This window comes from Pseudomonas frederiksbergensis, from assembly GCF_003732705.1.
GTDB lineage: Bacteria > Pseudomonadota > Gammaproteobacteria > Pseudomonadales > Pseudomonadaceae > Aquipseudomonas > Aquipseudomonas frederiksbergensis_F.
On record NZ_MOBR01000008.1, the window covers coordinates 342,813 to 399,985 of the forward strand.

53 protein-coding genes (2 of these 53 cut by a window edge) are annotated in these 57,173 nt (G+C 61.2%); 20 read left to right on the forward strand and 33 right to left on the reverse strand.

Going from position 1 to position 57,173, the window contains the following annotated elements; all coding sequences use genetic code 11:
• Positions 1-414, reverse strand: the start of a protein-coding gene (locus tag BK667_RS10700; RefSeq protein ID WP_123597559.1) for a CobW family GTP-binding protein. Its footprint begins 561 nt before the window's first position; the window shows 414 of its 975 coding nt (coding positions 1-414); its start codon is at positions 412-414; its stop codon lies beyond the left edge, outside the window.
• Between the two features lie 27 nt (positions 415-441).
• Between BK667_RS10700 and BK667_RS10705 the strand changes: the two genes are divergently transcribed.
• The gene (locus BK667_RS10705) at positions 442-798 is read left to right on the forward strand and encodes an NADH:ubiquinone oxidoreductase (protein WP_123597560.1); all 357 of its coding nucleotides are present in this window, start codon (positions 442-444) and stop codon (positions 796-798) included.
• Here the strand turns inward: BK667_RS10705 and BK667_RS10710 are convergent.
• Both BK667_RS10710 and zigA read right to left on the reverse strand, forming a co-directional pair.
• Positions 795-1,463, reverse strand: a complete 669-nt coding sequence (locus BK667_RS10710; RefSeq protein WP_123597561.1) for a DUF1826 domain-containing protein — start codon at positions 1,461-1,463, stop codon at positions 795-797. The genes BK667_RS10705 and BK667_RS10710 overlap by 4 nt on opposite strands.
• On the reverse strand, positions 1,463-2,668 hold the full coding sequence (gene zigA / locus BK667_RS10715) for a zinc metallochaperone GTPase ZigA (RefSeq protein WP_123515599.1): 1,206 nt from the start codon (positions 2,666-2,668) through the stop codon (positions 1,463-1,465). Before zigA ends, BK667_RS10710 begins: the two co-directional genes overlap by 1 nt.
• A gap of 190 nt (positions 2,669-2,858) precedes the next feature.
• On the opposite strand from zigA, the gene BK667_RS10720 reads away from it, so the two are divergent.
• The gene (locus BK667_RS10720) at positions 2,859-3,236 is read left to right on the forward strand and encodes a glutamine synthetase (RefSeq protein WP_123597562.1); all 378 of its coding nucleotides are present in this window, start codon (positions 2,859-2,861) and stop codon (positions 3,234-3,236) included.
• Here the strand turns inward: BK667_RS10720 and BK667_RS10725 are convergent.
• Positions 3,233-4,435: an N-acetylmuramoyl-L-alanine amidase gene (locus BK667_RS10725; RefSeq protein ID WP_123597563.1), complete on the reverse strand. Its 1,203-nt coding sequence runs from the start codon at positions 4,433-4,435 to the stop codon at positions 3,233-3,235. The genes BK667_RS10720 and BK667_RS10725 overlap by 4 nt on opposite strands.
• Positions 4,436-4,521: 86 nt before the next feature.
• Between BK667_RS10725 and folE2 the strand changes: the two genes are divergently transcribed.
• Genes folE2 through BK667_RS10760 form a run of 7 tightly spaced genes read left to right on the forward strand, consistent with a single transcriptional unit; the run spans position 4,522 to position 10,651 of the window.
• The gene (folE2, locus tag BK667_RS10730) at positions 4,522-5,418 is read left to right on the forward strand and encodes a GTP cyclohydrolase FolE2 (protein WP_123597564.1); all 897 of its coding nucleotides are present in this window, start codon (positions 4,522-4,524) and stop codon (positions 5,416-5,418) included.
• On the forward strand, positions 5,415-6,083 hold the full coding sequence (locus BK667_RS10735; protein ID WP_123515591.1) for a metal ABC transporter ATP-binding protein: 669 nt from the start codon (positions 5,415-5,417) through the stop codon (positions 6,081-6,083). Before folE2 ends, BK667_RS10735 begins: the two co-directional genes overlap by 4 nt.
• Positions 6,083-6,949, forward strand: coding sequence for a metal ABC transporter permease (locus BK667_RS10740; protein ID WP_123515589.1), 867 nt, complete (start codon positions 6,083-6,085; stop codon positions 6,947-6,949). Before BK667_RS10735 ends, BK667_RS10740 begins: the two co-directional genes overlap by 1 nt.
• 11 nt (positions 6,950-6,960) lie before the next feature.
• On the forward strand, positions 6,961-7,836 hold the full coding sequence (locus BK667_RS10745; RefSeq protein WP_123515587.1) for a metal ABC transporter substrate-binding protein: 876 nt from the start codon (positions 6,961-6,963) through the stop codon (positions 7,834-7,836).
• A complete protein-coding gene (locus BK667_RS10750) occupies positions 7,833-8,393 on the forward strand; it encodes a gamma carbonic anhydrase family protein (RefSeq protein WP_123597565.1) in 561 nt (186 codons plus the stop codon). Before BK667_RS10745 ends, BK667_RS10750 begins: the two co-directional genes overlap by 4 nt.
• 2 nt (positions 8,394-8,395) lie before the next feature.
• A complete protein-coding gene (locus tag BK667_RS10755; RefSeq protein WP_123597566.1) occupies positions 8,396-9,733 on the forward strand; it encodes a dihydroorotase in 1,338 nt (445 codons plus the stop codon).
• A gap of 24 nt (positions 9,734-9,757) precedes the next feature.
• Complete coding sequence (locus tag BK667_RS10760) at positions 9,758-10,651, forward strand: His/Gly/Thr/Pro-type tRNA ligase C-terminal domain-containing protein (protein WP_123597567.1); 894 nt, start codon at positions 9,758-9,760, stop codon at positions 10,649-10,651.
• Positions 10,652-10,726: 75 nt separating this feature from the next.
• On the opposite strand, the gene BK667_RS10765 is transcribed toward BK667_RS10760, so the two are convergent.
• Positions 10,727-11,248: a DUF3617 domain-containing protein gene (locus BK667_RS10765; RefSeq protein ID WP_054617102.1), complete on the reverse strand. Its 522-nt coding sequence runs from the start codon at positions 11,246-11,248 to the stop codon at positions 10,727-10,729.
• A 131-nt stretch (positions 11,249-11,379) separates the two neighbouring features.
• Here BK667_RS10765 and cls point away from each other — a divergent pair, with 131 nt between their 5' ends.
• Positions 11,380-12,819: a cardiolipin synthase gene (gene cls, locus BK667_RS10770; protein ID WP_123597568.1), complete on the forward strand. Its 1,440-nt coding sequence runs from the start codon at positions 11,380-11,382 to the stop codon at positions 12,817-12,819.
• Here the strand turns inward: cls and cfaB are convergent.
• The 5 genes from cfaB to hflK (BK667_RS10795) form a co-directional block, all read right to left on the reverse strand.
• Positions 12,816-14,000: a C17 cyclopropane fatty acid synthase CfaB gene (gene cfaB / locus BK667_RS10775; protein WP_123515577.1), complete on the reverse strand. Its 1,185-nt coding sequence runs from the start codon at positions 13,998-14,000 to the stop codon at positions 12,816-12,818. The genes cls and cfaB overlap by 4 nt on opposite strands.
• Before the next feature lie 228 nt (positions 14,001-14,228).
• Positions 14,229-16,139 (reverse strand): heavy metal translocating P-type ATPase, encoded by a 1,911-nt coding sequence (locus tag BK667_RS10780; RefSeq protein ID WP_123597569.1) that lies wholly within the window; start codon positions 16,137-16,139, stop codon positions 14,229-14,231.
• Complete coding sequence (gene hflK, locus BK667_RS10785) at positions 16,136-17,194, reverse strand: protease modulator HflK (protein WP_123597570.1); 1,059 nt, start codon at positions 17,192-17,194, stop codon at positions 16,136-16,138. Before hflK (BK667_RS10785) ends, BK667_RS10780 begins: the two co-directional genes overlap by 4 nt.
• On the reverse strand, positions 17,191-18,237 hold the full coding sequence (gene hflC, locus BK667_RS10790) for a protease modulator HflC (protein WP_123597571.1): 1,047 nt from the start codon (positions 18,235-18,237) through the stop codon (positions 17,191-17,193). Before hflC ends, hflK (BK667_RS10785) begins: the two co-directional genes overlap by 4 nt.
• Positions 18,234-20,198 carry a protease modulator HflK gene (gene hflK, locus BK667_RS10795; RefSeq protein WP_123597678.1) on the reverse strand — a complete coding sequence of 655 codons (1,965 nt, stop codon included), beginning with the start codon at positions 20,196-20,198 and terminating at the stop codon, positions 18,234-18,236. The genes hflC and hflK (BK667_RS10795) overlap by 4 nt, the downstream gene beginning before the upstream one ends.
• A gap of 225 nt (positions 20,199-20,423) precedes the next feature.
• Between hflK (BK667_RS10795) and lpdA the strand changes: the two genes are divergently transcribed.
• Positions 20,424-21,824 (forward strand): dihydrolipoyl dehydrogenase, encoded by a 1,401-nt coding sequence (gene lpdA, locus BK667_RS10800; RefSeq protein ID WP_123597572.1) that lies wholly within the window; start codon positions 20,424-20,426, stop codon positions 21,822-21,824.
• Between the two features lie 118 nt (positions 21,825-21,942).
• On the opposite strand, the gene BK667_RS10805 is transcribed toward lpdA, so the two are convergent.
• Positions 21,943-22,419 carry an Lrp/AsnC family transcriptional regulator gene (locus BK667_RS10805; RefSeq protein WP_123515567.1) on the reverse strand — a complete coding sequence of 159 codons (477 nt, stop codon included), beginning with the start codon at positions 22,417-22,419 and terminating at the stop codon, positions 21,943-21,945.
• A gap of 144 nt (positions 22,420-22,563) precedes the next feature.
• Here BK667_RS10805 and BK667_RS10810 point away from each other — a divergent pair, with 144 nt between their 5' ends.
• Positions 22,564-23,193 (forward strand): LysE family translocator, encoded by a 630-nt coding sequence (locus BK667_RS10810; protein ID WP_123597573.1) that lies wholly within the window; start codon positions 22,564-22,566, stop codon positions 23,191-23,193.
• 3 nt (positions 23,194-23,196) lie between these two features.
• On the opposite strand, the gene BK667_RS10815 is transcribed toward BK667_RS10810, so the two are convergent.
• From BK667_RS10815 to BK667_RS10845, 7 genes are all read right to left on the reverse strand, one after another.
• Positions 23,197-25,329, reverse strand: coding sequence for a hypothetical protein (locus tag BK667_RS10815; RefSeq protein WP_123597574.1), 2,133 nt, complete (start codon positions 25,327-25,329; stop codon positions 23,197-23,199).
• The gene (locus BK667_RS10820) at positions 25,316-26,512 is read right to left on the reverse strand and encodes a DUF3142 domain-containing protein (RefSeq protein WP_123597575.1); all 1,197 of its coding nucleotides are present in this window, start codon (positions 26,510-26,512) and stop codon (positions 25,316-25,318) included. Before BK667_RS10820 ends, BK667_RS10815 begins: the two co-directional genes overlap by 14 nt.
• A 148-nt stretch (positions 26,513-26,660) precedes the next feature.
• On the reverse strand, positions 26,661-27,494 hold the full coding sequence (locus BK667_RS10825; protein WP_123597576.1) for a class I SAM-dependent methyltransferase: 834 nt from the start codon (positions 27,492-27,494) through the stop codon (positions 26,661-26,663).
• Positions 27,488-28,642, reverse strand: a complete 1,155-nt coding sequence (locus tag BK667_RS10830; protein ID WP_123597577.1) for an acyltransferase family protein — start codon at positions 28,640-28,642, stop codon at positions 27,488-27,490. Before BK667_RS10830 ends, BK667_RS10825 begins: the two co-directional genes overlap by 7 nt.
• Positions 28,639-29,520, reverse strand: a complete 882-nt coding sequence (locus tag BK667_RS10835; protein WP_123597578.1) for a class I SAM-dependent methyltransferase — start codon at positions 29,518-29,520, stop codon at positions 28,639-28,641. Before BK667_RS10835 ends, BK667_RS10830 begins: the two co-directional genes overlap by 4 nt.
• Positions 29,517-30,821 (reverse strand): glycosyltransferase, encoded by a 1,305-nt coding sequence (locus tag BK667_RS10840; protein WP_123597579.1) that lies wholly within the window; start codon positions 30,819-30,821, stop codon positions 29,517-29,519. The genes BK667_RS10835 and BK667_RS10840 overlap by 4 nt, the downstream gene beginning before the upstream one ends.
• Positions 30,815-32,404, reverse strand: a complete 1,590-nt coding sequence (locus tag BK667_RS10845; protein WP_123597580.1) for a glycosyltransferase — start codon at positions 32,402-32,404, stop codon at positions 30,815-30,817. Before BK667_RS10845 ends, BK667_RS10840 begins: the two co-directional genes overlap by 7 nt.
• Before the next feature lie 440 nt (positions 32,405-32,844).
• On the opposite strand from BK667_RS10845, the gene BK667_RS10855 reads away from it, so the two are divergent.
• Genes BK667_RS10855 through BK667_RS10890 form a run of 8 tightly spaced genes read left to right on the forward strand, consistent with a single transcriptional unit; the run spans position 32,845 to position 41,869 of the window.
• Positions 32,845-33,759 carry a GDP-mannose 4,6-dehydratase gene (locus BK667_RS10855; RefSeq protein WP_123597582.1) on the forward strand — a complete coding sequence of 305 codons (915 nt, stop codon included), beginning with the start codon at positions 32,845-32,847 and terminating at the stop codon, positions 33,757-33,759.
• Positions 33,756-34,727: a GDP-mannose 4,6-dehydratase gene (gmd, locus tag BK667_RS10860; protein WP_054048203.1), complete on the forward strand. Its 972-nt coding sequence runs from the start codon at positions 33,756-33,758 to the stop codon at positions 34,725-34,727. Before BK667_RS10855 ends, gmd begins: the two co-directional genes overlap by 4 nt.
• 3 nt (positions 34,728-34,730) lie before the next feature.
• Complete coding sequence (locus BK667_RS10865; RefSeq protein ID WP_123597583.1) at positions 34,731-36,173, forward strand: mannose-1-phosphate guanylyltransferase/mannose-6-phosphate isomerase; 1,443 nt, start codon at positions 34,731-34,733, stop codon at positions 36,171-36,173.
• A complete protein-coding gene (locus tag BK667_RS10870) occupies positions 36,174-36,971 on the forward strand; it encodes an ABC transporter permease (protein ID WP_123597584.1) in 798 nt (265 codons plus the stop codon).
• On the forward strand, positions 36,971-38,236 hold the full coding sequence (locus BK667_RS10875) for an ABC transporter ATP-binding protein (RefSeq protein ID WP_123597585.1): 1,266 nt from the start codon (positions 36,971-36,973) through the stop codon (positions 38,234-38,236). Before BK667_RS10870 ends, BK667_RS10875 begins: the two co-directional genes overlap by 1 nt.
• Positions 38,233-39,624 (forward strand): glycosyltransferase family 4 protein, encoded by a 1,392-nt coding sequence (locus BK667_RS10880; RefSeq protein ID WP_123597586.1) that lies wholly within the window; start codon positions 38,233-38,235, stop codon positions 39,622-39,624. Before BK667_RS10875 ends, BK667_RS10880 begins: the two co-directional genes overlap by 4 nt.
• On the forward strand, positions 39,608-40,738 hold the full coding sequence (locus BK667_RS10885) for a glycosyltransferase family 4 protein (protein ID WP_123597587.1): 1,131 nt from the start codon (positions 39,608-39,610) through the stop codon (positions 40,736-40,738). The genes BK667_RS10880 and BK667_RS10885 overlap by 17 nt, the downstream gene beginning before the upstream one ends.
• Positions 40,739-41,869, forward strand: a complete 1,131-nt coding sequence (locus BK667_RS10890) for a glycosyltransferase family 4 protein (RefSeq protein ID WP_123597588.1) — start codon at positions 40,739-40,741, stop codon at positions 41,867-41,869.
• Positions 41,870-42,018: 149 nt separating this feature from the next.
• Here BK667_RS10890 and BK667_RS10900 read toward each other — a convergent pair whose 3' ends face one another.
• From BK667_RS10900 to BK667_RS10970, 15 genes are all read right to left on the reverse strand, one after another.
• On the reverse strand, positions 42,019-44,049 hold the full coding sequence (locus BK667_RS10900) for a pyridoxamine 5'-phosphate oxidase family protein (RefSeq protein ID WP_123597590.1): 2,031 nt from the start codon (positions 44,047-44,049) through the stop codon (positions 42,019-42,021).
• Between the two features lie 48 nt (positions 44,050-44,097).
• Positions 44,098-44,724 carry a glutathione S-transferase family protein gene (locus BK667_RS10905; protein ID WP_123597591.1) on the reverse strand — a complete coding sequence of 209 codons (627 nt, stop codon included), beginning with the start codon at positions 44,722-44,724 and terminating at the stop codon, positions 44,098-44,100.
• Between the two features lie 249 nt (positions 44,725-44,973).
• Positions 44,974-45,873: a LysR family transcriptional regulator gene (locus BK667_RS10910; RefSeq protein WP_123597592.1), complete on the reverse strand. Its 900-nt coding sequence runs from the start codon at positions 45,871-45,873 to the stop codon at positions 44,974-44,976.
• A 45-nt stretch (positions 45,874-45,918) separates the two neighbouring features.
• Complete coding sequence (locus BK667_RS10915; protein WP_123597593.1) at positions 45,919-46,575, reverse strand: HAD family hydrolase; 657 nt, start codon at positions 46,573-46,575, stop codon at positions 45,919-45,921.
• 7 nt (positions 46,576-46,582) lie between these two features.
• Positions 46,583-47,797, reverse strand: coding sequence for an MFS transporter (locus BK667_RS10920; RefSeq protein WP_259697997.1), 1,215 nt, complete (start codon positions 47,795-47,797; stop codon positions 46,583-46,585).
• The gene (locus BK667_RS10925; protein WP_123597594.1) at positions 47,794-48,708 is read right to left on the reverse strand and encodes an ABC transporter substrate-binding protein; all 915 of its coding nucleotides are present in this window, start codon (positions 48,706-48,708) and stop codon (positions 47,794-47,796) included. Before BK667_RS10925 ends, BK667_RS10920 begins: the two co-directional genes overlap by 4 nt.
• Positions 48,709-48,710: 2 nt before the next feature.
• The gene (locus tag BK667_RS10930) at positions 48,711-49,307 is read right to left on the reverse strand and encodes an NUDIX domain-containing protein (RefSeq protein ID WP_123515525.1); all 597 of its coding nucleotides are present in this window, start codon (positions 49,305-49,307) and stop codon (positions 48,711-48,713) included.
• Between the two features lie 4 nt (positions 49,308-49,311).
• A complete protein-coding gene (gene mtnP / locus BK667_RS10935; protein ID WP_123597595.1) occupies positions 49,312-50,223 on the reverse strand; it encodes an S-methyl-5'-thioadenosine phosphorylase in 912 nt (303 codons plus the stop codon).
• Positions 50,220-51,332: a fatty acid desaturase family protein gene (locus tag BK667_RS10940; protein ID WP_123515521.1), complete on the reverse strand. Its 1,113-nt coding sequence runs from the start codon at positions 51,330-51,332 to the stop codon at positions 50,220-50,222. Before BK667_RS10940 ends, mtnP begins: the two co-directional genes overlap by 4 nt.
• Positions 51,333-51,334: 2 nt before the next feature.
• The gene (locus BK667_RS10945) at positions 51,335-52,033 is read right to left on the reverse strand and encodes an HAD family hydrolase (protein ID WP_123597596.1); all 699 of its coding nucleotides are present in this window, start codon (positions 52,031-52,033) and stop codon (positions 51,335-51,337) included.
• Positions 52,030-53,400 carry an NAD(P)/FAD-dependent oxidoreductase gene (locus BK667_RS10950; protein WP_123597597.1) on the reverse strand — a complete coding sequence of 457 codons (1,371 nt, stop codon included), beginning with the start codon at positions 53,398-53,400 and terminating at the stop codon, positions 52,030-52,032. Before BK667_RS10950 ends, BK667_RS10945 begins: the two co-directional genes overlap by 4 nt.
• Entirely contained in the window at positions 53,381-54,484 is a 1,104-nt protein-coding gene (locus BK667_RS10955) for a DegT/DnrJ/EryC1/StrS family aminotransferase (protein ID WP_123597598.1), read from the reverse strand. Before BK667_RS10955 ends, BK667_RS10950 begins: the two co-directional genes overlap by 20 nt.
• Positions 54,481-54,993 carry an NUDIX hydrolase gene (locus BK667_RS10960; protein WP_123515513.1) on the reverse strand — a complete coding sequence of 171 codons (513 nt, stop codon included), beginning with the start codon at positions 54,991-54,993 and terminating at the stop codon, positions 54,481-54,483. The genes BK667_RS10955 and BK667_RS10960 overlap by 4 nt, the downstream gene beginning before the upstream one ends.
• Positions 54,994-56,109: a DegT/DnrJ/EryC1/StrS family aminotransferase gene (locus BK667_RS10965; protein WP_123515511.1), complete on the reverse strand. Its 1,116-nt coding sequence runs from the start codon at positions 56,107-56,109 to the stop codon at positions 54,994-54,996.
• A 4-nt stretch (positions 56,110-56,113) separates the two neighbouring features.
• Positions 56,114-57,173, reverse strand: partial view of a Gfo/Idh/MocA family protein gene (locus BK667_RS10970; protein WP_123597599.1) — the 3' portion only. Its footprint extends 2 nt past the window's final position; only the last 1,060 of its 1,062 coding nucleotides appear in the window; only part of the start codon is in view: it crosses the right edge, with 1 base visible at position 57,173; it ends in the stop codon at positions 56,114-56,116.

Below are 57,173 nucleotides of genomic sequence, written 5' to 3' on the forward strand. Positions count from 1 at the left end.
CGGTTTCCCGGCCGCTAGCGCCTGAGCATCCAGCACCAGGACACACGGCTGCACCGCCAGAACACCCATCCACGGCGCCTCACTCAATTGCCGCAGCAACTGCGCCGGATGCCCGAGCCCGGAGGGTTCGATAAACAGCCGATCCGGCCGCGCCTTGCGCAGCAACCGCCCGAGGCCAATCTGAAACGGCGCACCATTGACGCAACACAAACAGCCTCCGGCCACTTCCCCCAGTGCGATACCATCGGCGTCCTGGGTCAGCAGCGCAGCGTCGAGGCCGATCTGGCCGAACTCGTTGATCAGCACCGCCCAGCGCTCGGTCGTCGGCCGCTGCGCCAGCAGGTGCTTGATCAGACTGGTCTTGCCGGCACCCAACGGGCCGGCAATGACGTGAGTGGGGATGTTCTGCAACATGGTCGAAGGTTTCTGAGGAGGTAGAGGATGCGGTTGATGGGATTGTCGTTGCTGTTGGCGCTGACGTCGGGCGAAGTGCTGGCCCAGGCGTGCGTGGTTCACAGTCAGGCAGAACGACTCGACGTGAAGGTCTGCCAGCAGAACCGCAACATCCCGGAAAAATTGTTCGCCGACGGTTTTTGCCAGCCGAACCTTCCCGGTCAGAAAGTCGAAGTGCAGTACGTCGACCAATGCCCCACCGGCGCCTTCGGCGTGTGCAGCAACGCCCAAGTCGCCAATATGCCTTACCGCCAGGATATTCACTATTACGGCGTGGCCACCGATGCGGCGTATTTGAAGCCGTTTTGCGAGGCTCAAAGCCAGGGCAACTGGCTCAACCCCTAGCTCAGCCAGTCGAGAGTCAGGATTAACCGACGCTCCCCCGGCGCCGGTTGCGGCGAGCGATGGATCAGGCCGAACCCTTCGTTGCCGTGCCACTTTTCTCCTTTGAGCAACGCCACATCGCCGCTTCTGACTTGCTGGATTAGCGACTGCGGTTCTGCGTCCGGATTGCCCAGTTGCCGGCGATCCATCGCCCCTTCCTTCAGCCACTGGCTGCCGATGCCGGCGTAGGTGGTGATCAGCCGCACCGGCACGTGATCGACATGAAAGCGCGGGCACATCGCTGTGTCCAATACCCGCAGGCGCAAGCCGACATGCCGGGCGCCGAGCAAACAGGCGAAGGCGCTGACCAGCCAGGAAACGTCGGCGATGAAGCCTTCGTAGCCTTCGAGATCGCTGAAGCTTGAGGCCAACCCGTTGAGGTTGGGCTCGGCGTCTTCGTTGGCGATTTCCAGTGATAGCGACTCGGCCAGCGGTTCGTTCAGGGACAGTAACAGGCTGGCGAAATCGGCGATGTGCAGCGGGAGTTCGCGCTGCCACACGGCGAGATTGGCGTCGTCGTGGAGGATTTTTGTCAGGACTTTCGGGTTGGCTCCGTGGTGCTGACGCGGTGTCCGGGCGGACGCTTTCGCGAGCAAGCCCGCGCCCACAGGGGTGAGTGTGAGCATCAGGCGGCCTCTTCGTGCCAGGAGCCGAACGGGTCTGGCAGCAGGCGCCAGCCTTCGATGCCTTGGGCCATTTCATCGTCCGTCAGCAGGCAGTTGTCGAGTTCGGCGGTGAGTTGCGCGAAGTCGATGTTCTGGCCGATGAACACCAGTTCCTGACGGCAATCGCCCGTATCCGCGGTCCAGTTTTCCATGATCCCGGCGGTGCTTTCTTCATCCTGCGGCCATTGGGTTTTCGGCACGAAACGCCACCAGCGCCCAGCAAACCCATGACGCATCAAACCGCCGGCCTGGGACCAACTGCCGGCATCCATGTGCTTGCTGGCCAGCCAGAAAAAGCCCTTGGAGCGCAGCAGTTTGCCGTTCACCCAGGGGCGGTCGATGAAGCTGAAAAAGCGCTGCGGATGGAACGGTCGGCGTGCGCGATAGGCCGTGGAGGCGATGCCATATTCTTCGGTTTCCGGCACGTGCTCACCGCGTAGTTCCTGCAACCAGCCTGGCGCCTGGGCGGCTTTTTCGAAGTCGAAACGGCCGGTGTTGAGGATCTTTTCCAGCGGGATTTCGCCCATGACCATCGGGATAATTTCCGCTTGGGCATTGAGCCGTTCGAGGATCGCGATCAGCTCCTGGCGTTCGTGGCTGCTGATCAGGTCAATCTTGCTGATCAGGATCACGTCGGCGAATTCGATCTGCTCGATCAGCAGGTCGGTGATCGAACGCTCGTCCTCTTCGCCCAGGGTTTCGCCACGGGACGCGAGGCTTTCGGCAGCCTGGTAGTCGAGCAGGAAGTTCATGCCATCGACCACGGTGACCATGGTATCGAGCCGGGCGATGTCGGCCAGGCTCTGGCCTTCTTCGTCGCGGAAGGTGAAGGTCTCCGCCACGGGCAGCGGCTCGGAAATGCCGGTGGATTCGATCAACAGATAATCGAAACGACCGTCTTTGGCGAGCTTGCTGACCTCTTCCAACAAGTCTTCGCGCAACGTACAGCAAATGCAGCCGTTGCTCATTTCCACGAGTTTCTCTTCGGCTCGGTTCAGGCTGACATCGCGCTGGACTTCGCTGCCATCGATGTTGATCTCACTCATATCGTTGACGATTACGGCGACACGCAGATTGTCGCGATTACGTAGTACGTAATTGAGCAACGTACTCTTGCCGGCGCCGAGAAAGCCCGACAGGACGGTCACGGGGAGACGATTGGGCATCAGGTATTCCTCACAGGATGTGGCCGGTCAAATCGCCGTTGATGGCGTTCGCGCAGCTCTTCACGTTCTTGGGGCACAAGGGCGAGCGTGTTCTAATGTTATAGTATAACAACACAAATAAACCACTCCCCTCTTGTTCTCCAACACAAAGGACCTGATGCTTGGGCCCGTTCGCTCCTTGAGAAACGCCATGGGAAACGTCCTGAAGTTTTCGCTGTTGAGTCTGTCGTTATTGATCGCCGTCGATGCCTGGGGACAAATCCCGAACCTGGCCAAATGCACCCGCAGCGCCAATCTGCTCGCGTGTGTCGACCCTGACGGTAATGCCTACAGCGTCAACACCGTCGGCAGCACGCTCTATCTGCGGGGCTTTGAAGTGGCCGGTAAACGCTATTGGGCGCAGACCAGCAGCCGCTACGGGCAACTGACATTTTTCACCGGTCTCGCCTCCGATGGCGAAGCTTGGGTCGGCTACAGTCGTCGCGTTGGCTGGACCACCATCAATCGGTTTTCCAGCTCTGGCGGTAGCAGTGGCAAGTTCACCTGTAGCCGGATCACCGGCTGCTAGGCTTGGGCTTTTTTCTGATCCTGCTGCCAGGCGACATAGCTGTTGAGCGGCGGATTTTTCTGGAAATAGCGCTGCAACCCCTCGAATAAACCATCCGCCACCGCCTGCTGATGTCGCGCCGTCACCAGTCGCTGACTGTCGCGGGCATTGGAGATGAAGCCGGTTTCTACCAGGATTGACGGCACATCCGGCGACTTCAGCACCGCAAATCCGGCCTGTTCCACGCGTTTCTGATGCAGCGTGGTGATGCCCGCCAGGCTGCCGAGCACCGTGCTGCCCAGTTGCAGGCTGGCGGCGATGGTCGCATTCATCGACATGTCGAGAATCACCCCGGCGAGCATCGGGTCCTTGTCCTTGAGATTGAGCAGGCTGGTGGCACCCAGCAAGTCCGCGCCGTTCTCCCGCTGCGCCATAAACCTGGCCGTGGCCGAGGTTGCGCCGCCTTCGGACAGGCAATACACCGACGCGCCAGACGCGGTGAGCCGTGGCGCGGCATCGGCGTGCACCGAGATGAACATGTCGGCGTTGTGCTTGCGGGCGATCTCCACGCGTTTGCGCAGCGGGACGAAGAAATCATCGTTGCGCACCAGTTTCACGTCGTAGCCTTTCTCGCGCTTCAGTCGTTTCGCCAGTAACTGGGCGATCGACAGCACCACGTCTTTTTCCCGCTCACCTTTGGCGCCAACCGCGCCCGGGTCTTTGCCGCCGTGGCCGGGATCGACCACTACGATGATGTCGCGCTTGGGGTGGGCCTTGTCGGTAGTCGTTTCACGCAGTGGCGCAGCGGCGATTTGAAGTGGAACAGCGGTCTTCATATCGAGCACCAACCGATGACCCTGCCCGTCCTGCGGCGGCAACTGAAAACTATTGAGCTGCACCGGTTCGCTGAGGTCGAGGACGATCCGCGTGTCGCCATGCCCGTAATGCCCGGAGCGAATTGAGCGAATCACCGTGTTGCTCAGCGCCAACTGACTGAAATCCCCACTGAGGTTCGCGCCACTCAGATCGATAATCAGCCGCTCAGGCGCGCTCAGGGAAAACGTCTTGAATTGCACCGGCCCGCTCAGATCGAACACCAGCCGCAACTTGTCATCCGAACGCCAGAGCCGGGCGTTGCGAATCTGCGTGGCCGAAACACTAAAGGGTAAAGCGAAGGCCGCGCTGGCCAGAATCAGGTTGAGCAAGTGACGTCTGTGCATGGTGAAAGCCCGCTCGTGAAAAAGGCATCGTCGATTTGAATGTAATAATATAACATGCCAAATCAACTCCCACGATGGACCTGCTCATGAATGCGCTGACTCTGCCGGATATCGCCGCGCAGGCCTCACGCCAAGCCCTGCCACTCGAGTGGGTGGGCATGTGCGGCATTGCTCTTCCTGTGTTTTTCGATGGTCAGCGACTGAGTGCCAAGGCTGATGCCGGCGTAAGTCTTGACGATGGTGAAGCGCGCGGCATTCATATGTCGCGGCTATATCTGGCGCTGGAAGTGCTTGAACGGGAAAACCTCACGCCGGAATTACTGCGCAGCGTCTTGCAGCGCTTTCTCGACAGCCACGAAGGATTGTCCTGCGACGCGTTCCTGAAAATTCATCTCGATTTATTGCTCAAACGACCAGCACTTGTTAGCCCATTGGCTGGCTGGAAAACCTATCCGGCGAGCATCGAAGCGCGATTGAAAAACGATATGTTCCACGTGGAACTAAAAATCGACGTGCCTTATTCCTCTACTTGCCCGTGTTCCGCAGCGTTGTCGCGACAACTTATCCAGCAGCAATTCGTCGATGATTTCGCCAACAAGGCACTGCAACACGCCGATGTTTTGGCTTGGCTGGGTTCGACAAAAGGCATCGTCGCAACACCTCACAGTCAACGCAGCACCGCGCATTTACAGCTTCGTTTGGACGACTATCTCGATGACTTGCCGCTGATCGCCGTCATCAACGATGCCGAAGCTGCCCTCGGCACCGCTGTGCAGACGGCGGTAAAACGTGCCGACGAACAAGCCTTCGCCCTGGCCAATGGTCAGAACCTGATGTTCTGTGAAGACGCCGCGCGACGCCTCAACCTGGCCCTCAAACGCTCCCCCGGCATCAACGCTTTCCACATACGAGTCGTGCACGCCGAGAGCCTTCACGCTCACGATGCAGTCGCCGAAAGTCGCCATAACTGGGAGGCCGTATGATCCGCTGCCAATCCCTACGCTGGGGCGCACCCGGCCAACCCCTCACACCCGCCGTAGATTTCGAGCTACCGGAGGGCAGCCTGACCGGCGTCATCGGCGCCAATGGCTCGGGCAAAAGCAGCCTGCTGAAAGTCATCGCAGGCCTGCAAAAACCACTGGCCGGCAAAATCGTGCTGGATGTTCCACGCAAGGGCGGCCTCTCGTTTCTGCCCCAGCAACAACACCTGGACCGACAATTCCCTATCAGCCTTCAAGAGCTGGTGGCCGCCGGATTCTGGGGCAGCAAGCAATCACCTGAAGCCCGCAGCCAAAAACTCAAAGCCGTGCTGGAAGACTGGTGCCTGTCAGGCCTGGAACATCGCCCATTGATGGCCCTCTCCGGCGGCGAATTACAGCGCGCCCTACTTGCCCGCTTGAGCCTCGCCGAAGCCCCTTTGCTGTTGCTCGACGAACCGCATGCGGCCCTCGATGAACTCGGCCAGGAACTGCTCTGGAAACACATTCACGCCTGGCACGCTGAAGGTAGAACCCTGGTCGTCGTGTGCCACGACCTGGCCGCCGTTCGCCAACACATCCCACACACCCTGCTGATCAAAAGCAGCGGCTGCACACTCGGCCCGAGCACCGAACTGATTCGCCAACAACCGCAAACGCAGGTGGCCTGATGATCGCCGCCGCACAGCTTTGGCAGCCGTTCCACGAGTTTGTATTCATGCGCCGGGCGCTGCTCGGCGGCCTGGTGCTCGCGTGCAGCACCGCCCCACTTGGCGTGTTTCTGATCCTGCGCCGCATGAGTCTGATCGGCGATGCAGTCGCCCATGGCATCTTGCCCGGCGCTGCATTGGGTTTCTGGTTCGCCGGTCTGAGCCTCCCCGCGTTGACCATCGGCGGCCTCGGCGCGGGCCTGAGCATGGCCGGTCTGGCTGCATGGATCACCCGTCGTACCGGTCTGCGAGAAGACGCCAGCCTCGCCGCGATTTATCCAATCTCCCTGGCCAGTGGCGTGCTGATCCTTGGCATCGCTGGCAAACGCCTGGACCTCCTGCACCTGCTATTCGGCTCGGCATTGGCGGTCGACGGGCCGACGCTCACCGGCATGCTTTGGGTCTCCGGTTTCAGCCTGATCGCCATGGCGCTGATCTACAAACCACTGTTGCTGGACACCCTCGACCCGCTGTTCCTGCAAACCGTCAGCCGTCTCGGGCCACTCGCCCACGGCGTATTCCTGACCCTAGTGGTGCTGAATCTGGTGATCGGTTTCCAGGCCATCGGCGCGCTGATGGTGGTCGGTCTGATGATGTTGCCGGCTGCTGCGTCACGCTTCTGGAGCCGTCGCTTGCCGGTGCTGATGGCCATCGCCGCCGCGCTCGGCTGCCTCTCGGTGTGGTTCGGTTTACTGCTGTCGTTCTATTACTCGCTGCCCAGCGGCCCGGCCATCGTGCTGGTGGCTGGCGGTTTGTATCTACTGTCCGTGGTGTTCGGTCCGGTGCACGGCTTGTTGCGCCGCCCGCCTTTGCTCACATCCCAATGAGGTGTTTCCCGATGCGCGCTTTACTCGTGCTGTTCAGTTTGATGCTGTCGATGTCCGTGACTGCCGCTGAAAAACTCCAGGTGGTCACCAGTTTCAGCATCCTCGCCGACATGACTCATCAGGTCGGCGGCGAGCATATCCAGATCACTAACATGGTCGGCCCGGACGCCGATGCCCACACCTACGAGCCGACCCCGGACGATGCCAAAGCCTTGCTCAAGGCCAAGCTCATCATCAAGAACGGCCTCGGCTTCGAACCCTGGCTGGATCGCCTGGTGACCAGCACCGAAACCAAAGCGCCGGTGATCAGTGCCAGCCACGGTGTGATTCCGCGTTCGCTGGATGAAGACGGCGAAACCGTTCCCGACCCGCACGCCTGGCACAACCTGGCGAACACCGAGTTGTACATCGCCAACATCACCAAAGCGCTGATCGCCGCCGACCCCGCGAACAAGGCCGACTACCAGCGCAACAGCCAGGCTTACCTGAAGCAGATCTACGCCCTGCTCGCCGAAGCCAAGGCCAAGCTCGGTTCTCTGCCGCCGGGTAACCGCAAGATCGTCACCTCCCATGACGCGTTCGGCTATCTCGGCCAGGCCTACGGCATCGACTTCATGGCGCCGCAAGGTCTGTCGACTGAACGCGAACCGTCCGCTGCGGAAGTAGCGGCGCTGATCACTCAGATTCGCCAGGCGAAAGTCAAAGCGGTATTCATGGAAAACATCAAGGACGCCCGCCTGCTCAAACAGATCGCCGATGAAAGCGGTGCGCACATTGGCGGCACGTTGTACTCCGATGCACTCGCTGCAACCGGGCCGGCCAGCACCTTCGCCGGGTTGTTCGAATACAACCTCAACACCCTGTACGACGCGTTGAGCAAACCATGATCCGAAAGAATCCCTCAGGTAATTTGCCGGTGATCGCGGAGTCCGCTTACGTGGATAAAACCGCGATCATCTGCGGCAAAGTGGTGATCGGCGAGAACGTCTTCGTCGGTCCCTACGCAGTGATTCGCGCCGACGAAGTCGATGCCTCGGGCGAGATGGAGCCGATCACCATCGGCGCCAACTCGAACATCCAGGACGGCGTGGTGATCCATTCCAAGTCCGGCGCGGCGGTGACCATCGGCGAGTTCAGTTCCATCGCCCACCGCTCCATCGTTCACGGTCCCTGCACCGTCGGCGACCGGGTGTTCATCGGCTTCAACAGTGTGCTGTTCAACTGCTCGGTGGGTAACGGCTGCGTGGTACGGCACAACTCGGTAGTCGACGGCCGGGACTTGCCCGAAGCCTTCTACGTGCCGTCCACTACGCGTATCGGCCCCGGCACCGACCTGTCGCAGTTCCCGCCGGTGAGCGTCAGCGCCTCGGAGTTTTCCGAGGACGTGGCGCGCACCAACGTCGATCTGGTGCGCGGCTACAAAGCCCTGCAGAACGAGTTCTGACCATGAGCAGCGTGCTGATTCGCAATGCCCGATTGGTGAACGAAGGTCGTGAGTTTGACGGCGATCTGTTAGTCAGCAATGGTCGTATCGTCAAGATCGCCAGCAGCATCGAAGGCGAAACGGCGAACGTGGAAATCGATGCCCGGGGTCAGTGGCTGCTGCCGGGGATGATCGACGACCAAGTGCATTTCCGTGATCCGGGGGCGCCGGACAAAGGCAGTTTCTACACCGAATCCCGAGCTGCGGTGGTCGGCGGCATCACCAGTTTCATGGACATGCCGAACACAAATCCGGCCACCCTCACCCTCGATGCATTGGCCGACAAAAAGCGTCGGGCGGCGATCAACTCGGTGGCCAACTACGGCTTTCACTTCGGGGTAAGCAACGACAATCTCGACACCGTTGCCGCGCTCAACCCTTGCGAAGTGGCCGGGGTGAAAGTGTTCATGGGCGCCTCCACCGGCAACATGCTGGTGGACGATCCACGGATTCTCGAGCGACTGTTCGCCGAGGTACCGACGATCCTGTTGGCCCACTGCGAACACACACCCAGCATCGATGCGAATGCCGCAACCCTGCGAGAACTGTACGGCGAACAGATTCCTGCCGCCGCTCACCCGCTGATTCGCAACGCCGAGGTGTGCTTTCGTTCCTCTTCAATGGCTGTGGAACTGGCCAAGCGTCACGGCACCCGACTGCACGTTCTGCACCTGACCACGGCAAGCGAACTGGCGCTGTTCGACGACAAGCCACTGGCCGAGAAACGCATCACCGCAGAAGTCTGCCTGCATCATTTGCTGTTCGATGATCGCGACTATCCGCGCCTGGGCAACTTGATCAAGTGCAACCCGGCGATCAAGTCCCAGGGCGACCGTGATGCGTTACGCCAAGCTTTGCTGAGCAACCGACTGGATGTGATCGGCAGCGATCATGCGCCCCACACCTGGGCTGAAAAACAGCGGCCTTACAGTCAGGCGCCGTCCGGTCTGCCGCTGGTGCAACACGCCCTCCTCGCGTTGTTGGAATTGGTCGCGGACGAAGTACTGCCGATCACCACCCTCGTGGCCAAGACCAGTCACCGCGTGGCCGATCTGTTCGCGATTCCCGACCGTGGTTATCTGCGCGAAGGCTACTGGGCCGATCTGGTACTGATCAAACCCGAGCCCAATGGCATTGCCGTTTCCCAGCAACCAATCCTCTCCCAGTGCGGCTGGACGCCTTTCGCCCACCATCGCTTTCGCCACAGCGTCAGCACCACACTGGTGTCGGGGCAAATTGCCTGGCACGCCAATCGTCTATATGAAAGCTGCCAGGGTTTGCCCCTGCGCTTCATGCGCTAACGCGCCTTCCCGAGAACAGTGACCATGATCCACATCACCCTGCCCGACGGCTCACTGCGTGAATACGATCAGCCTCTGTCCGTGTATGAGTTGGCGGCGAGTATCGGCTTCGCGTTGGCCAAAGCGGCAGTGGCCGGTCGGGTGGACGGTGTGTTGGTGGACTGTGGATTCGTGATTCAGGGCGATGCCCGGGTCAGTATCGTCACGCCTCAAGAGCCCGATGGCCTGGAGATCCTGCGCCGCTCCTGTGCGCTGATGTTGGCCATGGCGGTCAAGCAGCTTCATCCAAGTGTCCTGCTGCTGAAGGGCTCGGCACTGGGCGATGGGTTCTTTTATGAGTTTGCGTTGCAGCGCACGCTGACACTGGCCGACCTGATCCCGATTGAAGTGCGGATGCGCATGCTGGCGGCGACCAACCATTCGATCCGGCAGCGACCATTGTCCGCCACCGAACAGCACTCGGTGTACTGCATGGGCGACAGCGAATACTTGAGCAAGGGACCTCACGTCCCCGCCACCAAAGTGCTGCAGGCCTTCGCCCTGGATCATGTCGGCGGCACGTCGCTGCAACGGATCTACGGCACCTGCTGGCCGAGTCAGGAGGAACTGGAACGTTGGCGAACGCCGCCCCAGGTGATGCTGGTGAACATTGATGAGCGCCAGATCGCCTTCACCCAATCGGTGACCGAGCAACTGCGACGGAGCGGGATTCACGCCCATGTGGACCTGCGCAACGAGAAGATCGCCCACAAGATTCGCGTGCACAGTGAGCGGAGCGTGCCGTATCTGTTGGTGGTCGGAGAGAAGGAAAAGCACGGCGGGTTTGTCAGCGTGCGCAGTTGCAGCGGGGAGGATTTCGGGCGGATGAAGATTGATGAGGTGTGTGGGTTCTTACACCCGAAGGATTGTGGTGTCTGACACAACGCCTTCGCGGGCAAGCCTCGCTCCTACAGAGGGTGATACCTGTAGGAGCGAGGCTTGCCCGCGAAGCTTTTAAGCTCTCGGCTTCACAGTGCCGCAATCCTGACCCAGCCAAACCGCGCGGGTATCCAGGCTGCCCTTCTGCTGAATCCCGGTGGCATTGAAAGTGCCATTGACCTTGGTGGTGAACTCACGATCACTGAGGAACGTCGCCACACCCGCACCTTGCGCTTTCGGGCAGCTGAAGCGGAATTTCCACTGGTTGCCGGTGCGATCGGTGATTTCCTGCTTGCAGCCCGATTGCGGATCCGTCAGCGGAATGTTGTCCGACGCTACCTGGGCCTGGGTCAGACAGGCACGAATCCCCTTGCCGCCCATGGTGATGCCCTGCTTCTCCAGTTGCGCCCGTTGTGCCGGGGTCATCTGGCCTTGCAACTGGCCGAGGATCAATTGCAGATCTGGCAGGTTCTGGTCATCGACCTTCATGTTGCTGGTGGTCAACTCCCACAAACCCGGTTGCAGCATCTGCGCCTGAGCAGCCACAGGAAGGGACAAACCAAGGGCCATGGCCAAACCCAGCAGACGAACGTTCATCGAGTAACTCCTGATCAATAGTGGCCGTTAGACGTCAGCCATGTGCTTCGGTTCATGGGCCAATTAAATAGCGACATTCTGCACGGAACATGGTCTTTTACGTATTGAATCTTCAGGAGCAAGGTTGCCCCATGGATTATTTTGGACCGCATGTTTTCGGTTATCTGATCGCGCTACTGCACTCGCTGGGCCTGATTGCCGCCATCCACGCCGTGTTGACCGTTCGAACCGCCCAAGGCTCGATCGCCTGGGCCCTGTCGCTGTTGTTCATTCCCTACCTGACGCTCATCCCGTACCTGGTCTTCGGCCGCAGTACCTTCGATGGCTACATCAAGGCGCGGCGCCAGGCTAACGAAGAAATGCGCAAGGCCATCTCCGAGCTGAACTGGCGCCCCTGGGTCGAAGAAGCCCTGACCGCCCGCGCATCCAACGCCTACGCCTCATTAAGAGCGATGCCCAAACTGGGGCGCATGCCGTGCCTGGCAAACAACGAAGTGCGCCTGCTGATCAACGGCACGGCGACCTTCGAGGCGATTTTCGAAGCCATCAGCAACGCCAAAGAGGCGGTGCTGATTCAGTTCTTCATCATCCACGACGACCGACTCGGCCAACGCCTGCAAACCCTGCTGCTGAAAAAAGCCGCCGAAGGTGTGGCGGTTTATCTACTTTACGACCGCATCGGCAGCCACTCGTTGCCCCACAGCTACGTGCAGCCGTTGCGCGAGGCCGGCGTCGAAGTCAAAGCATTTGCCACCCGCAGCGGCTGGCTCAACCGGTTCCAGGTCAACTTTCGCAACCACCGCAAGATCGTGGTCGTCGACGGTGTGCTGGGTTTCGTCGGTGGGCACAACGTCGGTGATGAATACATGGGCGAGAAGCCGCCCCTGGCGCCGTGGCGCGATACCCACGTTCAAGTGCGCGGACCGGTGGTGGCCTGCATGCAGGAATCCTTTGCTGAAGACTGGTTCTGGGCCGCACGCTCACTGCCGCCACTGATCCTGTCGGACGTTTACCCGGACGATGGCGTGCTCTGCCAATTGCTCGCCAGCGGCCCGGCGGATTCCTACGAAACCTGCTCACTGTTCTTCGTCGAAGCCATTCATGCAGCGACGGAGCGGGTGTGGATTACCAGTCCTTACTTCATTCCAGACGAGGCCGTTTTCGCCGCATTAAGGCTGGCGGTACTGCGCGGTGTGGATGTGCGATTGCTGCTGCCGTCGCGACCGGATCACCGGATCGTTTACGCCGCGTCCAGCCTGTATGCCTTCGAAGCCGTGCGCGCAGGCGTGCGCGTTTTCCGCTACCAGCCCGGATTCCTGCATCAGAAAGTGGTGTTGATCGACAGCGAAATCAGCGCAATCGGCAGCGCCAACCTGGACAACCGTTCATTCCGGCTGAATTTTGAGGTGATGCTGCTGACCGTCGACAGCGCGTTCGCCGCCGAGGTGGAACAAATGCTCAACGATGACTTTGCCCAGGCCCACGAGATCGCCAAAGAAGAAAGCCGGGAGACCCACCGCCTGCAACAGATTGGCATGCGGGTCGCCCGGCTGATTTCACCGATACTCTAAGGGTTGTAGATGTCGTCGCGGGTCCAGGGCAGTTCATGGCTGCCATCGGCGTGGGTTTTCACCGCGAGAATCTGGTGCAGGTTGATCCAGCCTTTGGCGAAGGCATAGGCGCAACCGGCCAGGTACAGCCGCCAGATTCGCAGGGCCTGTTGCGGCACCTCTTTGGCGGCGGCTTCCAGGTTGTCTTCCAGGCGTTCGCTCCAGTGGTCGAGGGTGCGCGCGTAATGCAACCGCAGGCTCTCGACATCGACGATCTCCAGCCCTGCTTCGCTGATCTCGGCAGAGATCATCGACAGGTGCGGTAGCTCGCCGTTGGGGAACACGTACTTCTCGATGAAATCACCGGCACCGCGTCCGACCGGACGGCCATCGGTGTACTTGGCGGTAATCCCGTGGTTCATCACCAGGCCACCGTCCTTCACCGCGCCGAACAGGATTTTGCAGTACTCGGCCAGGTTCGCATGGCCGACGTGTTCGAACATGCCGACGCTGACCACTTTATCGAAGCGCCCATCCTGAGGCAGATCGCGGTAGTCGAGCAGTTGCAGTTCGATCAGATCGTCCAGACCTTCTTCTTTAACCCGTTCACGGGCCAGGGCCAGTTGCTCTTTGCTGAGGGTGATTCCGAACACTTTTGCGCCAAACTCACGGGCCGCATACCGCGCCAACCCGCCCCAGCCGCAACCGACATCCAGCAAGTAGTCGCCCGGTTGCAGACGCAGCTTGCGACATAGATGACGGAATTTGGCCTGCTGGGCTTGCTCCAGGGTTTCACTGCCGGTCTCGAAATAGGCGCAGGAATACGCCATGTCGCTGTCGAGCCACAGCTGATAAAACGCGTTGGAGAGGTCGTAGTGGTAGGAGATGGCTTTGGCGTCGGTTTCCTTGTCGTGAACGAGGCGAACCGGCTGACTGTCGGCGTCACCCAGCAATGCCTGGCTCCACTCATCACAGACGCGGATGACATCGCTGATTGAGCCTTCCAGCTCAAGTTTGCCTTCGACAAACGCTGCCCCCAGTGCGTCCAGGCTTGGATGGGTCAATTGGGTAACCATTTGTGGGTCCTTTACCACAATGGTGACGCTGGGCGTCGGGCCCAGATTGAATTCATGGCCATCCCAGAGTCGCAGGCGAAGAGGTAGCTGCAGATTCTGTAAGGCCGGTGGAAGTTGCGCGAGCATGGAAAATCCCCCTTATTTCAGACGTCTGATGTGAGGGTAGACCATCCTAGAAAAATAGCTGGCTATCGATTTAATAGCCTTTTTCTATATAGCTCGCGACGCTTCAAACCGCCGTCGTGAATCTGTAAAAACAATGGTCCACACCTAGATGACTACGAAGTGAGCACACAGTTCTAAAAAGTTTATATCGCCGAGACCTCCCGGTTTAGAGCGTTGGCTACGGGTATATCAGACTTCATCTTTCAACTTGAGCAGCGGCTCCTGGAATCGCAGCAAACGCCCGGCGTTGCCCAATACCAACAACGTGCTCATGTTATGCAGCAACGCGGCAATCATTGCCCCCGCCGCGCCGAGCCAGCCGAACGCCGCGAAGGCGACGATTGCCAGGGTCCAGCCCAGGCCGATGATCACGTTGACCTGCAATGTCTGGCGGCACTGGCGACTTAACCGCACACACGTCCCGAGCCGGCGCAGGTCACTGCCGATCAGCACGATGTCCGCCGAGGCGAGCGCGATATCCGCTCCGCCGGCGCCCATGGCCACACCGACGACACCGGCCTTCAACGCCAGGGAATCGTTAATGCCGTCACCGACCACCATTGGCCGGAAACCACTGCCGATTTCCGTCAGCACGCGATTGAGTTTGTCTTCAGGCAAGGCTTGAGCTTCGACATCGCTGATACCGACATCGCGAGCCAGCGTATGGGCGACGCTTTGCCGATCCCCCGTGAGCAATAACTGCCGACCCAATCCCAGCTCACGCAATTCATTCAAGGCAAATCGCGCTTCAGGTTTGACGGTGTCCGCCAGCAACAGCCAGGCGAGAAACTCACCGTTCAGCGCCAGCCCGGCAATCGGCCCGTCGTGTTCGGGAACAGCCGAAGTATCGATACCCAACTGCGCGAATAACTCTGGACGCCCGAGGGCCGCTTCGCCCTGCTCCGTCATCGCCACCACGCCCAGCCCCTGGCGTTCGTGAATGTCGGAGAGCAGCAGGAAATGCTCCTGAGTCACCAGGCTGGCCAACGCACGACTGACCGGGTGGCTGCTTGCCGAGCCGAGGCTGGCGGCGAGTTTCAGCACGTGATCACGATCCTCCAACGGGCTGTCGATGGATTGCAGGCGCAAGGTGCCGAAGGTCAGCGTCCCGGTTTTATCGACAACCAATGACGTCAGGTCTGCCAGCTCTTCAAGGAACGCCGAGCTGCGAATCAGAATCCCGTGACGCGCCGCCACCGCGACCCCGGCAATCGCCGTGGCCGGCGCCGACAACACCAATGCGCACGGACACGCCGCCACCAACACCGCCAACATCGCCTGGGCATCGTTGGTGATGAACCAGGTCACGGCAGCGAGCAGCAACACCAGCACCATGTAACTACCGGCGTAACGCTCCAGCAGGCGAGTGATCGGTGGCTTGGAACGCTCGGCGCTTTGCATCAGCGCGATGACTTTGCCGAGGGTCGATTCGTTGCCGGTACGGGTCACTTCAATCCGTAGCAGGCCATCAAGGTTGATCGCGCCGCCGAACACGGTCATGCCAACCACCGCTTCCAACGGCACCGACTCACCGGTAATCGACGCGGTGTCGAGGCTCGCCTGACCCGACAACACCCGACCATCCGCCGGCACTCGATCACCGGCACGCACCTCAACAATGTCGCCAGACTTGAGCGTGCCGTTGTCGACCTCAATCACCGTGCCGTCAGCTTGAACCTTGCGCGCATGGCTGCGGGTCAATTTGCCGAGGGCGTGAATCGCCTCTTGAGAGCCGATGACACTGCGCTCTTCCAGTACGTGGCCGAAGATCATGATGATCGGTAGTAGCGCCGCCGTCAGCAGATCACCCGTGGCCCAGGCTCCGAGCATCGCCAGGGCGATCAGTTGATCGGTGATCCCGTGCAAGCTTGGGTAGCGCAAGCTGTACCAGGCCGAGCGCATCACCGGCACGGCCACCAGCAACGAGGCGAAACCCAACAGCAATTGGCTGACCCCGGTCTGCTCCGGCGACACCCAGCGCCAGATCAAACCGAGCCCGAGCAAGCCCAGGGCGAGCATGGCCAGGGTCAGTTGGCGCGCGGCGCTGCGTTGTTCAGCCGAGGACAACATGCTCGGTGCGGCGGCGGTTTGGGCAGTCATTGTGCAGCTCCCTGAATGATCAGGCGGGAATCGTCTTTCGGATCGACCGTGGTTACTGAGCCGGCCTGGCCGAGAATCTTCGGCATCCGCTCACGGTAAATGCGCAGCAGCATTTGTGGGTCCGTGCCCTGCTGTTGCGCCTTGGCCAGGCTCAATACCGTCGCTGTATCCGCCGAGGCCTTGGCCAGTCGTTCACTGGCTTGAGCGTGGGCGACCTGCACGGTTCGGTCGGCTTGTTCGTTGGCGGTCTGGGTCAGTTTCTCGGCTTCGGTGCGCGCATTGGCCACGGCTTTATCGGCTTGCTGACTGGCGGTCAGCACCGCGTTGAATGCATTCACCGCCGGGCCGGGCAGACTCGATTGCACATCGACCCGGGCGACTTCGATTCCGATGCCCTGCCCGGTTGCGCTCAATTCGGCCAGGCGTTGATTGATGCCCTGCACCAGATCACCGCGCAAGCGTTCGCGGCGTTCGGCGGCGTTGTTGTCGGCGCCGATCAGTTCAGGTCTTGCAACCAGAATGGTGTCCAGATCCCGCGCCGCGGTAAGCGCCAAGGCACTGCGGGTGACCAGGCGATCCAGTGCCGGCAGCACATGTTCACCTTGAAGGACGAAGGCATACGGTTCGGTGACTTTGTAAAACACCCGCACATCCAGTTGCACCACGCCGGCGTCACCGGTCAGCAAATAACCGGAGCCGGCGAGTGCATCACTGAGCGGCGTGGCAAATGTCGCCACCCGATCTGCCTGCAATGCGACATCGCTGCGCAGCAGATTTTCCACGCGACGCTCGATCACCCGGTCCGCCGCTGGCAACAAAATCACCTGCTCGAACGGACGTGGCCACGCCAATAACAGACCCGCATTTTGAATGCGATCCAACGCACCAAAGTGCAAAACCACCGCACGATTTTGCGGATCAATCTGCCGCACATTGGAGAACGCCCAAGCCAAAGCGGCCAACACCGTGACCGCGTAAAGCGCCAAAAAAGCCAGACGCCCGGCCTGAATCCAGGGGCTGCTTAACTCATTTGTTCCACGTGGAACCAAATTCATGGCTGCGACCCGGACTTGTTTTCGAGGCTCGGCGGACCGTCCACCAACACCCTGAACGGTGCCGCATCGGTGCGCAAAATCAGTTTGGTGCCCGGTGAAACAATCGTGCCCAAGGTATCGAGCGAGCGCAGCAGGTTGTAGAGCTGTGGCGATCCGGCGTAGGCGCGGCCATAAATCTGTGCGGCTTCGACGCGAGATTGCGCTTCAATATCGGCGGCTTTTACCGTGGCATCGGCCTGCACGATGCGCGCATCACGTTCGGCGGCAGAACGGATTTGCGCCGCTTCGCGTTTACCGATGGCCGTGCGTTCGGTGGCAATTGTTTCACGCTCGGCACGCATGCGATCGACGGTGGCGGTGAGCGTCACCGACGGCAACGTCAGTCGCTCAATGCCGACTTGCAGCACGCGCACGCCATAAGTCGTCAGCAACTGCTGATCAATCTGCTGACGCAACTGCGCTTCGAAATCGGCGATGTGCACTTGGTTGGCGTCGGTGTTCACCAGGTTAGCCAGATCGAAACTGCTGGCGGTGGTTTCCAGTGCCGAGCCAACGAAGGTGCGAATCTGCCGCGCGGCTTCATCCGGCTGGTTCTGCACGGCGCGCATAAAACGCTGCACATTGTCCGGGTCACCCTGCACCTGCCACGCCACATAAGCCTGAACGATGATGCGCAAACCATCCCGCGTGCCGACGTCCTGCAAACCACTGGAGGTGGTTCGCAAACGCAGGTCCACCGGAATCGCCGCTTCGAACGGCGCCGGCCAGCGCCAGCCCAAGCCCGGTTCCAGCAACACCCGCGACGGATTGCCGAAACGGGTAATCACCGTGGCCTCCCCCGAACGCACTTGCACCAGGCTCGCGGCGGCGATGGCGAAGGCCACCAGCAACGCCGCCCAACCCATTCGCCGCCACGGGAATGGGCCGGCTTCCCCGGGTTCACCGTGGTGGTGATGGTGATGGTGATGACCGTGAGAATGCCCACCGTGGCCGTGATCGTGGCCAGTGTGGTCATCGTGATCGTGAGTATGCGACTGGCTCAATGGGTGGCTCCTGGCTGAGCGGTGTTACGCGACGACGCAGGGTCGGCCGGCAGCGTGAACGTACGCAGGTCAATGGTCGGCGCGTTGCTGCTGCCGCCCAGACGATGATCGAGAACCAGGAGCTTGGCGTTGGCCAGGCCCTGGGTCAGTTGACTGAAATACTGCTCCAGCACAAAGGCCTGGCCGGCACTGGCGTAGGCTTTGCGCTCGGCGCTGAACCGCAGGTCCGACGCCTGCGCCGTGGCGTTGATTTCCCGCGCACTGGCGGTGGCTTGATCGCGAGCAACGCTGGCCTGCAACTGCGCCTGGTTGGTCGCCTCCGCTGCGGCGCCGCGCTCACGGGAGATCAACGCCTGCGCACCAATCTGCGCCGCTTGCACAGCGTGATAAGCATTGGCGGCTCCTGCCGGTGGATGAATCGCCTCAACGACCGTGGCGAGAATTTCCACGCCGCTGTCGAGTTTCTGCAGGTCTGCCTGCACCGCACGACCGATCTCTTCACCCAGCCCTACCCTGTCCTCACCGAGCAAACCGTCGAGGGTTCGTGAGGCAAAGTCATGCACCAGAATTCGGCTGGCGGTGCTGCGAATCAGCGTTGGGACATCGGCGCTGTTGTAGGTCGCGGCCAACGCGTCCTTGTCATTCAAGCCGATGCGATAAACGAAACGCACGTCCATGTTGACGATCTGGAAGCTCTGCTTATCGGCACGGCTGCTGGCGATGACTTGGGATTTATCGTTCACATGGCTGGCGTCCCACAAGCGATTGGCAATCGCCGGGGCCGGGCCTTCAGCCGACTCGGCAACAACAGGTGCCGAGGCTTCACCGACGCTGGTGGCCAACTCATGCACCACGCCATTCTCGATGTTCAGCACCCGCCCCAGCGGCCAAGGCAAACCGGCATGCAAACCAGGGCCGAACACCTCCACCGGTTTACCGAAACGCTCGTAGATGCCGCGCCCCTGCAACGGGATTTCGTGAATCCCGGTGAGCGCCCAACCGACCATCGCCACTACCGCCAGCACCGGAAAAAATGCCCGACGCATATAGGTGAAGGCCCAGATTTGCCGCAGGTCGATGCCGAAGCGGTTATGCAATTCGTGCTGTAACGCGAGCAACGGCTGTGGCGGCCAACGCAGCATGTCGGCGACAAAGCTGCGCGCCAGTAACGCCGGTTCAAGGTTTTCACGTTGCGGACTGAACAGTGAAAGCACGGCGCGCAGCAATAACTCGACCGCCACCAGCCCCGGCAGCAAACCGATCAGCACCGCCAGACGCACCGGCCAGACGGAGGTGTCATTGCCGAACAACAAGCAGAGCGCGCTCAGCACCAGACAAATAATCGCGACTCGAGTCAGTTGCGCCAATGACCCGGCTTCAGGCCATTCGGCAACGTTTTCCTGGGCCAGTTGCCGCTCCAGTACCAGCAAACCGAAGGCCAGCAGCAACGACAGCGCGGCGCCGATACTGGCGGACAAGCCCAGCGTGGCGGGCGTTAGCGCCAGATTCCAGACTTGCTTGATACTGAACAACGTCAACAGCGCCCAACCGACCAGCCAGAACGTCGACGCGCCAATCTGCGCCAGCAGGTGCACCCAGCGCTGGCTGATCCGATCCAGCAACCGCTCGTACCAGCCCACCGGCGCGACCGTTTCTTCCTCGACGACCACAGGCACTGACACGCTCGGATTCATCGCTTGCGCGCGCCATTGCGTCACCCACCAGGCCGATTGCAGACCGGCAACCAGCACCAGCAACCCGGCGCTTTGATTGACCAACAGCGCGCCCCACAGCGACTGCGGTGCAAACAGCGCGACAAAAAACGCCAGCACCAGTCCCACCGCCGCCAAGGCGCTCAGGCCGATGGCGTACTGACGCAATCGCCGCCCGTGAAAGAGCGCCTGCTGAAAACGCGGCAACCCGGCTACTTGCGTTCCATCGACATCAAGATCGACTTGCATACCACCCCAGTGTTTATCGTTGCTGACGTCGAACCCCGTCACATCTCGTTACCTTATAACGAAAGTGGTGAAATTTCCGTTCTAAATAGCTGTATCTAAAGGTGCGCAACCTGTCGCTTAGCTGAAGCCTTGACCGAAATGCCCGGTAACGCACATATTACGTTCGTAATTTTTACCAACGGCTACGTTTATTCATCCGTTCCCTTTCAATCCAGGAGTACATCCATGAGCACCTATGACGTCGTGATTCTGGGCGCAGGCCCGGGTGGCTACAACGCAGCGATCCGCGCCGGCCAACTGGGTCTGAAAGCCGCGTGCGTCGAAGGCCGCGCCACCCTCGGCGGCACCTGCCTGAATGTCGGCTGCATGCCGTCCAAGGCGTTGCTGCATGCCTCCGAACTCTACGACGCGGCCATGGGCGCGGAATTCGCCAACCTGGGGATCGAGGTCAAACCGACGCTTAACCTCGCCCAGATGATGAAGCAGAAGGATGAAAGCGTTAGTGGACTGACCAAAGGCATCGAGTTTCTGTTTCGCAAAAACAAAGTGGATTGGATCAAGGGCTGGGGCCACATCGACGGGCCGGGCAAGGTCACCGTGACCGATAGCGCGGGCGGCAAGACCGAGCTGAGCGCCAAGGACATCATCATCGCCACCGGCTCCGAGCCCACTCCCCTGCCCGGCGTCGACATCGACAACAAGCGCATCCTCGACTCCACCGGCGCGCTGTCCCTGAGCGAAGTGCCGAAGCACCTGGTGGTGATCGGCGCCGGGGTCATCGGCCTGGAGCTGGGCTCGGTCTGGCGGCGTCTGGGGGCTCAGGTGACGGTGGTCGAGTTTCTTGACCGGATCTGCCCCGGTGTCGATGGCGAGGCCGGCAAAACGTTGCAGCGTTCATTGACCAAGCAAGGCATCAACTTCAAGTTGAGTTCCAAAGTCACCAGCGCCACGACCTCGGCAAACGGTGTGCAACTGAGTGTCGAACCCGCCGCCGGGGGCACCGCCGAACTGCTGGAAGCCGATTACGTGCTGGTAGCCATCGGGCGCCGGCCTTACACACAAGGGTTGGGGCTGGAGAACATCGGCCTCGCCACCGACAAGCGCGGCATGCTCGCCAACAAGGGGCACCGCACCGAGGCGGCCGGCATCTGGGTGATCGGCGATGTCACCTCCGGGCCGATGCTCGCGCACAAGGCCGAAGACGAAGCCATGGCCTGCGTTGAGCAGATCGTCGGCAAGGCCGGCGAGGTCAATTACGATCTGATCCCCAACGTGATCTACACCCGACCGGAGCTGGCCAGCGTCGGCAAGACCGAAGAACAGCTCAAGGCCGAGGGGCGTGCCTACAAGGTCGGAAAATTTCCGTTCACCGCCAACAGCCGGGCGAAGATCAATCATGAGACCGAAGGCTTCGCCAAAGTGCTGGCCGATGAGCGCACCGACGAAATCCTCGACGTGCACCTGGTCGGTCCGAGTGTCAGTGAAATGATCGGCGAATATTGCGTGGCCATGGAGTTCAGCGCGTCAGCCGAAGACATCGCCCTGACCTGCCATCCGCACCCGACGCGCTCCGAGGCGTTGCGCCAGGCGGCAATGAATGTGGAGGGGATGGCGACGCAGATGTAGCTCAAGTGATCGTTCCCACGCTCTGCTTGGGAATGCAGCCCGTGACGCTCCGCGTCACATCAGGAGCCGAACGCGGAGCGTCCGAAGAGGCATTCCCACGCAGAGCGTGGGAACGATCCTAGCTGGTCGGCAAATGCTCCAGAGGCAACGCCCCCGGTGTTTTCACTGTGTGAATCGCAAAGTTGCTGCGGATGTCGCTCACCCCCGGCAACTTCAGTAATCGCCCGGTGAGAAACCGGTCATACGCGCGCAGATCCGGCACCACCACTTGCAGCAGAAAATCCGATTCCCCTGACACCAGAAACGCCGAAATCACCTCGGGCAACGCCGTCACAGCCAAGCGAAACGCCTCGGCCTGTTCATCGTTGTGGCGTTCAACCTTGACCCCGACAAACACCGTCAGGCCGAGCCCCACTTCATCTCGATCAAGGTTGGCCTGATAGCCGCGAATCACCCCCGCCTCTTCGAGCATCCGCACCCGGCGCAAGCACGGCGAAGCCGACAAGCCGATCTCATCGGCCAATTGCACATTACTCAACCGGCCGTCCCGTTGCAGGGCGGCGAGAATCTTGCGGTCGTAGGCATCCAGTTTCATGTTTGGCAGATCCTGATGGTATGCACGTCATTACGTGGCAGGTTATGCCAATCCAGACGGTTTTAGAAGTGAACTACGCAAGCACCTGCCCTGCCCTCCGGCCCTAGACTGGCCCTACCAAATCGACAACGAACGGGGTGCAACATGGCAGGTCTCTGGCTGTTTTTCATGGCACTGGCGGTGGTGTATCTGCTGCCAGGCCCGGACATGATCCTGCTGCTGCAAACCGGCGCCCGTCAGGGCAAAGGCGCGGCGCTGGCCACGGCGATTGGCCTGGGCATCGCCCGGGGTTGTCATGTGGCATTGGCGGCGCTGGGGCTGGCGGCGTTGTTCAAAGCGGCGCCCTGGACCTTCGATGTGGTGCGCCTGGCCGGGGCCGCCTACCTGTTGTGGATCGGTATTCAGTGCCTGCGCACCACGATGCTGCCCAGTCTGAATGGCGCAAGCGAGACGGTCGAAAAATCGCGCTGGCGTGAGTCGATCCAGCGCGGTTTGCTGACCAATCTGCTTAATCCCAAGGCACTGTTGTTCTGCTCGGTTTTGCTGCCGCAGTTCATCAATCCTCAGGCCGGGCCGGTGCTCGCGCAATTTGCCACCCTTGGCGTGCTGCTGGTCGGCATCGGTTTGCTGTTCGACAGCGCTTACGCACTGGCCGGCGCCGCGCTCGGCCGTTGGCTGCAACGCAGCCCATCGGCCCAGCGGGTGCAGCAATGGCTGTTCGGCAGCCTGTTGATCGGTTTCGCCCTGAGGCTGACGTTCGTTCAACAGGCGTGAGCCTTACTGCGCTTTGCGGCGGCGACGACTGATCAACCACAGCGCCGCCGCCACGACCACCGCGACACTGCCAAACTGCACCGGTTTCTTATACGGCCGCAGCGTTGACCGCGCGGCATCCACCACTTGGGTCACATAGCGTTTGCTGGCGTTCTGGAAGTCCGGGGATTGGCACTGATGGCCGAAATCCCCAGCCCAGTACACGTAAGGGCCTTCGTCGACGTAGCGCTGGTAAAGCGCGCTTTGCTCTTCGAGGCTGGAATTCCAGCTCGATGCCGTACACAGCACCGCCGCAAAGGCCTGGCTGGTGCGCGGCAGATTGTCGGCGGCGCGGCTGGCCAATGCCGTGGCAACAAACCGGTAGTGGTAGCGCTCGTCCGGTTTGGCCGCGCTGGCCTGCTGGCGCTGTACCTCCCCTTCCGCCACCAAGGGGCCGACTTTCAGCTCGGGAGTCTCCAGGCTGTAGTTACCGCCGAACGTGGCGTAATCCGGGGCCATCTCATAGCCCAGGATTTCCATTCCCGAATATCGAGCGAACGTCGCAGCGCCGAACAACGCGGCGGCGCGAGTGGTGGGCCACCACGCCGCGTCGGCCTCATGGCGGAAGTGCGCATAAGCCTTGGCCTTGTTCTGCAGTTCAACGTTATCGAAATACCCAGGCGCCTCGTCATAACGCTCTTCCCGCAACAACCGCCGCCCGAGCAAATTGCGCAGGCTCGCCGCCACCGGCAACGGCACATAGTTGTCGCGTTCCTGCTGGGTCAGCGCTGGCGGTGCGGGCACTTGGGTGTCGACGTAATGCTTGAGCTCATCGACCGTCAGCACTCGCTCGGCGACCGTAGCCGCGTCGAGCCAATACACACCTTTGCTGCGATAGAGCTGATCGAAGGCTTGCAGGTAGTCCCCCCGCTCCAGCGCGAGAATCGCGCTTTCACCTTCGACCCGGCACTTGGGCTGGACGCTTTCGAAATCCCAGTCCGCGGTGCGTCGTCCACCCCAGGACTCATCCTGCGGGAATGCCTGGGCGGCTTTCGCATAGGCCGCAGCGGCAGCGGTTTTATCACCCTCGCGCAGCGCCAGTTTGGCCCGCACCCACCAGGCCAGGCCGCCATCGCCCGCGTGCTCGACAAAGGCTTTGGCGCTGGCGTAGTCGCCTTGTTGATAATTCATCGCCGCCAGTCGATCAGCATTGTCGAGGCTGCCACGGGTGCTGTTTTGCAGCAGCTGGATCAGTTTCTTCTCGCTCGGCGGTTGATCACCAAATGACCAGCCAACCCGACTGACCAACGAGGCTGTGACCAGTTGCTGCACGGTTTTGCCCTTGAGCAATTCGGCCAGTTGATCGTCAGGCAAAGCGCCGAGTTCGCCCATCAACTGCTTGAGCGAGGAGTAGCCCACCGCCGAACCGTGGATGTTTTGCGTGGCATAGAGTTTGATGGCGCGGTTCCAGTCGCCCGCCGTGAGCACCACTCGGGCTTCTTCGCCGAGGCTGGCGACGCCCAGTTCCAAAGGGTCGCTGAAACCGTCGATGCTCAGTTGGCGAGCCTGTTCGAAAGCCTTTTGCGATTGCGCCAACAGACCGGGGCTGGCACCCGCCTCGTCGCTCATGGCGAACAGCGCCCGGCCCAATGAGTAAGCCGCCCAAGTGCTGCGCAACGCGCGTTGATCGGCCGGCAGCGCCAGCACTTTCTGGAAGTACTCGGCGGCCAACCCATGGTCGCCAGCGTTGAATGCTATGGCGCCCGCCAGATACAGGCGTAAATCCATCGGCAAACTCGCGCCTTGGGCTTCCACTTCATGGGCGTCGGTCAACGTGCGCAGTTGCTTCACCAGCGCTTGCTGCTCAGGGGTCAAACCGGCCTGTTCGGCCTGGTCCCGTTGATCGGTGTAGCTCGGCGCGTCGCCGTAGCCGTAATCCGGATTATTGGTGGCGGCGGTGACGTTCTTCAGCCCGGCGATGGCATGCCCGAGGCGATTGATCTCGAAAGCGAAGTTGCCTTCCGGCAACTCCGACAGTGACTGGCCACGGTTATCCAGCAGGCGCATGGGGAAGTCCGGCCCACAGGCCAGCGCCGAACCCAAGGGCAAACTGAGGCTCAGGCAGAGCAGATGACGGGGCCAGTTACGGGTGAACATTCGAACCTCCTTGATCAATATATGTGCAACGTGCCCAACCGATGGCGCGCTGTCCGCCGGCCGGCATTCGACCGTCGCGCAGGCGGGTGAAGGTAAGCAGATCCGGGCTTTGTTGCAACGCATAACCGGCCAGCGCATCGGCACCGTCACAGCCTTTCACCACGAGCGTCAGGCGTTCGGGCCAGGCGCTGTCGAGATTGCCCGAGTTGGTGAGGGCGATGTCATAGAGGCCATTTTGTTCGGAGAGTTGCAGGTTCAGGCGACTGTCGAGGACATCACCGCGGGCCACGGCGCCCAGGGTTGTCAGACTCCAGGCACGGCGGTCACCGGCCAGCGGCAGGCGGAACCAGATCAACCCCGCCAGATGGGCCGGCGGATGTTTGCGCAACTCGCTGCCGAGCGCGCTCAATTGCTGTGGATCGGCCAGCAATTCCCGACGTTTGCCGCCGCGCTGGATGGGCACTTCGCTTTCCACGACCGGTGCGCCATCGGCGTCCGGCAACAACGCCACGCCATAGGCCGGCAATGCCAGATAGAAGGGTTTGGGGGTGAGGCGACTCCAGGCCTTGGCCCACTGTTCAGCCTGAGCCGCATCGAACAAGCCACGACGTGGATCGCTGACCGCGTGCACCTGCAACACGCTGCTGTCCACCGTCGCCAACAACCCAGGCAATTCAGGGCTGTCGAGCCAGGCCGGCAACGCGGTGATGCTCAGCGGTAAAGACGCCGGCAGTACGGCGCGCAATTGTGTAAGGAATGCCCGATAGGCCGGGAGCCGGGCGTTACCGGCATCGTGGTCGATTTCCACGCCGGCCACGACCAAACCTTGAGCGTGCCAATCGCCGAGCAGTTGCCGGACCTGCGCAATGACCTCGTCCTGATCCAGCGTCTTGAGCTGGCCATCCAGACGAATCACCGCAATCAGCGGTCGACCATCGCGTTTGAGCAACACCGGATCAACCCGCGCCCGGCGCCAGCCGTCCTGGGGGAAAGCCTGCAAGGCCAGTACCCGCAAGGTCGAGAAATCGGCGCGACTGTCCCGCAGCGCGGCTTCATGGGCCGGGGTCCATTGCCGTTGCCAGATGTAGAGTTGTTGGTCGAGTGGTGGTGCGTCGGGTTGGTTGCAGCCGTTGAGCAACAACAGCGCAGCCAGCAGAACCGAGAGACGAACGAAAAACGACATGAAATCCCTGATCCCTGAAACACAGGTCTACAGGGTACACAAAACCCTGTGGGAGCGAGCCTGCTCGCGAATGCGGTGTGTCAGGAAACTTCAACGCTGAATGACATACCGCTTTCGCGAGCAGGCTCGCTCCCACAGTTATTCTTCTCTAGGGCTTACGGGCGATGATCACCTGACTTTTCGCCACCACCGCATCCAGTGCTTGTTTGATCTGCGCGCCCCGTGGCGAATTCAGCACCGCTTGCCAGGTATCGGCCCAGTGATTGAGCAGCGGATGGTCGGCATTGCTGAAATCAACCTTGGCTTCCCAGAACAGCAGCATCCACATCGACCAGTAGAACCCGTACTGGCTGTGGCTCAGCACTTCCAGCCCGGCCTCGCTGACCATTGCCTTGAACTGCTCTTCGCTGATGATGCGAATGTGGTTGGGCTTCTGGAAGTATTCCGGCGCAGCGATGTCTTTTTGCAGGTCTTCGGAGCTCGGGTGCGGGACGCTGAGCAGATACAGCGCCCCCGGTTTGCCGACCCGCACCAGTTCGGCAAGGAACTGCGCCGGGTCGTCAACGTGCTCGATCACCTCGGTGGACACCACACGCGTGGCGGTTCCATCGGCAATTGGCAGCGGATTGCAGTCAGTGACGTGGCACTCAACGTCGCGAGCCGGCGTGTCGCCCAGGCGCAGGCGAGTGGCTTCGACCTTGGCCGCATCGATGTCGGCAATGATGATCTTCGCCCCACGCATCCCGCAGAAATGCACGTTGCCGCCATCACCGCAGCCGACGTCGAGCAAGGTGTCCTCGGGGGTTACCGGGAAACCGGTGAACAACTCGCCGGTTTGCTGGTTGAACCAGCCGCTGAGGATTGCATCGTGCAGGCCGAGCATGTACGGATCGACCTTGTCCGCGACCGGTGCCACGGGCTGCGCGGGAGCAGGAACAGGAGCGGGCGTGCCCGCCGTGAGTTTCTTCAAAAGGCTCAGCATGAGGTGGCTCCAGAGGACGGGACGGCGGATCGGGACGTGCTCAGACGTTGCACCAGCGAGGCGCCGCGATTGCGCATGGGCATTTCGACAAAGCGGTAATTGAGTTCGCTCAACAGCGCGATCAGCCCGCCAGCGATAAGGATGGTGAGGATCGGATGCCCGGCCGGGCTCGGCAAACCGGCGGCCTGCAAACGGAAAATCAGTTCCCGCACCAGCAGATAAGCCGGAATGTGGATCAAGTAAATCCCATAAGAGCGGCTGCCGATCCACACCATCAGATTCTTCAGCACACCCGCTGGCATCAGGTAATCACGGTTGTAAGACGCGACCCACACCAGCACCGCACTGAGCACGGCAATCGCGCCGATCCGGTAGTTAGTAAAGGTAAAGCGATCCGTCGCCATCACACTCAGCGCCAGCGCCACGATCAGCAGCACCGACACACCGGCCCACGGCCGGCGCAGGAAGGTCGGCTCCCAGCGCACATAGCCGGGCCGCGCACTCCACATCGCCAACAGGATGCCGAGGGCCAGTGCGTCGGTGCGCACCACCATCAGGATCGGCGTACGCAACGTGAACAACTGCACCGCGACCAGCGCCAGCAAGGCCCAGACCAGGTGCTTGCGGCAGACCAGAATCAACAGCGGGAACAGCAGGTAGAACTGCTCCTCCAGCGACAGGCTCCAGTAGACGAAACTGGTGCCGTATTCGTAGCGATAGAAGCTGTCGGCGAAGCGGAAGTTAGCGAATTGCGCGACCCCGGCCAGCGTCGCCTGCACGTTGGCGTGTAACGTGCCGAACGCCCCGGAGCGGTTGATAAACAGACATGCCAGCAGCATCAACGCCAGCCACAGCCACGCTGACGGCAACAATCGAAAGGCTCGACGCAGCCAGAAGTTGCGCGTCTGCTGCCAGTATTCCTGGCGCGTGCTGCAACCTTGCAAAGCGGGGATCAGGCTGCGCGCAATGACGAAACCCGAGATCGCGAAAAACAGATCGACGCCCCACCAGGGTTGCGCCCAGGCATGGATGCGTTCCAACGACGGCACGATGTCGGTGAACAGGCTGCCTTGCAGGTGATGGAACAACACGCCGAGCACCGCAATGCCGCGCAGCAGCTCGATGTCCATGATGCGTTTGCTGCTCATGCCATTCTCCCCGGCGCGTCGTCGGCAGCCAGCGGTTTGCGGGCGATGATCACCTGGCTCTTGGGCATGAACTGATCGAGCATGTGCTTGATCGCCAACCCGTTGGGCTGCGCCAACAAGTCCTGCCAGGTTTTCGCCCAGCTCTCCATCAACGGCGGGTACGGCGCCTGGATCCGGTCGCGCACCGCGCCACTTAAATCACGTCCGGCCGCCCTTTCGCTGGCCCAGAAAAAAATCATGCCCATGACCCAGAAGAACCCGGTGGCCTGGCGATGTTCGATCACCAGCCCTGCCTCTTCCACCATCGCGGCAAACCGTTCGGGAGTAAAAATCTGTACGTGATTGGGTGACTGGAAATAACTGGCCGGGGCGATGCCCTTTTGCAAATGCTCGCCCACCGGGGCCGGCACACTGAGCAGATACAGCGCCCCGGGGCGGCCCATGCGCACCAGTTCCGCCATGAAGGGCTCAGGCTGATCGATGTGTTCGAGCACTTCCATGCACACGACTCTGCTCGCACAACCATCGGCCAGGGGCAGCGGCAGGCTGTTGCTCACCAATCCAAGATTTTGCTGGTTCGATTGCGCGTCCACTTGCCGGGCCAGGTCGCGGACCTTGTCGTGTTCGCTGTCGGTAAAGATCACCGACGCACCCTGGCGCACGGCAAACAACGTCGCCACACCTTCCCCGCAACCGACGTCCAACAACGTGTCGTCCGCCGTGATGGCAAAGCCCTTGAGCAGTTCGCCACTGTCGTTCAAAAACCAGCCATCGAGGATGGCGTCATGCAAACCGACGTCCCGTGGCGAGACATTGGCGACCGGCATGAGTGCCGGCAACGGCGCCGGTCGCAGTCGTGCGAGCAAGCGCCGGATCATGCGCCCGAGGCTTCCGCAGGCAGCGCTTTGGCACGCTCCAGCCGCTGTTCGAAGAACGTCCGCAAGCGCTGTTCGGTGCTGGCCTGGCTGCAGAATCGCTCCAGGCTGCGCACCGCGTGGGCTGACATCCGGGCATAGCGCTCGGCATCGGTTTTCGCCACGTCATAGCTGACACGATAAGCGGTGCACAACGAATCCCAATCGGTCACGTAGCGCAGCGTGCGGTACGCCGCCCGGGGATCGTGGGGCCACGCCGTCAGCTCATCGGTGGAATCGACGATGAACGCATTGTCGCTATCGACGTAGTCGGCCATCGCCGTGTTCAGCGGCGCAATCGCCGGTTTGCCGCAAGACATGAACTCCATCAGCGGCAGGCACTGCCCTTCGCCGAACGAGCAATTCACCACGTAACTGGTGGCCTCGACCAACCGTTCGTAATCCATATCGGCCAGATAACCGTGGATCAGCACGATCCGACACTGGTACGACTGGTTCTTGTAGAGGTGGTGCAGCATGTCGTTCAGCGCGTTGGCGATGTCATGGTGGGTCAGTTTCAACACCAGCGTCGCATCGGGCGTGTCGCGGAACGTGGTGCAGAACGCGCTGAGCATGTCCTGCCAGTTCTTGCGCCCGTCGTAGGGGTTGAACACCGACGTATAGACCACGCCTTCCAGCTGCAACTGGCAATCCTGCGGCGGGCCGTCGAACGAGAGCGGCGATCCTTCGCACAACGCGGGTGGGCCGTAAGCCCGCAAATCCGTGGTACGGCTGTCGATCAACAAGCCGCGCAGGTTCAGTTGCACCGGCTCCACCACCGCACGCTTGGTCAGTTGCTCGCCCCGAGCGGCAAAGCGGTCCCACACCGGTGCGGGAATGGCGCAGATCGGATAGTCGGCGCCCATTACGTCGCGCACGGCATTTACGGTGAAGGTCGAATGGGTAATCGCCATGCCGCAAGCACCCAGCACCAGGCGCCAGTCGTGGCGGGGTTCGCCCTGCCAGCTTTCGGTGGGGATGGTGCTGAACTCCCAGGCGAACAACGGGAGGGTCGGGCAGGCGTAATGAATCGGCGTGCGATGGGGCGGTGAGAACGACAGGAAAATGCAGTCTTCGCCACGGCTCAGGCAATCGAAATACAAACGATCGACCAGTTCGTCGGGGTTGCTGACTTCGATGACTTGACCCAGTCGCTCCAGCACCGGGCGGAACTCCTTGAGTACAAAATAGTAGCTGTACTCCGGCCGCCCCAGGTTCTGCTGGATGTTGCTCTTGTTGGTTTCCGAATGAATGATGATCAGCATGATGCAGTCCCCGCTTCGGCTGTCAGCGGCGTGGTTGCGCTGCTCGGGCTCAGCCCGAAAAACTGCGCCACACGCTGCTGTACCGGGGCAAAACCGCAGTAATCGCGCATGCGGTCACTCGCTGCCGTGGCCATCGCCTGATACTCCTGCGGGCGGTTCTTGGCCATGGCGTAGCTGTCCTCATAGGCGGCTTTCAACGAGCCCCAATCCGGCCGATGGCGCAGGGTGCGATAGAGGATGCGCGCGTCTTCCGGCCAGATCGTCGGCTCATGACTGGACTTGACGATGAACCCGACCCGCTCGTCGATGTAGTCGCCCATCGCCGTGTGGTTCGGCGCGATTACCGGTCGGGCGCAGGACATGAACTCCATCAACGGCAAGCACAAGCCTTCACAGCGGGACGCGTTGACGTAGAAACTCGCCGCGCCGTAAAGCCTGGCGAATTCCTCGTCTTCCAGATAACCGTGCATGACCACCACCCGGCAGGCGAACGGCGAGAGTTGCGATAGCAAGGTAATCAGATGGACGTAGTAGGTCGACAAGTCGTTCTGGGTGATCTTGAGCACCAGCGTGGCGTCTTCGGCGTCACGCAGGGCCCAGCAGAACGCGGTGATCAGGTGGTGCCAGTTCTTGCGCCCGTCTTCAGGGTTGAACACGCTCACATACACCACGCCGCTGACGTCGATCTCGACCCGTTCGCTGGTGTCAGGCAGCAAGGCTTGCGGGTGCTCGGCCGGTTCCATGGCTTCGCTGACGGTGGTTGCCAGCGGCAGTGGCTCGGGCAATGGTTCTGGTGCTGACTGCGGCGCGCGCAACCGGATCAGTTGCTTGCGCACGGTCACCGGCACCAGGTCGCGAACGGCTTCGCGATACCACAGCAGCAGGTAGTGCTTAGTGATGAACGCCCGTCGCCGCAGGGTCAGTGGCGGTGGCGGTGGTGGTGGCGGTGGCGCGGTGGGTTCCGGTGCTTCAACACTCAGGCCGCGGGTTTCCAGTTCCTGATGATTGAGTATCGGCGCGATCAAGCCATCGGCGGACAGGCCCATCGGACGGCTATCAATGATGCAGCCCTTGATCTGCAACGTGGTGCCCGGGTTTACCGGCGCACTCGGATATTGCTGACGCACCTCGGCGAAGCGTTCCCACAACGGGGTGGGCAGCACCAGCACCGGGAAGTCTTCACCCAGGGTGCGGCGGATGGCCTGGGCGGTGTGGCTGGACAAGGTAATCACCCGACCATGACGGGCCAGGGTCTGGCTCCAGTCATGGCGCGGATCGTCATCCCAGTGCTCGGAGGGGATCGAGTCATACTCCCAGGCAATCACGCACACCATCGGGCATTGCAGGTCGATCGGGGTTTTATGCGGCGGCGAGAACGACAGGAACAAACAGTCCTGACCCGCCTGTTGCAGCTGCCGATACAGCGGATCGACTTCAGCGGCCGACGACACCACATGCACCCGCCCCAGGCTTTCGAGCACCGGACGATACGCCTTGAGCACGAAGTAGTAACTGTATTCGGGACGACCGAGGCTCTGGCTGATGGAGCTGTCGTTGACGTCCGAGTAAAGAATGAAATTCATGGCATCCCACGATGAAACCGCCGTCCCGGCAGCCCCACTCTATGACGGCAAAGCCACGGATCGAGTCGGCGTCTGCCGGTCGTCGTCCATCGTCTTCTTGCCCGTCTACGTTCTTGTTTTAATGGTCAGCTTCGCGGGGTTTGGCAGCGACTTTCGTATCACCCCACACGAACCTGGATAATCGTGACGAGGGGCATTCTAAACACATCCGTCGAGGATTCGTGAACCGCCCGGCGAGAATAAACAGCCCCGCGCCAACGAGAACTGACCAGTCACGGTTGGACCTGTTGAAATTGCCGAGCAATTGGCACAGATTGGCTACCAAACAACTACAACAAAACATTTCGCCTGTCTTTCGACCAACGAATCCATCCGGTCCGTCAGACATCTCCGTCAAGCCTGTGGGGAATGGACGAAATGCATGACCAAGGGGTCGCTGTTTGAAAAAGCGTCTGTTCGTTACGGGTCTGAGTGGATTCGTAGGACAACACATCCAATCACGTCTGAAGGCGAGTGCTTCGGAATGGGAGCTACTGACTGTCCCTTCCCGGTATGACCTCGGCCAACCGGACAGCCTCGAAGGCCTGTGGCCCGAGCTGCCCGACGCAGTCATTCACCTGGCCGGCCAGACCTTCGTGCCCGAAGCCTTCCGTGATCCGGCACGCACGTTAAACATCAACCTGCTCGGCACGTTGAACCTGCTGCAAGGCCTCAAGGCTCGCGGTTTCAAGGGCACCTTCCTGTACGTCAGCTCCGGCGACGTCTACGGCCAGGTCAGCGAAGCCCAGTTGCCGATCACCGAACTCCAGCCACCCTGCCCGCGCAACCCGTACGCCGTGAGCAAACTGTCGGCGGAATTCCTCTGCCTGCAATGGGGCTTGAGCGAAGGCTGGCCGGTGTTGGTGGCGCGTCCGTTCAACCACATCGGCACCGGACAGAAAGACAGCTTTGTCATCGCCAGCGCCGCGCGGCAAATCAACCGAATCAAACAAGGCCTGCAGGCGCCCCAACTGGAAGTCGGCGACATCGATGTCACCCGCGACTTCCTCGATGTCGGCGATGTGATCTCGGCTTACCTGGCGCTGCTGGAAAAAGGCACGCCGGGGCAGGTCTACAACATTTGCTCGGGGCGCGAGCAAAGCATCCGCAGTCTGATCGAACAACTGGGGGACCTCGCCCAGGTCAACATGCAATTGATTCAGGACCCTGCGCGTATGCGCCGCGCGGATCAGCGGCGAGTGTGTGGCAGCCATGCCAAGCTTGCCGAGGCCACCGGGTGGACGCCTGAAATCACAACACAACAATCCCTGCGGGCGATCCTGTCCGACTGGGAGAAGCGAGTGAAAGAAGAATGACAAAAAGTGCACTGATCACAGGGATCACCGGCCAGGATGGCGCCTATCTAGCCAAACTGTTGCTCGACAAGGGTTACAAAGTCCACGGCCTGGTGGCCCGACGCAGCAGCGATTCACGCTGGCGCCTGCGCGAGATGGGCGTCGAGGGCGACATCGTTTACCTGGACGGCGACATGGCCGATGCCTGCTCGGTGCAGCGCGCGGTGATCAAGTCGGCCCCGGACGAGGTCTACAACCTGGCGGCGCAAAGTTTTGTCGCCGCTTCCTGGGATCAACCGGTGACCACCGGCATCGTCGACGGTTTGGGCGTGACGCACCTGCTCGAAGCGATCCGCCAGTTCAGCCCGCACACGCGTTTCTATCAAGCGTCCACCAGCGAAATGTTCGGTCTGATCCAGGCTGAACAGCAGGACGAGAACACCCCGTTTTACCCGCGTAGCCCTTACGGCGTGGCCAAGCTTTACGGTCACTGGATCACCGTGAATTACCGCGAGAGTTTCAACCTGCACGCCAACAGCGGCATCCTGTTCAACCACGAATCACCGCTGCGCGGCATCGAGTTCGTGACCCGCAAGGTCACCGACGCCGCCGCCCGCATCAAGCAAGGCAAACAGAACGAACTGCGCCTGGGCAACATCGACACCAAGCGCGACTGGGGTTTCGCCGGCGACTACGTCGAAGCCATGTGGCTGATGCTGCAACAGGACAAGGCCGACGACTACGTGGTCGCCACCGGCGTGACCACCACCGTGCGCGAAATGTGCCGCATCGCCTTCGATCACATTGGCCTGAACTACCGCGACTACGTGAAGATCGACCCGGCGTTTTTCCGCCCGGCCGAGGTCGACGTACTGCTCGGTAACCCGGCCAAGGCCCAGCGTGTACTGGGCTGGAAGCCAAAAACCGATCTGGATACCTTGATCCGCATGATGATGGATGCGGACATGAAACGCGTCGCCAAGGAGTAGGCCATGCTCATTCCTGTGATCCTTTCCGGCGGTGCCGGGACCCGTTTGTGGCCGGTGTCCCGCGAAGGGCACCCCAAGCCCTTCATGATGTTGCCCGACGGCCAGTCGCTGCTGGGCAAAACCTATCGGCGCGCGGCGGGTCTGCTCGATGGCTGGGGCGACATCGTCACGGTGACCAACCGCGAGTATTACTTCCAGAGCAAGGATCACTACCACGACGCGCAGATGGCCCGTCATCGCGGGCACTTCCTGCTCGAACCTACGGGCCGCAACACCGCCCCGGCCATCGCGGCGGCGGCGCTGTCGCTGCAAGCCCTGCACGGTGACGAGGCAATCATGGTGGTGATGCCGGCCGATCACCTGATCGTCAATGTCGACGCCTTGCAGAGCGCGGTCGAGCACGCCGTGACGCTGGCCAAGAGCGGTCATCTGGTGACGTTCGGCGTGGTGCCGACGATGCCGGAGACCGGTTTCGGCTACATCGAGACCGGCGCCCCGCTGGATGATAAAGGCGCGACCAAGGTCCAGCGCTTCGTCGAAAAACCCGACCTGCAAACCGCGACCCATTACCTGGAAAGCGGCAACTTCCTGTGGAACTCGGGCATGTTCTGCTTCTCGGTGGCCACCCTGCTGGCCGAGTTGCAGCTTCACGCCCCCGAATTGCTGGAACAGACCCGCGCCTGCATGGCCGAAAGCGCCGCCGTGGAAACCGGTGGTTGCCTGCAACAGGAATTGTCGCCGACGCTGTTTGCCGAGATCACCGACATCTCCATCGACTACGCCTTGATGGAACGCTCGGACAAAGTGGTGGTGGTGCCCGCCGGTTTCGACTGGAGCGACATCGGTTCCTGGAGCGCCCTGGCCGCGCTGATACCGCCGGATGCGCAAAACAACCGCGCCAGTGGCGATGCGATCTTTGTCGACAGCCACAACAATTTCGTCCAGAGCGAAGGCCGGCTGGTGGCTGCCGTGGGTGTGGATAACCTGATCATCGTCGACACCGCCGACGCCGTGCTGGTGGCCCACGCCGACCGTGCCCAGGATGTGCGTCGCGTCGCCAAGCAACTCAAGGACAAAAAACACGAAGCCTATCGCCTGCACCGCACCGTCAGCCGGCCGTGGGGCAGCTACACCGTGCTCGAGGAAGGCACGCGCTTCAAGATCAAGCGCATCGTGGTCAAGCCTGGCGGCAAGTTGTCGCTGCAAATGCACCATCACCGCAACGAACACTGGGTCGTGGTCGAAGGCATGGCCAAGGTCACCAACAACGGCACCGGCACTCACCTGGTGGCCAAGAACGAATCGACCTTCATTGCCGCCGGACACAAGCATCGCCTGGAAAACCCCGGGGTCATCGACCTGGTGATCATCGAAGTGCAAAGCGGCGAATACCTGGGAGAGGACGATATCGTCCGCTTCGAAGACCAATACGGCAGGACGGTTTGAATGCTGCTTAATCTGTACCGCTCGCTGTGGAATTACCGCGGTTTCATCCTCGGTAGCGTCAAGCGAGAGTTTCAAGCGCGTTATCGCAATTCGCTGTTCGGTGCCTTGTGGACCGTGCTCAACCCACTGTCGATGATCGTGGTCTACACGGTGATCTTCTCCCAGATCATGCGCGCCCGTTTACCCGGGGTGGACGATGGCCTGGCCTACAGCGTTTACCTGTGTGCCGGCCTGCTGACCTGGGGCCTGTTCTCGGAAATCACTACCCGCAGCCAGAGCATGTTTCTGGAAAACGCCAACCTGCTGAAGAAAATCAGCTTCCCGCGCATCTGCCTGCCGGTGATCGCCCTGCTCAACGCCGGCATCAACTTCGGGATCATTCTGGGGCTGTTCTTTGGCTTCCTGATAATCAGCGGACGCTTGCCCGGCATGGCCCTGCTGGCGCTGATCCCGCTGCTGATCCTGCAAGTGATCTTTGCCGCCGGGATGGGGATGATCCTCGGCATTCTCAATGTGTTCTTTCGCGATGTCGGGCAGTTCTTCGGCATCCTCCTGCAGTTCTGGTTCTGGCTGACGCCGATCGTGTATCCCGTCTCGATCCTGCCACCTGGCATCCAGCACCTGATCGGGCTCAACCCGATGACCGCCCTGATGACCAGCTACCAGAACGTGTTCCTCTACAACCAATGGCCGGACTGGCGCTCGCTTATCCCGTTGCTGGTCATCGGGCTGCTGTTCTGCGGCCTGGCGCTGCGGATGTTCCGTCAGCGTGTCGGCGAAATGGTGGACGAACTCTGATGGGGCATATACGCGTCACTGGCCTGGGCAAGGCCTACAAACAATACCCGAATCGCTGGAGCCGCCTGCTCGAATGGCTGGTGCCGTTTTCCGGCACCCGTCATCACCTGCACTGGATCCTGCAAGACGTCGATTTCGAGATTCAGCCCGGTGAAGCCGTGGGCATCGTCGGGGTCAACGGCGCGGGCAAAAGCACACTGCTGAAGATGATCACCGGCACCACCCAGCCCACCTGCGGGCAGATTCAACTCGAAGGTCGCGTGGCCGCGTTGCTGGAACTGGGCATGGGTTTTCACCCGGACTTTACCGGTCGGCAAAACGCATTCATGGCCGGCCAATTGCTGGGCATGCAGGTCGAAGAGATCGAAGCCTTGATGCCGGAAATCGAAAGCTTTGCCGAAATCGGCGACGCCATCGACCACCCGGTGCGCACCTACTCCAGCGGCATGCAGATGCGCCTGGCGTTCAGCGTCGCCACCGCGCGGCGCCCGGACATCCTGATCGTCGATGAAGCGCTGTCGGTGGGCGACGCCTACTTCCAGCACAAAAGCTTTGACCGCATCCGTAACTTCCGCAAGGCCGGCACCACCCTGCTGATCGTGTCCCATGACCGTTCGGCGATTCAGTCAATCTGCGACACCGCCATCCTGCTCGAAGGCGGGCGCATGGCCATGCGCGGCAAACCCGAAGAAGTCATGGACTACTACAACGCCATGCTCGCCCAGCGCGAAGGCCAGACCGTGCGCCAGGAAATGCTCGCCAACGGCCAGGTGCAAACCATTTCCGGCACCGGCGAAGCGGGGATTCTCAGCGTGCGCCTGCTCGACGCCCAAGGGCGCTCCGTGGAAGTGGCGGAAGTGGGCCAGCCGATGGTGCTGGAAGTGCAGACCGAAGTCCGCCAGGACATCGAACGCCTGATCCTGGGCTTCATGATCAAGGATCGACTGGGCCAGGCGATTTACGGGATCAACACCCATCGCCTGGACAAAGCCATCACCGACCTCAGCGCCGGTGAACGGGTGACCTTCCGCTTTGCCTTCGACATGCGCCTGGGCAAAGGCAATTACTCGATCGCCTTGAGCCTGTCGCGCCTGGACTCGCACCTGGATCGTAATTTCGAATGGCGCGACTACGGCCTGGTATTTCACGTGATTAACAATCGTCAGGAAGACTTCGTCGGCTGCTCATGGCTGGAGGCACAGACCACCATCACCCGCTCCAGCGAAACGGTTGTGCAAACGGCTGACCCAGAGGTGTCGCGATGACCCGATTGTTGGTGGAGTGCACCTACGTCTACGAACATCCAAACGCCAACTCGGGCATTCAACGGGTGGTGCGCAACGTTATTCAACAACTGCCGGCAGCCGACGCCACGCGCGAATGCATTCCCGTGGTGATGCTCAATGGCGCGCTCTATCAGGTAAACAGCCTGGCGCCGTTGAAAACGCCGAACGTCAATCTGACCAGCCTGCGGGTGAAGCTGGAACAGTGGGCCAACCTGTTCTGGCTGCGTCACCGCACCCTGGAACGACGCCGTCCGTTCAGTCAGTCGCTGTTCGCCCGGCGGGTGCTGTATATCGGTTGTCGCCTCTTCGCGTTTGCCTGCCTGAGTCTTCCGATGCGCTTGCTGGACCGGATGCTCAAGGGCAAGCCAATCCCCGAACGCTGCGTGCCGTTGCAGCATCGGGCCGGTGATCAACTGGTGCTGCTCGACTCGTCCTGGCACGCCAATTTTTTCCCTTTGGCCGAGCAACTCAAACGGGACGGGGTCGGCATCATTTCGGTGATTTACGACCTGATCCCACTGACCCACCCGCAGTTTTGCGACGCAGGGCTGGTCAAGGTGTTCAACGACTGGTTCGATTGGATCGCGCGCACGGCCGATGGTTATGTGGCGATCTCCACCACCATCCGCGACCAGGTGCGCGAGGAAATGCTACGCCGCGTCGGCGCGCAACAGGTGCAGCAGCGCTGGTTCGACTATTTCCACCTCGGCTCCGAACTGGACTTGAGCGATGCCCACTCCGAAGTCGATCGCGGCTTGCTGCAGATGTTCAAGGCGCCGGAACCGGTGTTCCTGATGGTCAGCACCATCGAGCCACGGAAAAACCATGCCTACCTGCTCGACGCCTTTGAGCGCGCCTGGGCCGCCGGGTCCAAGGCCAGGTTGTGCATTGCCGGCAAGATTGGCTGGAAATGTGACGCGTTGATCGAGCGCATCCGCCAGCATCCCGAGCTGAACCGCCGCTTGTTCATGTTCAACGCGCTCTCGGACAAGAGCCTTGAGCACGCCTACTCCCACGCCACGGCGCTGGTGTTCCCGTCCTACGTCGAAGGCTTCGGACTGCCGCTGGTGGAAGCCATGCAACGCGGGCTGCCGGCGATGGGCAGCGATATTCCGGTGTTCCGGGAAATCGGTGGCGACTACATGGCGTACTTCGATCTGGCAGACCCGCAAAGCCTGACTGACCTGGTCACCGACATGGAGCGCACCAAGGTGTTTCCGGCACCGCTGGCCCTGGAGCATTGGCGTTGGCTGAGCTGGCGCGAGGCGAGTGCGCAATTGGTGGAGCGGATCGAACGCAACCTGAATCGCCCGGTGTCGGAGCCTGAAAATCCGCAGCCCGAGAGTCAGCATGCGAATTGCTCTTAACGCCCGGATCCTCCAGGCGCCGCGCACCGGCATCGGCCATTACGTCGCCGAACTGGTGGGCGCCCTCGCCTGCGAACCGGACGTCGAGCTGTCGCTGTTCCACGGCTGGGGCTGGAGCACGTCGCTGCCCGAAGCCGCCATGCCCGGCTACTCGCGACTGACGCCGCTGCTGCGGCAAATTCCCGGGGCGTATCAGGCGCGGCGCTGGCTGGCGCAGAAACGCTTCGATCAGGGCCGCTCCCAGGCAATCGACCTCTATCACGAACCGAGTTTGTGGCCGCTGTCGTTCGACGGCCCGACGATCATCACCTTGCATGACCTGACACACCTGCATTACCCCGAGACGCAACCCCCGGCGCGCTTACGCGAAATCGAGCGGCGACTGGCCGAGGGCGTGCAACAGGCGCGGCTGATTTTGACCGACTCGCAGTTTATTGCCGACGAGGCCCAGGACTATTTCGCCCTGCCCGCCGAGCGTTTCATCGTTGCGCCGCTGGGTGTCGCTGCGCGGTTCCATCCCCGTGAAGCCGCCGAGATCGACACGGTCCTCAAGACCCACGGGGTCGAGGCGCGTGAGTATTTCCTCTGCGTCGGCACCCTGGAGCCGCGCAAGAACCTGGCCCTGGCCTTGCGCGCCCATGCCTTGCTGCCAGAGGCGCAGCGCCAGCGATTCCCATTGTTGATCGTCGGCATGGCTGGCTGGCAGCGCGAGCACTTCAGTGAAGAGCTGCGCCAATCGTTGGCCGCCGGTTACGTGTGTTTGCTCGGCTACCTGCCCGACGAACACGTCGCGCAACTGCTGGCCGGAGCCCGGGCGCTGATTTTTCCATCGATCTATGAAGGCTTCGGCCTCCCCGTGCTGGAAGCCATGGCCAGCGGTACGCCGGTGATTCTGGTACGGCATTCGGCAATGCCGGAAGTCGCCGGGGCAGCGGGCAATTACATTGAACCGGACGATCCTGAAGGCTTGCGCGATGCCATGAGCCGACTGATCGACGATAAAACGCATTGGCAGGCATGCCGAGAAGCGGGACTGCAACAAGCGAAGCTTTTTTCCTGGGAGCGTTGCGCGAAGATCACAGCCCGCGCCTACCGCCAGGCTTTGGGAGGTTGAATGCGAGTACTTCATTTTTACAAAACGTCCCTGCCCGACACCGTCGGCGGGATCGAACAAGTGATCTTCCAACTGTGCGAAAGCTGCGCCCAGCAAGGCATCGAGGGCCAAGTGCTGTCCCTGAGCCGCGATCCAACACCGCCCGTGGTGCAAGTCGGACAGCATGAAGTGCATCGGGCCAAACTCGATCTGCAGTTCGCCTCCACGGGCTTCTCCCTGAGCGTCTTCAAAAAATTCCGCGAGTTGGCGGCCGAGGCTGACGTGGTCAACTATCACTTCCCCTGGCCGTTCATGGACGTGGTGCACTTCGCCAGCGGCATGCGCAAACCCAGCGTGGTGACTTACCACTCGGACATCATTCGCCAGAAGACCTTGCTCAAACTCTACCGGCCATTGATGAACCGCTTCCTCGCCAGCGCTGACCGGATTGTTGCGGCCTCACCGAACTACCTGCACACCAGCGATGTGCTTCAGCAGTTTCAGGACAAGACCCGCGTCATTCCCTATGGCTTGAACAAGGCTGGTTATCCACAGCCTGACAATGAGCGCATGGCCCAATGGCGACAGAAGCTTGGGGATAAGTTTTTCCTGTTCGTGGGGGTGATGCGTTACTACAAGGGTTTGCACATCCTGCTCGACGCCATGAAAGACCTGGATTACCCGGTGGTGATCGTCGGTGCCGGACCGAAGGAAATAGAACTGCATGCCCAGGCCAAGGCCTTGGGTCTGCGCAATATTCACTTCCTCGGGCGCCTGGGGGACGAAGACAAAGCTGCGTTGCTGCAACTGAGCTACGCCATCGTGTTCCCCTCGCACCTGCGTTCCGAAGCGTTCGGTATTTCGCTGCTGGAAGGCGCGATGTATGGCAAACCGATGATCTCCAGCGAAATCGGCACCGGCACCAGTTACATCAACATCCACAACGAAACCGGATTGGTGGTGCCACCGAGTAATCCACAGGCGTTCCGCGAAGCGATGCGCACCTTATGGGAAAACCCGGTTCGCGCGGCAGCCATGGGCGTGAAGGCCGAAGCCCGGTATCGGCAGCTGTTCACCGCCGAGGAAATGGGCCGCAAGTGGACGGCGCTGTATCAGGAATTGCTGGAAGAAAAAGCCCTGTCCTATGCCTGACCCCCGTGGGAATGAACTCCGCTCTAAAGACACCACGAATCAATTGTGGGAGCGAGCCTGCTCGCGAATACGGTTTGTCATTCAATATTAATGTTGGCTGATACATCGTTTTCGCGAGCAGGCTCGCTCCCACAGGAGTTCAGTCGAGGTTATAGGTCGAGCACCAGTGGCTGCGAACCTTGAGCCGGAATCGCACAACAAATCAGTACCTGCCCTTCATCCGGGACTTCCGCTGGCGGCTGTGGATAATTCACCTCGCCGCTGATCAATCGGGTTCTACAGGTCCCGCACGACCCACCCCGACAACTGAATTCCGGGCGCAAGCCACGGCTTTCCGCCAGCTCCAGCAACGTGCCGCCGTCCGGTTGCCAGCGCGCCTCTTTGGCTGAGCGCTGGAACACCACGGGCACCGACGTCGTAGCGGCCGGTGGCTGCTCGATGACGATGGCATCCGGGTCCAGCCGCCGACGCAGCGTCGACGGGCCGAACGTTTCGGCGTGAATTCTTGAGTCGCGGATATCCAGCTCCCGCAGTCCGTCGTACATCCCCTGGGTAAAACTGCCCGGTCCACACAAGACAAAGTCCAATTGGTCGTAGTCTTCGACCTCAAGGATCGTTTGCAGCAACGCCATGTCGATGCGCCCGGTCAGGTCAAAGTCTTCGCCCTCCCGAGCGTCAGGTTCCGGTTGGCTGAGCAAGCGCAGCACCCGAACCGTGTCGCCGGCGCCGTCAAGCAAGCGGTCGAGTTCCTGGCAAAACGGTTGGTCGGCCAAGCTGCGCGAACTCTGGAAGAACCATGTCGGGCGAATGCGCCGCGTGCGCCAGCCCTGATAAACCACCTCGCGCACCATCGACAGCAACGGCGTGATGCCCACCCCGGCGGCCAACAACACCAATGGCCGACGCTCGTGCGGTGCCACGGTGAAATGCCCTTGTGGCGCACGGGCCTCCAGCACATCGCCGACGCGGATTTGTTCGTGCACGTGGGAAGACACCAAGCCGTCACGCTTCACGCTGATGCGGAAAAAGTCATCGGACGGCGCGCTCGACAGGCTGTAGGTGCGGATATGCGTTTCGCCGTCGATCTTGAAGCGCAGCGGCAAATGCTGCCCGGCCTGAAACACCGGCAACCCCGCGCCATCGGCGGGCTCCAGGTAAACCGAACGGATGTTCTGGCTTTCCGCCTCGATGCGCACCACCCGCAGCGGTCGCCAGGCATCACCCAACGCCTGAGCCTGCAAGCGAGCGGCGGCCTGTTCCCAGGTGCCGGTCATCAGGCTGTTGGGCGACATCCCGTCGAAACGCCAACGCAGGGCCAACGCTGCCGGCCGGCGCACGAGGCGTTCAACCTCGAACGTCCACAACCGCTCGGCGCCTTGAAAGGCCTCGATTTGCGGACCTTCAAGAATGACGTCGGTGCGACCGCTCAACTGCAACAGATCGCCCGAATTGAAATCGATAAACAACAAACCGGCCTGCGGATTGACCAGCAGGTTGCCCAAGGTATTGAAGAACAGGTTGCCGGCGAAATCCGGAATGGTCAGGCGATTGCCTTCGATGCGCACGAAACCGGGCTGGCCACCGCGATGGGAAACGTCCACCGAGCGCTGGCCATCGACGTCGACATAACTGGCGACAAAGAACGTATCGGCTTGGGCGATCACCGCTCTGGCCGCGTCGTCCAGTTCGTCGAGGTGCTGGGCGATGCGGGTGGATGGGTCCGCCAGCGGCACCGAGCGAAACTGACGCAACTGAATGTATTGCGGGCAGTTGCCGAAAGACTGCTCCACGGACACGCCAAAACCACTCGCCGTGATGGTCCCGACCCGGCCATTGAGGCGATTGCGCCGCCGGGTGTGCAGCTCGATGCCCAGCAGGCCGATGGCGTCCCCGGCGTGCAATTGCGCGGGGTCATCGGCGGCCGGCAGGCGATCGAACTGCAACCCGGTAGGTGCAGGAGAATGCGCGAAACCCGGTGGCCCTTCGAGAATGCTGGCCCAGGGACGACCGTCAGCATCGACCGCGCCGTACAGCATGAACGGCAGTTGCTGATAGAACTGACGATGCTGGTCCGGCATCTCGCTGCGAATCACCCTACGACCGAGGGTGTCCATTCGCTCGGAGACACCCACGTGCTCCTGCAACTGTTTTTCGCCAGCGTGCCACGGTGAATGTTCCATGACGGCCTCTCCCCTGCACTCAAGGCGCAGCGTAAACAAGCGTGAGCATCAAGCCGTTTGTTGCAGGCCGACGGCGGTGCGCGGCATGCCGACAAACCCGGGCAAGGCTTCGATCCGCGCCAGCCAGGCCCGGACGTTGGCGTAATCCGCCAGGGACACGTTGCCTTCCGGCGCGTGGGCGATGTAGCTGTAGGCCGCCACGTCGGCGACGGTCGGCGCGTTACCCACCAGAAACTCGCTATGGGCCAGTTCCTGATCCATCACCTTGAACAGGTCATGTGAACGCGCAATCACTTCTTCAGCGTTGTAAGACGCGCCAAACACGGTGATCAGCCGGGCTCTGGCGGGGCCGAAAGCAATCTGCCCGGCCGCCACCGACAACCAGCGCTGAACCTTGGCCGCACCGACCGGGTCCGTCGGCAGCCAGCGACCGTTGCCGTATTTCTGCGCCAGGTACACCAGAATCGCGTTGGAGTCGGCCAGTACCACGCCTTGATCGTCCAGCACCGGCACCTGGCCAAACGAGTTGAGCGCCAGGAATTCCGGCTGTTTGTGCGCGCCGTTGGCCAGATCGACGAGGATCAGTTCGGTCGGCAGGTGCAGCAAGGACAGCATCAGTTCAGCGCGGTGAGCGTGGCCGGAGCGAGGGAAGTTGTAGAGTTTGATGGCGTGCATGATCGACTCCGCTGGGTGGTGGCGCCGCTCAGGGAATGATCAGCACCGATGGCCGTCATCATCTACCCATCACCAAAACAACAGAATAACCAGCAATCGCAATCCATTATTTCAGCCACAGCAATAAACCTTATCCCGACATTCTCCTTGTGGGAGCGAGCCTGCTCGCGAAAGCGGTCTGTCATTCAACATTGATGGCGACTGATCCACCGCTTTCGCGAGCAGGCTCGCTCCCACAGGGTTTACGCATTACCCCAAGGCTGGGTGTTCGCGCAGAGCCTTCACCATGAAATCAACAAAGCTACGAATCCGCGCCGGGGCCTTGCGCCCGCCCTGGTACACCACGTGGATCGGCAGCGGCGGCAATTCAAAGTCCGCCAAAACGATTTCCAGTTCACCGCTCGCGACTTTGCTCGCCACTTGATAGGACAGCACTCGGGTAAACCCCAGGCCGAGGCAGGCGGCATTGATGGCAGCCTGATTGGCCGTGACCACCAGTCGCGGCTCCGGACGAACGCTGATCGGCTGGCCTTTATCAAGGAATGGCCAGGTCCTGAGCTGCCCGATGGACGAAGTGGCGACCACCGGCGCCCCGGCCAACGCTTCAGGATGCCGAGGTCGGCCATGGGCGTTCAGGTAGGCCGGCGCCGCACAAATCACTCGCCGCACCTCGCCAACCCGAATCGCATGCTGATTGCTGTCCGGCAGTTCACCGATGCGCACGGCGACATCGATGCCCTCCTCGACCATGCTCACCACGCGATCGACCAGCAAGCCATTGATCGTGACTTCAGGGAATTGATTGAGGTAACTCACCATCAGCGGCGTAACAAATAAGTCGCCGAACAACACTGGCGCAGTGATCGTCAGTTGCCCACGAGGCTGGGCGTGGCTGCCGGCCGCCGAATCTTCGGCTTCCTGCACCTCGGCCAGAATCCTCCGACAATCCTCCAGGTAACGCTGGCCCGCCTCGCTCAAATGCACGCTGCGGGTGGTACGCGTCAGCAGCAGCGTGCCGATACGTTTCTCCAGCGCCGCCACCGCGCGGGTGACGCTGGCCGCCGACATCCCCAAACGCCGAGCGGCCGCCGAGAAGCTTTGCTCCTGGGCGACCGCGGCGAATACCTGCATTTCCTGGAAACGGTCCATCGGTGTCCTCGGCCAGTGGTGTGCCGCTGCCCGAGGGACGATGGGTCAAGAAACCGGTTTGATCCAGTCCCAAAGGGCAGCGTCGTTGAAGTCCCAGATGATACTCCGGGCACCGGCCTCGCGAAGCTGGTTTTCTTGCAGCCCGGCGAGCATGCCGAAGGTATGGATACCGGCCGCCGAAGCCGATTGCACACCGGCCAGCGAGTCTTCGAAGGCAAGCGCCTCGTGCGCCTCGACACCGAGTATTTCCAGGGCGGTGAGGTACGGCATCGGATGCGGTTTGCCCTGGGCCAGTTCGCCACCAATCACCAGCGTATCGAAACGGTCGGCAATCCCCATTCCGCCCAGCATCGCGGCGGCGTTTTCACGCGGGGCATTGGTCACCACCGCCACGGGAATGCCGGCGGCATCGGCATAATCAAGAATGCGCAGCACGCCGGGCACCGGGTGGGTTTCACCCAATTGAGCTCGGAACATGGCTTCCTTTTCCGCCGCCAGTGCCGCGTATTGCGCCACGGGCATGTCGGGAAACAACCCGCCGAAGATCATGTCGTCCGGAAAGCCCATGACATTGGCTTTGTAATAGCTGATGTCCATCGAACGGTCCCAACGCGCCAACAACTGGTTGTAGGCATTGAGGTGTAATTCATCGGTATCGATGAGGGTGCCATCGAGGTCGAACAACAGTGCAGAGATAACCAATTGACACTTACTCCTGTCGAATAACAGCCGCGTTGCCTGTGGATAACGCGCCGCGCAACCCCAGCACAACCGGCAACATGAGAATGGGGTACACGATCAACAAACTGAAGGCGGCTTCCACGCCGATCCGTTCCGAGAGCAGACCCAGCAGAAACGGCGCCAGCAGCAACGCCACCCCCACCGCTTGCGATGCCTGGGCACTGAGCGCGGAACTGGCGCGGGGCGCGATGCTCATTGCCGAGCCGAGGATCAGCGGGAAAAAATTGCCCAGGCAAGCACCCAGCACAAACGTGAATGCCGTCGTGGCCCAGCGCTCTTGGGTGAAGAACAACACCAGCAACGTGGCAATCGCCCCCAGCATCACCGCCACCAGCAACGTCAGCGGTCTGATTGCGCGCAACGCATAGGTGCTGGCCAGGCGACCGCAGACGGTGCCGGCGAAATACACACTCATCAGGGCCGCCGCCGCGGAGGCACTGATCTGCACATGGGTTTTCATGTACTCGGCGCCCCAGAAACCGACGCCCCACTCCGCCGAAATTCCCAGGATCACCAACGCCCACAGGCTCAGCTGCAAGCGTCGTCCCAGCGGCGAACTGTCCTTGCGCGCCTCGGGCCGAGCGTCAGGGGAGGACGATCTTGCGTCAACTCGATACGCCGAGCGTGACGTCAGCACCAGCACGACCGCCCCCACTGCAACGACCAGTGGCGCTACCCGCCAGGACCAATCCACAGCCGTCGCGCCGCCCACCAGCAAGGCGCCGCCCAGTACGCAAAGACCGGCCACCACATGGGCCGCCACCAGTTTTGCCGCAGCCTGTTCCTGGTAGCGAGCGCCCAACAGGGCTTGCCCCACCGCCATGACCAATCCGCCCGACAAACCCATCAACAGGGCGGAAAACAGTGTCATCGGCAGATAGTGGGCCACGCTGAACACACCGCTGGCGACCACGATCGAGGCGATTGCGATGGGTCCCATGCCGATGGAAAACGAACGACGCTCCAGCCAGCGATACGGAAAACCAACCAGGGCCAGGCCCAGCGCGTAGGCGGCAAAATGCAAACCGGTCCAGCGCAGGTCCAGCCCGAGTTCACCGCGCAAAAACGGCATGATCGGCCCCAACATGCCTTGCTGGGCGCCGAACAGCCCGAACATCAGGTAAATGCCCCACGGGTGTCCGTCGGCCGATGCAGACACGTCGTTGCGTGTACCGGCAGTCATTGGGCAACTCGCTTATCAAACAACGCATGCCACTGCGCGCAACGGGCAACCTTCGCCTGACTGGCCTTTTGCGCATCCAGCGCCTGCAACTCGCTGACCTTCAATTCGCCACCCGAGGCACCGCCCAACACCACTTTGCCGTAGCGCCGACTGATCGCCGCCGCTGCGGGTGTGAGCATCCAGCCGAGCGCTTGCTGTGCCTGCACCGCCATGGCCGAACCGGCACGACAACCGAACACTTCATACTCGTAGCAGCGCGCATCATCGGGCACACACCAGCGCAGCGAAGGATGTTCCTGGGCGGCTCGGGTCGCCGCCGTCGAAACGGTCACCCCCAGCCACGCCTGACCGGCCAGCACAGCCTCGATCGGTGCGGTGGACGAGCCGCTGATCGACGGCTGCAACCGGGCAATCGTGTCGAGCATTTCCCAGGCACCATCGCCGTAATGATCAAGGAGCGCACTCAGGTGCAAATAGCCGGCGCCCGAACGCGCCGGATCCGGCAATGCCAGGCGCCCGGACCAGTGCGCGGCACTGAGGGCTTCCCAGGTGGTGGGCGGCGCAAGCCCCTGGCTTGCCAGCACCTGCGGGTCATAACAGAACGCCGGCACAAAACCGGACGGGCTGAACCAGCGCCGGTCTTGCGCCACCGCCGTGGGTGGCAAGGCTGAAACGTCGAGCTTGTCGAGGGGCATCAAAAGCGATGCCAGTGCCGGGTCGAGCAAAGCGGTGGCCGCCGTGCCCAGCAACAGATCCCACGGCCCGGCGGTGTCGCTGCGCAAACGCTCGACCAGTTCGGCGGTTGACCAGCGGGTAAGGCGCACGGGCATGCCGACGTGGGCGGCAATGCCGTCGACGAACTCGGCCAGCTCGGCGTTTTCCATGGAGCTGATCGCGATTAGCTCGTTCATGCTCACTCCAGTAGCCGATGAATTTTGGCGTACTGCAACAGCATGATGGTCTTGCCGTCGTTGATCTCGCCGGTCTCGATCATGCCCAAGGCCGCGTCGAGGGACATTTCCAGTACTTCGACCTCCTCGCCTTCCGCTTCGAGGCCACCGCCCTCACCCAGTTTGTCTTCGTCGAAATATTCGCCGACAAAAAAATACAGGCGTTCAGTCACTGATCCGGGACTCATGAACGCTTCGAAGATTTTGCGCACGTCTTTGATCCGGTAACCGGTTTCTTCTTCGGTTTCCTTGCGGATGCAGGTGTGCGGATCGTCGCGATCGAGCAACCCGGCGCAGGTTTCAATGAGCATGCCGTCGTGGTCGTTGACGAAGGCCGGAAAGCGGAACTGTCGGGTCAACACGACCGTCTGTTTCAACTTGCTGTAAAGCAGGATCGTCGCCCCGTTGCCACGGTCGTAAGTCTCCCGGGACAGGTTGCGCCAGGTGCCGTCACGGCCCTGGAAATCGAAAGTGGTTTTACGCAGGACGTACCAGTTATCCGACAGTACCTCGACCTGCTGGATGCGCACGCGATCCTTGGTGGCAATGTGTTGGGTCATGCTTTCAATCCTTGTTCGAACGCAGGTGCGTGGCGTTGGGTGCAACGGTCAGCAGACGGGCCACCATGGCCGGGTCGCGGTGTTCCGGCGCGGTCATCACCGCCGTATCCAGGGCGCGGTCGCAACCACACGGGCAGGCTTCGCGGTGCTCACCCAGGCGCGAAACCGCTTCGGTGACCAGTCGGCGAGTCAGGGTGAACGTGTCAGCCATGCGCTGGGCGACGAGGGTGGCGTTCACGTCCTCATGGGCGTCATGCCAGCAATCGAAGTCCGTCGGGATGGCGATCATGGCGTAGCAAAGTTCGGCTTCGCGGGCCAATTTCGCCTCGGGCATCGCGGTCATCCCGATAACGGTGCCGCCCCATTGGCGATAAAGGTTCGATTCGGCCCGGGTCGAAAACTGCGGCCCTTCCATCACCACATACGTGCCGCGATCAAGCGCCTGCACTTGCGTTGTTTTCGCACTTTCAGCCAACACCGCATGCATGCGCCCGCACACGGGATTGCCGAACGGCACGTGGCCGACCAGACCCGGGCCGAAGAAAGTCTTTTCACGCTGGATGGTGCGATCGATGAACTGATCAATCAGCACGAAACTACCCGGTGGCGCATCGTGGCTGAGGCTGCCTACCGCACTGACCGACAACAATTGCGTGCAACCGACGTGACGTAGCGCAGCGATGTTGGCGCGCACATTGATGGAGGCTGGCGGGATCACATGCCCCACGCCATGACGTTGCACGAAAGCCACCGGCACACCCTTGAGGGTGCCGAGGGTGATGGGCGAAGAAGGCTGGCCGAACACGGTCGCGATCTCGACCGAGCGAATATCTTCCAGACCGGGCAACTGCTGAAGACCGCTGCCGCCAATAATGCCAATGCGTTGCACCTGTTGAAATTCCGTTGAGTTCGTCACGTATTACCTCTCGTCTTCAGGATGGATTCTTCTTGTTCGGTACTGACCAGGCGCTCATACAGTTCTGAAAGCGCCGTCGGTGCGTTGCCCCGTCGCAACAGCAGGCCTTCACTGGCGTTATTGCTGTAGCGCGGTTCGTGAATTTTCAGATGACGGTCGATGGCCGGCAGGTAGTTCCAGCGCACCCCGGGATACAGCGAATGGGCCAGGTGATAGGCATCAGAAGTCGGCGCGATGAACACACGGATCAACCAGCCGCTCACGCCGAAATAGTCGGTGGGCCGCCCGGCCAGGTATTCGAGGTCACGCCGATCCCGCGAAGGCCCTTCGATGAACCAGCGGTGTTCGGTCAGCAACGAGATCCAGGCATACACCGGGTACGACGTCAGCAACGGCACCAGCCAACCAAACGCCACGCCTTTCCAGCCGCCCGCCCAGTAAAGCAGCGCCGCCACGGCCATCACGCTCAGCCAGCGGATCACCGTGGTGATCCGGGAATGGTTCAACAGGCTGTTGCGCACCATCGTGCTCAGGTTTACCCAGGCCCCGGCCGGGGTCAGCGGGTACAGCAACAAGCGATAGAAACCGGCCGGCGACAACCCGGCGACATAACCGCCGGCGTGCACGCGGGCGCGGTTAGGGTCCAGTTGCGGGTGATTGGGGTTGCGATGGTGCTCGATGGTGTGCGCCTGGTGACGGCTGCGCATGTCGCGCTTGAAGATCGGGAACTGATAGAACACGTTGCCCAGCCACCATTGCCAGGCGTGATGCCGACACAGGGCGAAATGCACAGCGTTGTGCCCGAACTCTTGCAGCGCGCGCATGCGCCCGCCACTCCACAACACCACCCCGAGCCACATCAACGGCGTGGAATAAATCGACGCGAGCAGCACGGCGGCCACGATATCCAGCCAGGTCCAGATAAACGGCAGCGGTGCGAACCATTCATCCAGCGGTCGGTAGTAATGCTCCTTGCGATCAGGCAGGCGCGGTTCCAGCTTCAGCAAACGCAGCACGCGTTGCTTGTCGCGGTAATAAAAGGTGACCAGCGCACGCAAGAGCAGCGTGGTCGCGATGAGGCAAACAAGAACAATCTGCGGCGTGGTCACGATCAAGCCTCCCCGAGTTCGATGACACGCACGTCATCGGGGCTGAAGCGAGCCAGCAACTCACCCAGTCCATCAAACAGCGGCGCACCACTGCGACCCAGGCGATTGGCGTCCTGATGGCCGGTGGTAACCAACACCGGTTGCCAGCCCACGGAACGAGCCACGTCAAAGTCATGCAGCGTATCGCCGACGAACAGCGTGCGAGCGGGCGGCGTGCCGAGGGTCTGCTGCAGGACGGCCGCCTCGGCAGCCTTGCTGGTGGCGTGATTGTGCGTCAGCCCGACCACGTGTTCGAAGCAGTCCTGCAGGCCCTTGGCTTCCAGGGTTTGCAACAGCACATCGCAGTGGGACGCCGACAGGATCGACACACCAATGCCGGCACGCCGCGCCGCATCGAGCAACTCGAGGACGCCGTCATGCAACGGGCATTGCGCGACGTTGGCGTCGAAATGCTCAAGGTAGCGCTGGACGATGGTCGGGAACGGCGTCCGCGTAAAGTCAAAACCCAGCGACGCGTAGAAATCGGCGATGGGGAAATCGAACTTGGCCCGGTATTGAGCCGCCGTGATGGGCGCCACATCAAAATGCTCGCCACAGCGATTCACCGCGAAGACGGCCAGATCGATGTCGTCGATCAACGTACCGTTCCAATCGAACACCAGGTGTTCGATGCCAGAGAAGTGCAGGAGATCGTCGATCATTGTCGAGTGTTCCCGGGAAAGAGGGCATTGAGTGCAATACGCGACACAATCGCCGGTGAATAGAGTCGGTTGGGGTCCATCACCAGGTTGGTCACACCGATTTGCGTTTCGAGCGCGCGGCGATTGCTCGCCGACAATTTGCCAAGACCTGCGCCGTACCAATGGTGGAAACGAGTACGCCAGCTGCGCTCGCCCTGGGTTTCCGGAAAGCGGAAATCCTCGGTGGTCGCCATGTTCCAGGCACCATCGACCACACCACACAGCGAGGCCTGTAACTGTTGAAAACTGATCGATTGCCCCAGCACGGCATCGATCTGCTGATCAATGCAATCGGCTTCGAGGGCACCGATGGTCATGCCCTGGCTGTAGAGCGGGTTCATGCTGCTCAGGGCATCGCCCACCACCAACAGACCGGCCGGCCAGTGTTCGATTCGGTCGTAATGGCGCCGACTGCTGCCCGGCATCTTGAAGGTGAACACCTCCGACAGCGGCTCGGCATCGCGGATGACTTCATGGATATCCGGCATGGGAAGCGCGGCCAAGGCCTGCAAGAAGTCGTCAGGGTCCTTGCCCGGAAAATGGCCGAACCAGCCGCCGGTCGTGACCATCCACCGATCGCCTTCAATGGGGCTGATAACCCCCATGGAACGCTGGGCCGGGGCCGTGGGCAGCACCAGCAACACCTGCCATTGCTCGGCGAAGGCCGGAAGACGGCGATAGATGCGTGACGCGTAACCCAGCTCGGTCTTGACCACGCTGGTTTCAACGGTGCCGAACCCGGCGTCTTTCAGCCACGTGGGCAGGTGCGTGCCGCGACCACTGGCGTCCACCACCAGATCGCAAGCCAGGTTGTGTTCGCCGGAGCCACTGTCAATCACCACCCCGCTGACCGCGCGCGAGGTGCCGTGGCCGGAAAACTCCAGGCGCGTCACCCGCGTGCCGGACAGCACTTCGACCCGTGGCACCTGCGACAGGCATCGGCGCAATTGGTTGTCGATCAGTCGACGACTGCAATAGTGCGCATAGATGCCGCTGCGGTAGCGGTTCTTCCAGCGTCCGCCCTGGTACCACTTCACATCGTGGCCGAGGTCCGCCACCTGCGCACCGCTGTGTTCCAGCGCCTTGAGGATGCCGGGGAAGATGCCCTCGATGATCTGCTTGCCGCGCAACAGCAGCAGATGCACGTGATGCTCTTGGGGAATGCTCTGGCGCGGGCCGGTTTCGTCGTAGAAGTTGCTTTTTTCGATCACGGTGACGCGCTCGAAACGACGGGCGAGCACGGCGGCCGTCAGGCAACCGGTCACGCTGCCGCCGATCACTACCGCATGGCGGCCGCGACCGGCTGATTCAGGCGGGAGAGTAGTCATTGAGCACCTTGGCGATGTAATGCAGGTCGTCGTCCACCAGGTCGGGGTGCAACGGCACTGTGGTCAGTGAACGCAGTAATCGGGCGGCGTTGGGGCAATCGCGCTGGTAACGGGTCAACAGCGGCAATTGATACAGCGGCTGGTTGTCGTACTTGCCGATATCCGACTCGATGCCATGCCGCTGCTGGTAGTGCACCAGTTCGCGCCCATCGTGCCCGACCGCTTGCAGCAACAATGAGTAGGCGTTGACTTCGCCCCCGACGACCACCGGCATTTCCCGGAAGGCCGGGTTGTCCAGCAACCCCAGCAACCGCTCGCGATTGCGCTGGCGATGCTGCAAATTCGCACCGAGCTGACGCGAGCGCGCCAACCCCAGCGCGGCTTGCAGGCCGCCGAGTTTCAGGTTGATGCCCAGGGTTTCGCCCGTCAGATTGCCGAAGCGCGTGTAGGCGCGGATGCGCGCTGCCCGCTCATCATCATCGGTCATGACAAAACCACCTTCACCGGTGGAGATGAACTTGCAATCGTGGGTGCTGAAGCAACTGATCTCGCCGTGATGGGCCAGCCAGGTGTCATTCAAGCGAGTCATGTGGGCGTGGGCCAGGTCCTGAATCAGCGGAATGCCGGCATCACGCAAATACGCCCATGTGGCATCCGAGCGGATCGGATAACCCCACATCGGCACTTCGATCACCGCGCAGGTGCGATCGCTGATGCAGCGTCGCAGGTCCACGGGGTCGAGGCCGAAACTGTCCGGCGCCACATCGCAAAAGACCGGCACCAGCCCCAGGGACAGAATCGGCAGCACGGTACAGATCGGTCCCGTCGGGGCGACGATGACTTCGTCTCCCGGACGGAAATCGACACCGGCCAGCGCCGCGGTCACCGACGCCGCCCCGGACGACACGGCAATCACATGCCGCACGCCGTACAACGCCGCGAGCGCGGCCTCGTACTCGTCGACGATCTGCGAGGTGCCGGTCAGGCCACTGTGTAATGCCCGCTCAAGTTCCCGCAAATCGTCGGCCGTGGCGTGTGAACATTTCTGCGCGATGGTTCGCGTTGAAACCGCCGCCAGACTCATTTCGACACCTTCATGCCAACCATGTCCCAGACCGCATCGTCGGCAAACACCCGGTCCACCATGCGCCGGAAGTTGGGGAACATCTTCAGGTCCGCAGTTTCCTTTTGCGTGAAGAACCGGGCGTGCTCCACCTCCCTGTTGTCAGGGACGCTGCGCAACTCGGTCGCCGTGACGTAAATCAGGTCCAGGTGATAGTGCGGCCCGCGCTTGTCATTGATGTATTCGCACAACACCCGGTACGGCTGATGCAGCACCGTGACGTCGGTTTCGACATCGGCGAGTTCTTCATCGCGCTCGCCGATCAGGTGCGCGCGAATCCCCGTTTCTTCGAAAATTTCCCGCAACACCGCCACGTCCGGGGTTTCGCCTTGCTCGATATGGCCGCCCGGGTACAACCAGACGTCGAGCTTGCGGTGATGCAGCAGCAACATCTCCCGCTCCGGGTTCAGAACGAACCCGGACGCGGTGAAGTGCCGATCCAATTGCGAGCGATCGAGTGTGTCAGTCATTCACGGGGCACCGTACTGATTGATGCGTTCGGCCATGTAGTCGAGCTCGGCCAGGGTGATGTCCGGATGCACCGGAATCGTCGTCATGCTCGCCAGCAAGGCTTCGGCATTCGGGCACTCGTTGCGGTATTGAGTCAATGCCGGGAACTCATAAAGCGCTTTGCAACCGTAACGCTTGATGTCAGAGGGAATGCCGGCTTCGTCGAGGTAATCGATGAAGGCGCGGTTATCGGCGAAATGCAGTTCCAGGTTCAGGAAGTAGTAGTTCGGCACGCCGCCCTTGATGATTTTCTTCTCACGCACTTTGCTGTGATCCAGCTTGCTGAGGAAATACGCCGCGTTCTCGCTGCGCTTTTCGATCTGACCGGCCAGGGATGCCAGACGGCTGCCACCCAACGCTGCCGGCAGGGCTGCGAGTTTGTAGTTGAGGCCGAAATCCTTGCCGTTCAGGTTGCCGAAACGGCTGTAGTCGCGGCTGCGCTGAGCCAGCGCATCGTCGTCGGTCAGGATAAAACCGCCCTCACCGGTGGCCAGCGGCTTGCGTTCATGGGTACTGAAGCAAGACAGGTCGCCATACTGCGAAAGCGGACGGTCATTCAGAGTCGTACCGTGGGAATGCGCCAGGTCCAGAATGAGCTTGATCCCCAGTTCCTGGGTGAGGGTGCGCAACTCATCGACTTCGGTCGGATAGCCCCACATCGGGATATCGATAATTGCCCGGGTGCGCGGGGTCATGCGGGCCTTGATCGATTCCGGGTCGGCGCCAAACCCATGGGTGCGGGTGTCGACGAAAATCGGATTGGCGCCGGCGGCAATGATCGGGTAAATGGTGCACAACGGGCAGCTAGGGGTCAGCAGCACGTCATCCCCAGGACCGACGCCCACCGCATAAATTGCCACGCTCAGCGCCGCGCCGCCCGACGAAACGGCAATCGCATGCCGTGCGTCGAACCACTGTGCGAGCTTGCTTTCGTACTCGGTCACGACATCGCTGGTGCCCGACAGCGGACGTTCCAGGGTTTGTTGCATGGTCAGCAGATCGTCGGCATACACCGGGCGATATTTATCAGAAACAGACACACGAGCAGCGGCGGCATTGGATTGATTAGCAGACATTGAATCAGGCTCCGACTTGGGCTTTGGATTTCGCGAATTGGTCAGCGCGCAGGGGAAGCACAGGCGCGATATCACGTTGGCTATCGGCGTAGCAGATTTGCTCGATCACCTTGAAGGTCGGCACCAGGCTTTCGAAATTGGCCTCGTACGGCGTGTGATTGCGCACGGCGTCGAAGAACTTCTCCAACTCGCCGAAGTAGCCGCTGCGCTCATACCCGGAATCCAACGGACCAGGCTGCCAGGCCCCGCGCCAGCGCTTGGCGGTGCCGGTCGCGCTGGTGCCATGCTCCGGCTCGTGCATGGTGATGTTCCACAGGTTGTTCAGCTCGACCATCATCGATTTGGAGCTGACGATCTTCATGTCGAACTCGAAGTACGGGAACATCGTGCCGCTCAACAGGCTTACCGTGGCGCCGGTCGAGAATTGCAATTCCAGGCTCACCAGCAGCGAGTCGTCGTGCCGTTGAACCCGCGATTCGATGTCACGCAATTCACCGCCGCCGAATGTCACGCCCAGGTCGATGGTGTGGATCGCTTGCGCCAGCAGGAAGGAACGCAGGGTCGAATCCAGGCCCCAGAGCGGTGCCGTGGGTTTGCTGGCGTAATGGTTGAGCTGAATGTGCACGACTTTGCCGAACTGTTCGGTGCGGGTGATATCGCGCAACTGACGCATCGGCTTGGCAAACTTGAAGTTCATGCCAACACCGGTGATCACATGGGTCTGATGGCTGACCTCAATCAGATTTTCCAGCTCGGCCAGAGTAAAGCACGGTGGTTTTTCGACGAAAACATGGACGCCCCTGGCCATGGCCTTGAGCGAGAGGTCTCGATGCGCCTGGGGCGGACACGCCATGACGACGGCGTCGAGCGCGCCAGTATCGAGCATATGGTCGAAGTCGTCGGTAATCGCGACGTCCGAGATAAAGCGGTGGATTTGCGCGGCGCGGATCAGGTCGCTGTCACACACGGCGACGATCCGGATGTCCGGCATTTGCAAAAGGGTAGGCAGCAGATTTTCTTGCATCTGATTGCCGAGACCAACGATGCCAACTCTGAGTACTGTC

Excerpts from the sequence above, each read along its gene's own strand:
- BK667_RS10890 (WP_123597588.1), top strand. The coding sequence starts at position 40,739 with ATGCGAGTACTTCATTTTTACAAAACGTCCCTGCCCGACACCGTCGGC.
- BK667_RS10805 (WP_123515567.1), bottom strand. The coding sequence starts at position 22,419 with ATGAAACTGGATGCCTACGACCGCAAGATTCTCGCCGCCCTGCAACGG.
- BK667_RS10845 (WP_123597580.1), bottom strand. The coding sequence starts at position 32,404 with ATGAATTTCATTCTTTACTCGGACGTCAACGACAGCTCCATCAGCCAG.
- zigA (WP_123515599.1), bottom strand. The coding sequence starts at position 2,668 with ATGCCCAATCGTCTCCCCGTGACCGTCCTGTCGGGCTTTCTCGGCGCC.
- BK667_RS10900 (WP_123597590.1), bottom strand. The coding sequence starts at position 44,049 with ATGGAACATTCACCGTGGCACGCTGGCGAAAAACAGTTGCAGGAGCAC.
- BK667_RS10755 (WP_123597566.1), top strand. The coding sequence starts at position 8,396 with ATGAGCAGCGTGCTGATTCGCAATGCCCGATTGGTGAACGAAGGTCGT.
- BK667_RS10930 (WP_123515525.1), bottom strand. The coding sequence starts at position 49,307 with ATGACCCAACACATTGCCACCAAGGATCGCGTGCGCATCCAGCAGGTC.
- BK667_RS10925 (WP_123597594.1), bottom strand. The coding sequence starts at position 48,708 with ATGAACGAGCTAATCGCGATCAGCTCCATGGAAAACGCCGAGCTGGCC.
- BK667_RS10825 (WP_123597576.1), bottom strand. The coding sequence starts at position 27,494 with ATGCTGAGCCTTTTGAAGAAACTCACGGCGGGCACGCCCGCTCCTGTT.
- BK667_RS10965 (WP_123515511.1), bottom strand. The coding sequence starts at position 56,109 with ATGTCTGCTAATCAATCCAATGCCGCCGCTGCTCGTGTGTCTGTTTCT.
- BK667_RS10780 (WP_123597569.1), bottom strand. The coding sequence starts at position 16,139 with ATGACTGCCCAAACCGCCGCCGCACCGAGCATGTTGTCCTCGGCTGAA.
- BK667_RS10815 (WP_123597574.1), bottom strand. The coding sequence starts at position 25,329 with ATGTTCACCCGTAACTGGCCCCGTCATCTGCTCTGCCTGAGCCTCAGT.
- BK667_RS10905 (WP_123597591.1), bottom strand. The coding sequence starts at position 44,724 with ATGCACGCCATCAAACTCTACAACTTCCCTCGCTCCGGCCACGCTCAC.
- hflK (WP_123597678.1), bottom strand. The coding sequence starts at position 20,198 with ATGCAAGTCGATCTTGATGTCGATGGAACGCAAGTAGCCGGGTTGCCG.
- folE2 (WP_123597564.1), top strand. The coding sequence starts at position 4,522 with ATGAATGCGCTGACTCTGCCGGATATCGCCGCGCAGGCCTCACGCCAA.
- BK667_RS10750 (WP_123597565.1), top strand. The coding sequence starts at position 7,833 with ATGATCCGAAAGAATCCCTCAGGTAATTTGCCGGTGATCGCGGAGTCC.
- BK667_RS10885 (WP_123597587.1), top strand. The coding sequence starts at position 39,608 with ATGCGAATTGCTCTTAACGCCCGGATCCTCCAGGCGCCGCGCACCGGC.
- BK667_RS10710 (WP_123597561.1), bottom strand. The coding sequence starts at position 1,463 with ATGCTCACACTCACCCCTGTGGGCGCGGGCTTGCTCGCGAAAGCGTCC.
- cfaB (WP_123515577.1), bottom strand. The coding sequence starts at position 14,000 with ATGCTCGCGCAACTTCCACCGGCCTTACAGAATCTGCAGCTACCTCTT.
- BK667_RS10830 (WP_123597577.1), bottom strand. The coding sequence starts at position 28,642 with ATGAGCAGCAAACGCATCATGGACATCGAGCTGCTGCGCGGCATTGCG.
- BK667_RS10920 (WP_259697997.1), bottom strand. The coding sequence starts at position 47,797 with ATGACTGCCGGTACACGCAACGACGTGTCTGCATCGGCCGACGGACAC.
- BK667_RS10870 (WP_123597584.1), top strand. The coding sequence starts at position 36,174 with ATGCTGCTTAATCTGTACCGCTCGCTGTGGAATTACCGCGGTTTCATC.
- BK667_RS10745 (WP_123515587.1), top strand. The coding sequence starts at position 6,961 with ATGCGCGCTTTACTCGTGCTGTTCAGTTTGATGCTGTCGATGTCCGTG.
- lpdA (WP_123597572.1), top strand. The coding sequence starts at position 20,424 with ATGAGCACCTATGACGTCGTGATTCTGGGCGCAGGCCCGGGTGGCTAC.
- BK667_RS10820 (WP_123597575.1), bottom strand. The coding sequence starts at position 26,512 with ATGTCGTTTTTCGTTCGTCTCTCGGTTCTGCTGGCTGCGCTGTTGTTG.
- cls (WP_123597568.1), top strand. The coding sequence starts at position 11,380 with ATGGATTATTTTGGACCGCATGTTTTCGGTTATCTGATCGCGCTACTG.
- BK667_RS10875 (WP_123597585.1), top strand. The coding sequence starts at position 36,971 with ATGGGGCATATACGCGTCACTGGCCTGGGCAAGGCCTACAAACAATAC.
- BK667_RS10705 (WP_123597560.1), top strand. The coding sequence starts at position 442 with ATGCGGTTGATGGGATTGTCGTTGCTGTTGGCGCTGACGTCGGGCGAA.
- BK667_RS10735 (WP_123515591.1), top strand. The coding sequence starts at position 5,415 with ATGATCCGCTGCCAATCCCTACGCTGGGGCGCACCCGGCCAACCCCTC.
- BK667_RS10765 (WP_054617102.1), bottom strand. The coding sequence starts at position 11,248 with ATGAACGTTCGTCTGCTGGGTTTGGCCATGGCCCTTGGTTTGTCCCTT.
- gmd (WP_054048203.1), top strand. The coding sequence starts at position 33,756 with ATGACAAAAAGTGCACTGATCACAGGGATCACCGGCCAGGATGGCGCC.
- BK667_RS10740 (WP_123515589.1), top strand. The coding sequence starts at position 6,083 with ATGATCGCCGCCGCACAGCTTTGGCAGCCGTTCCACGAGTTTGTATTC.
- BK667_RS10865 (WP_123597583.1), top strand. The coding sequence starts at position 34,731 with ATGCTCATTCCTGTGATCCTTTCCGGCGGTGCCGGGACCCGTTTGTGG.
- BK667_RS10880 (WP_123597586.1), top strand. The coding sequence starts at position 38,233 with ATGACCCGATTGTTGGTGGAGTGCACCTACGTCTACGAACATCCAAAC.
- BK667_RS10945 (WP_123597596.1), bottom strand. The coding sequence starts at position 52,033 with ATGATCGACGATCTCCTGCACTTCTCTGGCATCGAACACCTGGTGTTC.
- BK667_RS10725 (WP_123597563.1), bottom strand. The coding sequence starts at position 4,435 with ATGCACAGACGTCACTTGCTCAACCTGATTCTGGCCAGCGCGGCCTTC.
- BK667_RS10840 (WP_123597579.1), bottom strand. The coding sequence starts at position 30,821 with ATGCTGATCATCATTCATTCGGAAACCAACAAGAGCAACATCCAGCAG.
- BK667_RS10955 (WP_123597598.1), bottom strand. The coding sequence starts at position 54,484 with ATGAGTCTGGCGGCGGTTTCAACGCGAACCATCGCGCAGAAATGTTCA.
- BK667_RS10910 (WP_123597592.1), bottom strand. The coding sequence starts at position 45,873 with ATGGACCGTTTCCAGGAAATGCAGGTATTCGCCGCGGTCGCCCAGGAG.
- BK667_RS10835 (WP_123597578.1), bottom strand. The coding sequence starts at position 29,520 with ATGATCCGGCGCTTGCTCGCACGACTGCGACCGGCGCCGTTGCCGGCA.
- BK667_RS10760 (WP_123597567.1), top strand. The coding sequence starts at position 9,758 with ATGATCCACATCACCCTGCCCGACGGCTCACTGCGTGAATACGATCAG.
- BK667_RS10720 (WP_123597562.1), top strand. The coding sequence starts at position 2,859 with ATGGGAAACGTCCTGAAGTTTTCGCTGTTGAGTCTGTCGTTATTGATC.
- hflK (WP_123597570.1), bottom strand. The coding sequence starts at position 17,194 with ATGAATTTGGTTCCACGTGGAACAAATGAGTTAAGCAGCCCCTGGATT.
- BK667_RS10950 (WP_123597597.1), bottom strand. The coding sequence starts at position 53,400 with ATGACTACTCTCCCGCCTGAATCAGCCGGTCGCGGCCGCCATGCGGTA.
- BK667_RS10810 (WP_123597573.1), top strand. The coding sequence starts at position 22,564 with ATGGCAGGTCTCTGGCTGTTTTTCATGGCACTGGCGGTGGTGTATCTG.
- BK667_RS10960 (WP_123515513.1), bottom strand. The coding sequence starts at position 54,993 with ATGACTGACACACTCGATCGCTCGCAATTGGATCGGCACTTCACCGCG.